This window comes from Galbibacter pacificus (assembly GCF_029603165.1).
In the GTDB taxonomy this organism is placed as follows: domain Bacteria; phylum Bacteroidota; class Bacteroidia; order Flavobacteriales; family Flavobacteriaceae; genus Galbibacter; species Galbibacter pacificus.
This window is the reverse complement of sequence record NZ_JAQSVC010000003.1, coordinates 461,371-519,041: the sequence shown is the minus strand read 5'-3', so window position 1 is coordinate 519,041 and position 57,671 is coordinate 461,371. Positions and strand designations below refer to the sequence as shown.

The 57,671-nt window shown below is 38.4% G+C and carries 48 protein-coding genes and 2 pseudogenes (1 of these 50 running past the window's edge); 25 read left to right on the top strand and 25 right to left on the bottom strand.

Features of this window, described 5'->3' with window-relative positions:
• The 7 genes from PSF86_RS10715 to PSF86_RS10680 form a co-directional block, all read left to right on the top strand.
• A protein-coding gene (locus PSF86_RS10715; RefSeq protein ID WP_277900069.1) for a site-specific integrase crosses the window boundary here: on the top strand, nt 1-300 show its end. It extends 918 nt beyond the left edge of the window; the window shows 300 of its 1,218 coding nt (coding positions 919-1,218); its start codon lies beyond the left edge, outside the window; the stop codon is at nt 298-300.
• Between the two features lie 263 nt (nt 301-563).
• Nucleotides 564-710, top strand: coding sequence for a hypothetical protein (locus PSF86_RS10705; protein WP_277900068.1), 147 nt, complete (start codon nt 564-566; stop codon nt 708-710).
• A 191-nt stretch (nt 711-901) separates the two neighbouring features.
• Nucleotides 902-1,414 carry an ATP-binding protein gene (locus PSF86_RS10700; protein ID WP_277900067.1) on the top strand — a complete coding sequence of 171 codons (513 nt, stop codon included), beginning with the start codon at nt 902-904 and terminating at the stop codon, nt 1,412-1,414.
• 1 nt (nt 1,415) lies between these two features.
• On the top strand, nt 1,416-1,841 hold the full coding sequence (locus tag PSF86_RS10695) for a hypothetical protein (RefSeq protein WP_277900066.1): 426 nt from the start codon (nt 1,416-1,418) through the stop codon (nt 1,839-1,841).
• Between the two features lie 272 nt (nt 1,842-2,113).
• Nucleotides 2,114-2,362, top strand: a complete 249-nt coding sequence (locus PSF86_RS10690) for a DUF6364 family protein (RefSeq protein WP_277900065.1) — start codon at nt 2,114-2,116, stop codon at nt 2,360-2,362.
• Nucleotides 2,359-2,781, top strand: coding sequence for a type II toxin-antitoxin system VapC family toxin (locus tag PSF86_RS10685; protein WP_277900064.1), 423 nt, complete (start codon nt 2,359-2,361; stop codon nt 2,779-2,781). The genes PSF86_RS10690 and PSF86_RS10685 overlap by 4 nt, the downstream gene beginning before the upstream one ends.
• A 288-nt stretch (nt 2,782-3,069) precedes the next feature.
• Nucleotides 3,070-3,474, top strand: a complete 405-nt coding sequence (locus tag PSF86_RS10680) for an ester cyclase (RefSeq protein ID WP_277900063.1) — start codon at nt 3,070-3,072, stop codon at nt 3,472-3,474.
• Here PSF86_RS10680 and PSF86_RS10675 read toward each other — a convergent pair.
• Nucleotides 3,469-3,696 (bottom strand): hypothetical protein, encoded by a 228-nt coding sequence (locus PSF86_RS10675; protein WP_277900062.1) that lies wholly within the window; start codon nt 3,694-3,696, stop codon nt 3,469-3,471. The two genes, PSF86_RS10680 and PSF86_RS10675, sit on opposite strands and share 6 nt — an antisense overlap.
• Before the next feature lie 162 nt (nt 3,697-3,858).
• On the opposite strand from PSF86_RS10675, the gene PSF86_RS10670 reads away from it, so the two are divergent.
• Nucleotides 3,859-4,107 (top strand): type II toxin-antitoxin system Phd/YefM family antitoxin, encoded by a 249-nt coding sequence (locus tag PSF86_RS10670; RefSeq protein ID WP_277900061.1) that lies wholly within the window; start codon nt 3,859-3,861, stop codon nt 4,105-4,107.
• Nucleotides 4,108-4,368: pseudogene (locus PSF86_RS10665) on the top strand (Txe/YoeB family addiction module toxin). It abuts the gene before it with no gap.
• Between the two features lie 401 nt (nt 4,369-4,769).
• Here the strand turns inward: PSF86_RS10665 and PSF86_RS10660 are convergent.
• The 10 genes from PSF86_RS10660 to PSF86_RS10615 form a co-directional block, all read right to left on the bottom strand.
• The gene (locus PSF86_RS10660; protein WP_277900060.1) at nt 4,770-6,188 is read right to left on the bottom strand and encodes a TolC family protein; all 1,419 of its coding nucleotides are present in this window, start codon (nt 6,186-6,188) and stop codon (nt 4,770-4,772) included.
• Nucleotides 6,189-6,305: 117 nt separating this feature from the next.
• On the bottom strand, nt 6,306-6,977 hold the full coding sequence (locus PSF86_RS10655; protein ID WP_277900059.1) for an ABC transporter ATP-binding protein: 672 nt from the start codon (nt 6,975-6,977) through the stop codon (nt 6,306-6,308).
• Between the two features lie 75 nt (nt 6,978-7,052).
• The gene (locus PSF86_RS10650; protein WP_277900058.1) at nt 7,053-9,473 is read right to left on the bottom strand and encodes an ABC transporter permease; all 2,421 of its coding nucleotides are present in this window, start codon (nt 9,471-9,473) and stop codon (nt 7,053-7,055) included.
• A 21-nt stretch (nt 9,474-9,494) separates the two neighbouring features.
• Nucleotides 9,495-11,894 (bottom strand): ABC transporter permease, encoded by a 2,400-nt coding sequence (locus PSF86_RS10645; RefSeq protein ID WP_277900057.1) that lies wholly within the window; start codon nt 11,892-11,894, stop codon nt 9,495-9,497.
• 20 nt (nt 11,895-11,914) lie between these two features.
• Nucleotides 11,915-14,311 (bottom strand): ABC transporter permease, encoded by a 2,397-nt coding sequence (locus PSF86_RS10640; RefSeq protein WP_277900056.1) that lies wholly within the window; start codon nt 14,309-14,311, stop codon nt 11,915-11,917.
• A 21-nt stretch (nt 14,312-14,332) separates the two neighbouring features.
• Complete coding sequence (locus PSF86_RS10635; RefSeq protein WP_277900055.1) at nt 14,333-16,720, bottom strand: ABC transporter permease; 2,388 nt, start codon at nt 16,718-16,720, stop codon at nt 14,333-14,335.
• Between the two features lie 11 nt (nt 16,721-16,731).
• Nucleotides 16,732-19,113: an ABC transporter permease gene (locus PSF86_RS10630; RefSeq protein WP_277900054.1), complete on the bottom strand. Its 2,382-nt coding sequence runs from the start codon at nt 19,111-19,113 to the stop codon at nt 16,732-16,734.
• Nucleotides 19,114-19,124: 11 nt separating this feature from the next.
• Nucleotides 19,125-21,551: an ABC transporter permease gene (locus tag PSF86_RS10625; protein WP_277900053.1), complete on the bottom strand. Its 2,427-nt coding sequence runs from the start codon at nt 21,549-21,551 to the stop codon at nt 19,125-19,127.
• A gap of 28 nt (nt 21,552-21,579) precedes the next feature.
• The gene (locus PSF86_RS10620; protein WP_277900052.1) at nt 21,580-22,257 is read right to left on the bottom strand and encodes an ABC transporter ATP-binding protein; all 678 of its coding nucleotides are present in this window, start codon (nt 22,255-22,257) and stop codon (nt 21,580-21,582) included.
• A 32-nt stretch (nt 22,258-22,289) separates the two neighbouring features.
• On the bottom strand, nt 22,290-23,540 hold the full coding sequence (locus PSF86_RS10615; protein ID WP_277900051.1) for an efflux RND transporter periplasmic adaptor subunit: 1,251 nt from the start codon (nt 23,538-23,540) through the stop codon (nt 22,290-22,292).
• Between the two features lie 208 nt (nt 23,541-23,748).
• Here PSF86_RS10615 and PSF86_RS10610 point away from each other — a divergent pair, with 208 nt between their 5' ends.
• Nucleotides 23,749-25,095 (top strand): sigma-54-dependent transcriptional regulator, encoded by a 1,347-nt coding sequence (locus PSF86_RS10610; protein ID WP_277900050.1) that lies wholly within the window; start codon nt 23,749-23,751, stop codon nt 25,093-25,095.
• Between the two features lie 49 nt (nt 25,096-25,144).
• On the top strand, nt 25,145-26,428 hold the full coding sequence (locus PSF86_RS10605) for a sensor histidine kinase (protein WP_335965105.1): 1,284 nt from the start codon (nt 25,145-25,147) through the stop codon (nt 26,426-26,428).
• A 198-nt stretch (nt 26,429-26,626) separates the two neighbouring features.
• On the opposite strand, the gene PSF86_RS10600 is transcribed toward PSF86_RS10605, so the two are convergent.
• Together PSF86_RS10600 and PSF86_RS10595 are read right to left on the bottom strand one after the other, a co-directional pair.
• The gene (locus PSF86_RS10600) at nt 26,627-27,232 is read right to left on the bottom strand and encodes a mobile mystery protein B (RefSeq protein ID WP_277900048.1); all 606 of its coding nucleotides are present in this window, start codon (nt 27,230-27,232) and stop codon (nt 26,627-26,629) included.
• Nucleotides 27,223-27,687 carry a mobile mystery protein A gene (locus PSF86_RS10595; RefSeq protein ID WP_277900047.1) on the bottom strand — a complete coding sequence of 155 codons (465 nt, stop codon included), beginning with the start codon at nt 27,685-27,687 and terminating at the stop codon, nt 27,223-27,225. Before PSF86_RS10595 ends, PSF86_RS10600 begins: the two co-directional genes overlap by 10 nt.
• A 169-nt stretch (nt 27,688-27,856) precedes the next feature.
• On the opposite strand from PSF86_RS10595, the pseudogene PSF86_RS17870 reads away from it, so the two are divergent.
• The 4 genes and pseudogenes from PSF86_RS17870 to PSF86_RS10575 all read left to right on the top strand — a co-directional run.
• A pseudogene (locus PSF86_RS17870) lies at nt 27,857-28,001 on the top strand (ATP-binding protein); the annotation flags it as partial.
• A 274-nt stretch (nt 28,002-28,275) separates the two neighbouring features.
• Nucleotides 28,276-28,518 (top strand): hypothetical protein, encoded by a 243-nt coding sequence (locus tag PSF86_RS10585; RefSeq protein WP_277900046.1) that lies wholly within the window; start codon nt 28,276-28,278, stop codon nt 28,516-28,518.
• On the top strand, nt 28,518-28,799 hold the full coding sequence (locus PSF86_RS10580) for a type II toxin-antitoxin system RelE/ParE family toxin (protein WP_277900045.1): 282 nt from the start codon (nt 28,518-28,520) through the stop codon (nt 28,797-28,799). Before PSF86_RS10585 ends, PSF86_RS10580 begins: the two co-directional genes overlap by 1 nt.
• Before the next feature lie 610 nt (nt 28,800-29,409).
• Nucleotides 29,410-29,751, top strand: a complete 342-nt coding sequence (locus PSF86_RS10575; RefSeq protein ID WP_277900044.1) for a single-stranded DNA-binding protein — start codon at nt 29,410-29,412, stop codon at nt 29,749-29,751.
• Between the two features lie 119 nt (nt 29,752-29,870).
• Here the strand turns inward: PSF86_RS10575 and PSF86_RS17865 are convergent, their stop codons facing one another.
• Entirely contained in the window at nt 29,871-30,287 is a 417-nt protein-coding gene (locus PSF86_RS17865) for an RNA polymerase sigma factor (RefSeq protein ID WP_407933321.1), read from the bottom strand.
• Nucleotides 30,288-30,561: 274 nt separating this feature from the next.
• Nucleotides 30,562-31,095 carry a dihydrofolate reductase family protein gene (locus tag PSF86_RS10570; RefSeq protein WP_277900043.1) on the bottom strand — a complete coding sequence of 178 codons (534 nt, stop codon included), beginning with the start codon at nt 31,093-31,095 and terminating at the stop codon, nt 30,562-30,564.
• A gap of 380 nt (nt 31,096-31,475) precedes the next feature.
• Between PSF86_RS10570 and PSF86_RS10565 the strand changes: the two genes are divergently transcribed.
• Nucleotides 31,476-32,279 (top strand): hypothetical protein, encoded by an 804-nt coding sequence (locus tag PSF86_RS10565; protein WP_277900042.1) that lies wholly within the window; start codon nt 31,476-31,478, stop codon nt 32,277-32,279.
• A 735-nt stretch (nt 32,280-33,014) separates the two neighbouring features.
• Here the strand turns inward: PSF86_RS10565 and PSF86_RS10560 are convergent.
• Nucleotides 33,015-33,269: a DUF983 domain-containing protein gene (locus tag PSF86_RS10560; protein ID WP_277900041.1), complete on the bottom strand. Its 255-nt coding sequence runs from the start codon at nt 33,267-33,269 to the stop codon at nt 33,015-33,017.
• A 277-nt stretch (nt 33,270-33,546) separates the two neighbouring features.
• Between PSF86_RS10560 and PSF86_RS10555 the strand changes: the two genes are divergently transcribed.
• The 8 genes from PSF86_RS10555 to PSF86_RS10520 all read left to right on the top strand — a co-directional run bounded on the left by PSF86_RS10555 (nt 33,547) and on the right by PSF86_RS10520 (nt 42,234).
• Complete coding sequence (locus PSF86_RS10555; protein ID WP_277900040.1) at nt 33,547-34,350, top strand: helix-turn-helix domain-containing protein; 804 nt, start codon at nt 33,547-33,549, stop codon at nt 34,348-34,350.
• Nucleotides 34,351-34,617: 267 nt separating this feature from the next.
• Nucleotides 34,618-35,040: a VOC family protein gene (locus PSF86_RS10550; RefSeq protein WP_277900039.1), complete on the top strand. Its 423-nt coding sequence runs from the start codon at nt 34,618-34,620 to the stop codon at nt 35,038-35,040.
• Between the two features lie 156 nt (nt 35,041-35,196).
• Complete coding sequence (locus PSF86_RS10545) at nt 35,197-35,634, top strand: VOC family protein (protein WP_277900038.1); 438 nt, start codon at nt 35,197-35,199, stop codon at nt 35,632-35,634.
• Nucleotides 35,635-35,665: 31 nt separating this feature from the next.
• The gene (locus PSF86_RS10540; RefSeq protein WP_277900037.1) at nt 35,666-36,394 is read left to right on the top strand and encodes a sulfite exporter TauE/SafE family protein; all 729 of its coding nucleotides are present in this window, start codon (nt 35,666-35,668) and stop codon (nt 36,392-36,394) included.
• A gap of 123 nt (nt 36,395-36,517) precedes the next feature.
• The gene (locus PSF86_RS10535) at nt 36,518-38,083 is read left to right on the top strand and encodes a DUF1254 domain-containing protein (protein ID WP_277900036.1); all 1,566 of its coding nucleotides are present in this window, start codon (nt 36,518-36,520) and stop codon (nt 38,081-38,083) included.
• A 95-nt stretch (nt 38,084-38,178) separates the two neighbouring features.
• Nucleotides 38,179-39,264 carry a DUF1254 domain-containing protein gene (locus tag PSF86_RS10530; RefSeq protein ID WP_277900035.1) on the top strand — a complete coding sequence of 362 codons (1,086 nt, stop codon included), beginning with the start codon at nt 38,179-38,181 and terminating at the stop codon, nt 39,262-39,264.
• A gap of 144 nt (nt 39,265-39,408) precedes the next feature.
• Nucleotides 39,409-40,131, top strand: a complete 723-nt coding sequence (locus PSF86_RS10525) for a transporter family protein (protein WP_277900034.1) — start codon at nt 39,409-39,411, stop codon at nt 40,129-40,131.
• A gap of 375 nt (nt 40,132-40,506) precedes the next feature.
• Nucleotides 40,507-42,234 (top strand): LTA synthase family protein, encoded by a 1,728-nt coding sequence (locus tag PSF86_RS10520; RefSeq protein WP_277900033.1) that lies wholly within the window; start codon nt 40,507-40,509, stop codon nt 42,232-42,234.
• Nucleotides 42,235-42,303: 69 nt separating this feature from the next.
• Here PSF86_RS10520 and PSF86_RS10515 read toward each other — a convergent pair whose 3' ends face one another.
• From PSF86_RS10515 to PSF86_RS10480, 8 genes are all read right to left on the bottom strand, one after another.
• Nucleotides 42,304-43,986: an LVIVD repeat-containing protein gene (locus tag PSF86_RS10515; protein ID WP_277900032.1), complete on the bottom strand. Its 1,683-nt coding sequence runs from the start codon at nt 43,984-43,986 to the stop codon at nt 42,304-42,306.
• A 225-nt stretch (nt 43,987-44,211) separates the two neighbouring features.
• Nucleotides 44,212-45,351 (bottom strand): hypothetical protein, encoded by a 1,140-nt coding sequence (locus tag PSF86_RS10510; protein WP_277900031.1) that lies wholly within the window; start codon nt 45,349-45,351, stop codon nt 44,212-44,214.
• 2 nt (nt 45,352-45,353) lie between these two features.
• The gene (locus PSF86_RS10505) at nt 45,354-46,628 is read right to left on the bottom strand and encodes a YaiO family outer membrane beta-barrel protein (protein WP_277900030.1); all 1,275 of its coding nucleotides are present in this window, start codon (nt 46,626-46,628) and stop codon (nt 45,354-45,356) included.
• Nucleotides 46,629-46,666: 38 nt separating this feature from the next.
• Entirely contained in the window at nt 46,667-48,085 is a 1,419-nt protein-coding gene (locus PSF86_RS10500; RefSeq protein WP_277900217.1) for a glycosyltransferase family 2 protein, read from the bottom strand.
• 22 nt (nt 48,086-48,107) lie between these two features.
• Complete coding sequence (locus PSF86_RS10495; protein ID WP_277900029.1) at nt 48,108-49,112, bottom strand: HEAT repeat domain-containing protein; 1,005 nt, start codon at nt 49,110-49,112, stop codon at nt 48,108-48,110.
• Between the two features lie 5 nt (nt 49,113-49,117).
• Complete coding sequence (locus tag PSF86_RS10490; RefSeq protein ID WP_277900028.1) at nt 49,118-49,483, bottom strand: response regulator transcription factor; 366 nt, start codon at nt 49,481-49,483, stop codon at nt 49,118-49,120.
• Nucleotides 49,484-49,487: 4 nt separating this feature from the next.
• Complete coding sequence (locus PSF86_RS10485) at nt 49,488-50,207, bottom strand: Hpt domain-containing protein (RefSeq protein WP_277900027.1); 720 nt, start codon at nt 50,205-50,207, stop codon at nt 49,488-49,490.
• A 73-nt stretch (nt 50,208-50,280) separates the two neighbouring features.
• On the bottom strand, nt 50,281-54,057 hold the full coding sequence (locus tag PSF86_RS10480) for a response regulator (protein ID WP_277900026.1): 3,777 nt from the start codon (nt 54,055-54,057) through the stop codon (nt 50,281-50,283).
• A 726-nt stretch (nt 54,058-54,783) separates the two neighbouring features.
• Here PSF86_RS10480 and PSF86_RS10475 point away from each other — a divergent pair.
• Nucleotides 54,784-56,667 (top strand): OmpA family protein, encoded by a 1,884-nt coding sequence (locus tag PSF86_RS10475; RefSeq protein WP_277900025.1) that lies wholly within the window; start codon nt 54,784-54,786, stop codon nt 56,665-56,667.
• Nucleotides 56,668-56,817: 150 nt separating this feature from the next.
• On the opposite strand, the gene PSF86_RS10470 is transcribed toward PSF86_RS10475, so the two are convergent.
• Nucleotides 56,818-57,414 (bottom strand): riboflavin synthase, encoded by a 597-nt coding sequence (locus PSF86_RS10470; protein WP_277900024.1) that lies wholly within the window; start codon nt 57,412-57,414, stop codon nt 56,818-56,820.
• Nucleotides 57,415-57,671 lie beyond the last annotated feature (257 nt).

The window sequence follows — 57,671 nt, the reverse complement described above, 5'->3', positions numbered from 1 at the left end:
GATTTTATCTTTCATATTATAAAGCGGACGGATTTAAAAGCGCAATATAAGGATATCATGTGGGAGCGCCACCGTTATAATAAAGGGCTCAAGATCATAGCCGGGAAATGTAATATAGAACACAGGCTTACCTCTTATGTGGCCAGGCATAGCTTTGCCACCCAGGCGATGCTCCAGAACATTCCTTTGGAGGCTATTTCGGCGATGATGGGGCACAGTAAGTTGAACACCACGCAGAGATACCTAAAATCACTGCCCACGGATATTTTAGATCAGTATCATGAAAAGCTTGAAATATAAGTTTTCAATATTTTAGTGAACAGCAACATCAATAATGGGGACAGCCCTGTGCGGCCAGTGACCTGGTACACTTTAGGCAACGTATTGGTGAGCCCGGGATAGCAAAAATCCTGAAGCATTTGATAGACAGGCGCGGTAAGGACAGGCCACCCGTGTGAGTGTAGATAGCACCGCTCAGGAAAAGAACATCACGTATCCTACCGATGCCAAGTTTTACAAAAAGATTATCGACCAATGTATGAAAAAGGCAAAAAAGGGAGGATTTGTTTTACTCAGCAGCTTCAGCCGATTTTGGACTGATCACCTTGGTCCATAATGTACGTAGGCTGTCCAATAGTAAAATCGACTTACAGCAACTGATCGTAGCACTGTTTTTAATCTCTAAGGAGCTTATAAAAGCCTCTATATGACTAGAATAAAGCTTTTACTGAATCGCAATTAAGCAAAACATCACACACAAAACGGCAGGAGGCTATATCACCAAATTTATAGAAGCAGGATTAATACATAGAGAAAACACAATAACTATCTTGTAGTTGAAACCAAATAAAAATTTATTAAATTTGCATATCGCGAATCGCGAATCACAAATATATAGGTAATGAAAAAACATAGTGGAATGCGACCTCATGACATAGTTATATTATTGAAAATTATAGCCAAAGGAAAGGAACAATGGTATATGAAAGATATAGCTAATGAACTTTATATAAGTCAAAGTGAAGTAAGCGAGTCCTTAAACAGAAGTATGATGGCAGGTTTAATCGCAAGTAATAAGAAAAGAGTACTAATGTCAGCAGTTCAAGAGTTTGTATTTTTTGGCCTCAAGTATGTGTATCCGCAAAAACCCGGAGCAATGGTAAGAGGTATAGTTACGGCTCATAGTGCGATGCCTTTGGTAAATAAGATTCAAAGTAACCAAAATTTTGTTTGGCCATATAGCGAAGGGAGTCAAAGAGGTTTTTCTGTTGAACCGTTACATCCAAATGTTCCAAAGGCTTGTTTAAAGGATGTAAAACTTTATGAATTATTATCTTTATTAGACGCTATACGTTTAGGTAGTGTAAGAGAACAGAAAATGGCTATGGATGAATTAAAAGAGAGACTTAATTAGAATGAAAAATACCATCATAAATAGAAAAGTTATCCAAAAGGTTGCTAAAGCTTTAGGAGACCTCAATAGTCAAGTAATTTATGTAGGAGGAGCAACAGTAAGCCTATACATTAATGACCCAGCAGCAGATGATGTACGTCCTACAAAGGATGTTGATATCAGTATAAAAGTAGCTTCCGTAGCTCATTTAGAAGAAATAGGGGAAGAACTATCTAAAAGAGGTTTTAAACAAACAGCCGATTTAGATGTTATATGTCGTTTTAAATTTGATGATGTTTTGGTTGATGTTATGGCAACGAAACCTGTAGGTTGGGCACCAGCTAATCCTTGGTTTGAAGACGGCTTTGATAATCTACAACAAGTAGATATTGATGGTTTAACCATTCAAATAATGCCATTGAATAATTTAGACGAAGCAGTTTGTTGAGTTTCCATATCTTTTGATTTTAGTGAATCTTAAAGATATTCGATAGGCTCTTTTTCATAGATGCTAACCGTAATTACGGCGTACTGACTGTAAATGTCAGCACGCTCGGAAATAGACAAAAGTCGGTGATTTTAGTTATCTTAGTTTTTAACCAATCCGCAACTGATTGTTATAAGACAGTTGGGTGTAATTAAAGCGCACATCAAAAATCATTGACAAAACAAATTATACGGATTATTTTATTATATTTGTACGTATAAATTAATTTTGTTATGGATACTAAATTAACACTAAAGCTTGATCAACATATTATTGAAAAAGCTAAAGCGTATGCTTCTAACAAAAAAATGAGTTTGTCTCGTATTGTAGAAGCCTATTTACAATCTTTGACTTCTGAAAATGACCCCGCTAAGTTCGAAATTTCACCTTTCGTAAAAAGTATCACAACCGGAACTGAAATTCCAGTTGATTTGGACTATAAAAAAGAATATTCTGATTATTTATTTGAGAAATATAAATGAGCAAAAGGATTTTTATAGATACAAATGTGATGTTGGACTTTTTAGGGGAGCGCAAACCTTTTTACGAACCGATTGCAAAAATCGCAACCTTAGCTGAAAAAGAGAAACTAACAATGGTTGTTTCGCCTATTTCGTTTGCTACAGTTAACTATTTTCTAGCAAAATTTGAGAACGGAAAAATAGCGAGGGAAAAACTAAGAAAATTTAAGATAATCTGTGAAATATGCTGTCTCGATGAACAAACGATTGAAAAAGGACTCAATTCTTCGGTTAAGGATTTTGAAGATGCTTTACAATATTTCAGTGCAACAGAATCAGAATGTGAAATAATAATAACAAGAAACGGAAAGGACTTTAAAAAATCATTATTACCTGTTATGACGGCAGATGAATTTTTAAAATTTTTGGATAAAAAATAACTACACCCAATAACTAGAACACCGGCTATAGTTATCATTGCTTCTGACTTTCCTCTCGGAAAGTCCTCGCGGATTTTCCCTCAACGAGCCATACACGAGAAACATCGGCGGTAATTTGGCAAAACTTAAAAACCTAGAGCCTAAGAATTAATTTTTTACTATGAACTTTTTTAAAACAATAGAAGTGAAATTATTGATTTTATTCATATCTGCACTTGATTCTATTAGTTTCGTGCCAAGAAAAAATCACAAAAATATTGATTGTCAAATAGAGAAAATACGAACAATATGAGTACAGTGGATAAAAATAAAGCTTCCGTTTTAAAATTCAATAAAGAATTTTTGGAACAAGGAAATTTTGAGGTTTTGGACGAAATTATAGCAGATGATTTCATTAACAACACAGCGCCCAAAGGCGTTCCTAATAATATAGATGGACTGAAACAAGTTGCTTCAATGCTACATAAGGGGTTTTCGCATTTTGACATTGAAATTCTCGAGCAAATTGGTGAAGATGATATTATTGCCACGCGAAAAATGATTCACGTAATTCACACAGGTGAAATTATGGGACATAAGCCCACAAATAAATCTGTGACTTTTAATGTGATGGATTTTGTAAGATTACGAGATGGAAAATATGTAGAGCATTGGGGACAAAATGATATTATGGAAATAATAGAAAAACTATAAAAAACTACCGCCAATAATGGCACCTATTTCTACAAAAGGCACCCTATTCAATTGAAACGTATCTTTATAAATGAACCGTTGCTTTTGGTCATTGTCCTTGGTGGAATCTTCAAACTTTAGGAGTTCCTGCCCAACACGTAACCATTGTTCCCAATCGGTCACTGTAATCGCAATATCAAGATCGTTAGTTAAGCGTCCGGACTGCGCATGGTGTAATTCCATAATGATATCCGTGCGGTGGCACCGATCACAAAAAAAAGAAATACCCGCTTTTTTGAAAAATATTCAACTCTATTCGGTAGCCGGCCATACATACACGAGTTCCATCCCTAAAAGCAAGCTTTTAATACGCACTTGTTTAAGTACTTTTATCATCTTTGTATTATGGAAACAGTAAATTATACGGACTTTCGTTCAAATCTGAAGCATTGGTTCGATAAGGTAATCAATGATGTTAGCAATGTCATTATCAAGCGCAAAGACGGTAAAGACCTTATTTTGGTATCATTGGATGAACATAATTCATTAAAGGAAACTACCTACCTGCTTACTGGAAAGAACAGGGATGTATTATTAAACGCTATCAAAGAACTGGAAGCAGGAAATGGGATGGAAAAAGGCTTGATGGAATAGATGCGATTAATTCGGTCTACTTCTTCTTGGGAAGATTATTTGTATTGGCAGAAAGTCGATAAGAAAATAGTAAAATGGATTAACGAACTGATTAAAAGCTGTATGCGGACACCTTTTGAGGGTATTGGAAAACCCGACGCTTTAAAGGGCGATTTATAGGCTTATTGGTCAAGACGAATCACATCGGAACATTGATTGGACTACAAATATGTAAACGAGCAGTTATTGATTGCAGCGTGTCGTTACCATTACGGAAAATAATCTCCGGGATAGTAAAATCCAAACCGCTCATACTTCAAGGAGCGTTCTGTCTATTTTGTACTTCCCGAGCCACGCAGGAAAGGCACCGGCTTTTGTAAACAAAATCAAAAATATGGGAGTAAATACCATTGAACCGCGATGGGTGGGTCTTGTCAAAGACCTAATCAAGGGCAGGTTCCAGAACACAGAATTAAGAAAGCGGTCTGTTTTACCTCGTAATACCGTTTTGATATGGGAAGTTTAACAACAAAACTTACGGGACGCTCAATCGGCGCTTGCCTATCATTTTTAAAACGGATGATTTCCAATGTGCTGCCACCCCAAATCATCCGCTTTAAAAACGGCTTTATCGGTCTTTGATTATGCCGTGTTATACTAAATGTTTAGCGAACATTTAACCATCATACGCCTCTGTAATATTCCAATACCCGAACCCTTAATAAATATTCATATTTGGCATTGGATAAATTGATCATGGCATTATCCATATTGTTTTTACTGGTGAGGTAGGCTACGATATTGGAAACTCCATTATTGAATCGGATTTCATTAATTCGAAACGATTCATCAAAGGCCTCTGATTGTTTTTTATAGATGTGGTACCGTTCGAGCGCCGATTCCATTTTTATATACGCCTGCTCAATAGCATTTTTAAATTGAAGTGTGGTGCTTTGCAGGTCTATTTTAGCCGCTTCAAGCTTTATCTTTTCCAGGGCCACGTTATTTTTTGATTGAAATCCGTTTAATAGCGGAATCGTAACGGCAACCCCAAAAGAGGTATAGACATTATTTTTAATTTGATCCATATAACGGATGTCCTCTCCAAAAAAAATTGTTTCATTCGTCAGTACCGGATAGTCGGTACCATTCACGGTAACGAACCCGCCGGTTTCTGCTATTGAAGTACCTGTTTCCGTAAAGAACTGGGCAGCGCTTGAATAATTAGTGTTTAACTGACCGAATAGGGAGATTTTGGGAATGTAGCCGGATCTTGCTGCTTTTATACCACTTTCGGCGGCATCTAACCGAAATTGTTTTGCTTTAAAGGTCGCCATGTTTGCCAAAGCATCGGAGAATACTTCATCGGCGGTATACGGATATTCCTTAATGATGTCGGTAACGGGTATCGAAACAAAATCAACATCGGTGTCCATAGCGGTATTTAATAACTGAAATAGGTTTAGTTTGGCTTCTTTTAAGCTGTTTCGGGCATTTATCACACTGGTCATATCCAAAGCAAGTTGCCCCTGCATATCGGTATAATCGGCGGGGTTGCCGAATTCTTCTTCGTACAGGGACTCCAATCGCTTTAATTGATTTCTGGTAGTTTCCAGTCGGGATTTCGCCAACGTTAACAAATCCCGGTTGTTTAAGATCTGAAGATAGGTCAGGGTTACCTCCAAAATTAAATTTTGCCTTTGTTCTGCTACCTCCATTGCTGCGGCATTTAAACTATATCTTCTTTGCCGGATGCTGTTTAAAAGCCTAAACCCGTTAAAAACGGTAAAGTTAAGGTTCAGTCCGGCATTGGAAAAGGTTAACTTTTGATCCACATAATCATTGGTATAGGGGTCAATACTGCGCCCGTTACTAACCCCTAGATTGTAATTGGCATTCAAGGTAGGCAACAGGGCCGCTTTTGATTGGTTGAAATTAACCTGTGAGGCATCTTTTGATAACGTTGATTTTTTTAAGTCCAGGTTATTATCCAAGGCCATTTCAATACAATATTCCAAGGTCAAGGGCGCTTGCACCTTCTCTTGCGCATACAGTTGAATGCCCATGAGGATGCCTATATAAATAATATGCTTGTTTATCATGATTTTTATTATTTTGTTTAAATAAATGCATGAAAAATGCTTCTTCCGTTGGGTTTCAACAGAAGTACGATGAGATGAGCGCATACAACGAATGAAAAATGTATGTTCCCAAATTGGTTATTTGCTTATGATTCTTCCATCTAATAATTCAAGGATTTGCGAGCCGTAAGCAGCATTTTTTTCGGAATGTGTTACTTGTACGACCGTAACACCGTCTTCTTGGTTTAACCGTTTAAAAAGTTCCATGATTTCCGCTCCTTGTTTTGAATTAAGGTTTCCGGTGGGCTCGTCGGCCAGTAAAAGTTTTGGTTTGCTTATCAATGCCCGGGCAACACCTACCAATTGCTGTTGGCCGCCACTTAATTGAGCAGGAAATAAATCTTTCTTTCCGACGATATTAAAGCGGTCCAACATATCGGATACCAGTGCTTTCCTTTCAGGGGAACTCACTTTTTTATAAAGTAACGGGGTTTCTATATTTTCATAAACGGTGAGTTCGTCGATTAAATGATAGGCCTGAAAAACAAAACCGATATGCTCCTTGTATAACCGCGACCTGTATTTTTCTTTTAATTGATGCACGGGCTGCCCGTTGAAATAATAATCCCCTTCATCGAAAGTATCGAGCATTCCCAAGATATTAAGCAAGGTGGATTTTCCTGATCCGGAAGGTCCCATGACCGAAATAAAAGCGCCTTGCTCGATTTTGAGGTTGATGTCTTTCAAGAGAAAGAAACGGTTCCCCCCGGAGTTTACCCATTTAAAAATATTTTTAAGTTCTATTAGCATGTTTTATTTGATTTTAATGTTGTTATTGGTGTTTTGACTTTCGGCTATCGGTATCCGGGGCTTTTGCCACGCCCCTTATTCGGTACGTAAACTTTTTGCAGGGTTTTGCAAGGCCGCTCCGATGGTTTTAGTGCCGATGGTTGCAATGGCAATAACCAACACAATACCACCGGCAAAAAGGAAGGTCAAAACACTTAGGTCTATTCGGTATACGTATCCTTGTAACCATTGAAAACTAAACCACCAAGCTAGGGGGGCGGCAATTAAAAAGGCTATCCCGACCAACTTTAAGAATTCCTTGCCCAACAGGATGGTAATTGTAGCGACACTCGCTCCCACGACTTTTCGGATCCCGATTTCCTTCCTTCGTTGATTGACCACGAGCAATGACATGGCAAACAGCCCCACACAGCTTAAAATGACAGCTAGAATGGAACCACTACCGATCATTTTGGTCATCAAACGTTCCTTTATGAGGGTGCGGTCTATATTTTCATCCAGAAAAGAGCCCAGGAATTCGGCATTGGGCTCAATTTTTGCCCAAGCTCTTTCTATTCGGTCCATGGATTGCAAAGGATTGCTGCCCGATACTTTAACATACACATTACGCATGTTCCATTTGGGGTTAAGAAACAGCGTCAGGGGCGCAATGGTTTTATCAAAACCTTGGAAATTAAAGTCCTTGACCACCCCGATTACGGAATAACGCACGGTGTCATTGAGAATTATATGTGCCCGTAAGGGGTCTTTTTCCTGTAACGCATCTGCCATGGCCTGATTGATGACCAGTCCCAAACTGTCACTTTTATGGTCCCTGCTGAAAGAACGCCCTTTTAAAATCTGCAAATCCAGGGTTTCTGTATAATCATGATCTACGATCAGGATATTGGTAGTCACGCCGCGCCCTTTGTAATCAAACCCCATTGCGCTGGTAGAAGATGTGCCGTCTTTCCCTAATCCTAAAATATTATTGGATGCCGTGATGTTGACAATCCCCGGGGTATTGGCAAGTTCATTTCGCAATAACTGCATCGCTTGGGCATCTTCTCTTTTTCCGTTTAGCGGAAAGGCAATGACCTGTTCTTTGTTAAAGCCCACATCTTTGCTCCGCATATACTCCAGTTGATCCCATAAGATCATGGTACCACTGATAAGGAGAATGGTAATTCCGAACTGTACTATCAAAAGGCCATCCCGCAAACGGTTTTTACCGGAGGCCTCCATTTTTCCCTTCAAACTCTGAAGGATGCCTAGTTTGGTCATGAACAGAGCGGGATAACCTCCGGCAATAAGGGTAATTACCACAACCCCTGTAAAAAAGGCAAAAATGGTCAACGGGCCCATTACATTAGTGAATGAGGCAGCTGTTCTAAAAACGGTTTGGAACTGTCCGCATAATAAATGGGCCAGCCCTATTCCCATGAGAACAGCCAACGAATAGATCAGGACACTCTCTCCCCAAAATTGAAAGAAGAGCTGAAACTTATTTGCCCCCAGGGTTTTTCGCATCCCTATCTCCCGAAGCCGTCCGGAACTTTTGGCAATGCTCATATTAATAAAGTTGGCACTTGCAATAAAGAGTATCAAAAAAGCAATGCCTAAAACCAGATAGGGATATAAACGGCTGGTCCTGGCAGTACCGTTTTTTTCGGTTGCAAAATGGATGTCTTTATAAGGTAAGAGCCGTTGTTGGATATATTGCCCATTCGTATCGGGCAGCACCCCGTCCCTTTTAAGATCGTTGATAAACTTCTCACGATGCAATGCCGTAAAACTTCTGGTGGCCTTTTCAAATTGCGATGGTTTTACCCCTTCGGAGAGTTTTAGATAAACCCTGTGATTGGATTTTTCCCAATTAGTTAGGTTATCGGCATATACAAAATCGGACTGATTTTTAAAGTTTAAGGCCAAATGGAACCGCATGGTGCTTTGCGTAGGAATGTCTTCTAAAATGGATGAAATGGTATAAGGCCGTTGCCGTCCTTGCTGTAGGATATTGACCGTTTTTCCCAAGGCATTTTCTTCCCCGAATAAGGTTTTAGCCGTTTTTTGGGTAATAACAATGCTCGATTCATCTTCAACTAAATGCTGCTCGTTCCCTTTAATTACCGGAAAACTAAAAATGGAAAAAAAGTCGGGATCTACATAGGCGGCTTCCATCCTTAACTGTTTATCCCCGTAAGTTACCAGTACATTGCCTCCATTATATTTGGTGATTTTTTCAACTCCCGGTACTTCTTTTTGAAGTGCCAGTGCAAAAGGAATCGGTTTGGCAGTGCTCACTTCGGGACCGTCAGGGGATTGCGCTGTCGTGTAGACATTATATATGCGGTCGATATTTTCATGGAAGCGATCATAAGAAAGCTCGAAAAGGGCATATACACTTAATAAAATGGCTACGGTAAAGGCCACAGTAAGCCCTAACATATTAAGTCCGGTAAAGGTTTTATCTTTCCAGAGGTTCCGTAGGGCTATTTTAAGATAATTCTTGATCATACTGCTTCGTTTTTTGATGTTTTACTCGGTTCTAAGGTTTTGCGATGGTTTTTCAAGAGCGGCCTTGAGGGTAAGGAAGCTCATGGTGATCATGGCGATGCATACAATGATTAAACTCCCAATAACAAATACTTTCCCGCTTAAATCGATACGGTAAACATAGCCTCTGAGCCATTGATCCAATCCGTACCATACCACAGGAACCGCAACTAATACGGCCAGAATAATTAGCAGGATTGCCTCTTTTGAAAGCAATACTAAGATCTGGGTTACGGATGCCCCCAGTACTTTTCGTACACTTATTTCTTTAACCCTGTGTTGAACCATGTACATTATCAGACCGAAAAGCCCCAGACAGGATAAAAGGATAATGATACCTCCAAAGACCTGTATAAAGGTTTGCAATTTTGCTTCCGCTCTGAACTCTTTCTCCAAGCCGTCTTTCACCCAAGAGAGGTTAAAACTGTTGTTGGGATAAAATTCTTGGTAGGCAGCCTTGACTTTATTGATGACACGCGTAGAGGCCCCCGAAGATAATCGCATCAATAAATACCCGGAATGTGCATCTTTCGATAAGGAAATAACCGTTGGCAGCATCGGACTTCTCAGCGATTGATTGTGAAAGTCCTTCACAATGCCAACCGGAATGGCATCCAAGTGCTTATTGGGCTTATTCAATTCAGCAATCCCGAATCGCTTTGCGGTAGATTGTGTTATTAAAATTGGATTAGCAATGGGATTTGCTACGGTATCATTTTCAGAAGTATTCGAAGGGCCGCCAAGAGAAGGGTCGTCCAGATTTCGCCCTTGAACAAGGTGTAATCTTAGGGTCTTTGATAAATCCTTATCGCCGTTTATAAACCATACCTTTACTTTGTTATTGGAATTCATGGGGTCTTCCATTTCCATGCTGCCCGTTCCACCGTTTTCGGGAAGGTACCACCGGGAAATACTGACCTGTTCCACCTCCGGTATTCGTAGCAGTTCATTTTTAAAAAATGCGGCCTTGCTGCCATATTCGGTATAATCAAGCCTGACTAAGTTTTCCGCTTCATAGCCCAAATCTTTACCGAATAAATAATTCATTTGTTCATGAACGGTCAGGGAAGCAATCAAAACCCCCGAAGTAATGGCAAATTGCAAAATCACCAATGTTTTTTGAAAGACCACATTTCTTCTCTTTACCTCATGTCCTTTACTGACGGTTACATGTGGATCCGGTTTGGAAAGCAGTATGGCAGGGTATATTCCGGTTATGACACTTAACAGGAATAATGCAATGACACTCGTATAAACGGAAGGGGCGTGATTCAATAAATTCATGGAAAGCGGATGCCCTATAAAAGATTCCACGATCGGTAATAAAAACAGATACAGCACAAGGCTTGCACAAAAACTGATGAAAAAAAACAAAACAGATTCACACAGATACTGTACAAACAGCACCTTTCTGTCGGCACCTAGAATTTTACGAACTCCGGTTTCTTTGGCACGGACGTCTATTCTGGCGGTTGTCAGGTTAACGTAATTAATGCAGGCAATCAAAAGTAGTAAGATGGCAATCCCGCTGAGGACCTGGAGGTGCATTAAATTTCCCTTTGTCTTTTGCGAAGTGATGGCCTCGGATTTTAAATACACCTCTTGTAACGGCTGAAGGGAAAATTCCAGATTCCAGCTCGTGCCCTTCATTTTCTGGTAAAACCAGGTGTTTAACTGCTTGGCGACTTGCGTGGGCGATGCATCATGACGGAGCAGGAAAAATTGTTGGGCCCAGGTACTTGCCCCCCTTGGATTTAAAACATTATTGCCGGGATTTAATTTCTCCACAACGATCGCCTCTGATTGAAAAAAGGAATTTGTGGGCAATGTTTCTATAACGCCTGTTATTAAGTAATTTTTGGCTGTTTCATAATTGGAGACACTTTTAATGACCTGACCCACCGGATCGGTGTTTGGAAAAAACTGCTCCTTTAATTTTTGCGTAATAATTAAATTGGGATAGCCCTCTTTATAGACGCTGGGATTTCCGTTTAGCACTTTAAAGTTTAAGAGGTCCCATACCGTTTCCTCGGCATTGAGATACGTAATGGAAGTTTCCCCTGTTTTATTGAATTTAAATGCGCCCTCCTGGCTAACCATCCTGCAGTAATTTTCAAGTTCTGGAAAATCTTGTTTAAATTCCGGAGCGATCGGCACGGGTGCATATGCGGTCTTTGTATTGAAATTTTTATCCGTTGTAATTAAGCGGTAAATCCTGTTTGATTTTGACCAATTTCGATCATAGCTCAGTTCATTCAACACTACCGTAGCAATCAAAAGGCATGAGGTTAACCCCAAAGACAACCCGATAATACAGATCAAGGAATGGGTTTTGCGCTTCCATAGGTTCCGCCAGGCTATTTTCAGATAATTCTTGATCATACTGCTTTGTTTTTGATGTTTTATTCGGTTCGTAAACTCTTTACAGGGTTGGCCAGCGCTGCTTTAACAGATTGGAAGCTTACCGTGATTACAGTAATGGCAACAGCGGCTACTCCGGTAGCGACAATCGGCCACCATTGGATATTTATATGGTAAACAAAACCGCGAAGCCATACATTCATAATCCACCAAGCCAGGGGTGAGGCTATTAGAAAGGACAAGAAGACCAGTTTTACGAATTGTATGGAGCATAGGCGGGTAATGCCCGTTGCGGACGCTCCCAGAACCCTTCGTATCCCAATTTCCCTAGAGCGCTGTTTAATGGTGTAAGCGGATAAACCAAACAGGCCTAAGCAGGCTAGTAAAATAGTCATGGCCGAAAATATGCCCAGGGTCTTCCCCATACGCATTTCACTTGCGTAAAGCTTGGCAAACGATTCATCCATGAATTGATATTCAAAAGGGCGGTATGGAATGATGTTGTGCCATTTGTCTTCCAAAAAAGCGATGGTTTCCGCTAGATCATTCCCTGAGGTTTTAACAATCAGGTGACGGCTCCAGGTATCGGGAAAGAGGACCAATGGCTTGATGGGGGTATGCATCGAAGCAAAATGAAAATCTTTTATAACGCCTTTGACTTCCCCATTTCGGTAGCTAAAGGTCATCTTTTTTCCTATGGCTTCTTCGGGAGACCATCCCAATGCGGTTGCCGCCGATTGATTGATGATAAAGTGAAAATAATTCTTATCGTAATCGGCATGCGAAACATCCCGGATATCTTGCTTGGACAGGCCGCTGCCCGCTATAAGCTGCAGACCACAGGCTGCTACAAATTCATCGTCTACGACATTCCCGGCAGTCATAATGTATTGCTCCGGGGTCATACGGTTTGTCCACATGGTATAACCGCCTTTAATCCGCGTAGGTAATTCCGCTGATCTGGATACCGCTAAAATATTTGGGTTTTGTTTAAACTCCTTTTTGATGAGCGCTATTTTAGCCATCGTCCTGTTGTCTAAAGGGAATGTCAATACATGCTCCCTATCGTACCCCAGTTCTTTGTTTCGGATATAATGTAGCTGATTTTGCATAATCAAGGTGGCAATCATTAGAAAAACAGAGATTCCAAATTGAAACACGATAAGGGACCCTTTGACCCAATTGCCTGAAGAAGAGCGGTGAAATGCCCCCTTGAGGACTTTAATTGATTTAAAACCAGAGAGTACAAAAGCAGGATAGCTGCCTGCCAAGAACGAAATAGATAGGAGTATTCCCAACATAGCGGCGAGTATTTCAGGTTGGAACATTTCAGAAAATAAGAGGGTTTTTCCAGTAAGGTCGTTAAAAGCAGGGAGTAGTATTAACAAAAGGAGGACGCTCAGGAACAAAGAAATAGCGGAAACCAACGTGGACTCACTAATAAATTGCCAGAAGAGCTGCCGTCTTTGTGCCCCTGCAACTTTTCGGATGCCTACTTCTTTGGCCCGTTCCAGTGACCGCGCCGTGCTCAGGTTGATATAAGTAAAGCAGGCAATCGTGAGAATCAGCAAAGCAACACATCCGGAAATATAGAGGTATTGTACAGTGCTGTTTGGTTCAAATCCATCGTAGGGGGAATATAAATGTACGCGGGTATAAGGCTCTAGTTCATAAGTGATATAAGAACCGTTTCCATCATCTTCGGAGGCTAATTCCCTTTTCATAAAAGGTGCTATTTTAGGCTGAAGGGACGCTATGGAATTTTGATTTTTTAGCAGGAGATAAGTGGTGTAATTGGCACTCCAATACGTTTCTTCTACCTTGGCAGCAGGGAGGCTTGAAAAGGAGGCAAGCATATCAAATCTGATTTGGGAATTGGGCGGACAGTCCGCCGCTACCCCCGTAACGGTGTAATTTGTCTGGTTAGCACCAACTTGTATGGTCCTGCCAACCGGATTTTTATCTCCGAAATACCGTTGTGCGGTAGCTGCAGAAAGCACTACCTTATGGGGAGCATTCAATACATCGTTAGCAGCGCCTTTTAACAAGGGGAATGAAAAAATGTCGAAAAAAGCGGCATCCGCATAGAGAAACCGATCCTCCTTATATACATGGTCTTCTATTTTAACGATGTTCTTGTTTTTATACATACGAACCCCATTTGCTACCTCGGGGAAATTATTTTTAAATGTTGATAGTACCTTGGTGCCCGTAAAATTTCCTTTATTGGTAGTGTCTCCATTGCCATATTCCATAATAACACGGACAATTCGGTCCCCTTTTTCCTGGAATTTATCATAACTAAGCTCGTGTTGAATGTAGAGGAGCATCAAAAGACAACAGGTCATACCGGCGACAAGCCCGATAATATGAATGGCAGAGACGGATTTGTTTTTCCATAGGTTCCGCCAGGCTATTTTCAGATAATTCTTGATCATACTGCTTCGTTTTTTGATGTTTTACTCGGTTCGTAAACTCTTTACAGGGTTGGCCAGAGCTGCTTTAACGGACTGAAAACCAACGGTGACTGCTGTTATGCACAGGGCAATAACCCCTGCCAATAGAAACATCCACCATTTAATGGCGATGCGATATGCAAAGTCCTGCAGCCATTTGTCCATGACATACCAGGCAATCGGGAATGCGATCAGGCAGGCCAATAAAACCAGTTTTATAAAATCCTTTGATAATAAATAGGCAATCTTTCCAACCCCGGCCCCCAGGGTTTTACGGATTCCGATTTCTTTTATACGTTTTCTGGCCATCAAGGAAATTAACCCGAACATGCCCAAAGATGAGATGAGAATGGTCAGGAAAGCAACATAGTTCACCGTGCCCAGGATTCCTTCCAAGAGTTTGTATTGCCCGTGTATACGACTCTCAAGCAATTCATAGTCAAACGCATGTCTGGAGGGGATTTGATCAAAGGACTTCTTTAACGTATTTAAAACCACCGTTTCCTTTCCCGGGGTTGTTTTTATGCTTAAATACCTGTTATTGTATCCAAGACCACGCTTTCCGCCGTAATAATGCAAAATAGGCTCGACGCTTTTTTGCATGTCCTGATAATGGAAATCTTCCATGACCCCGATGACATTATAGGTTTCTTCCGCTCCGCCTTTTTCTGTCAATTGCTTGTTTTTAATGTCTTTCCATCCCAAGGCCTCCATGGCCTTTTTGTTGATCATAACCGAGTTGTTTTCAGAGGCGTCTCTTCGTTCATCAAATTCCCTGCCCTGAATGAGCGGAATCCCAAATGTTTTGGAATAACCGGTTCCCGTAAATCCTTTACGGATATTGAGTTCGGCTTTTGTTACCGGATCATAGAAATCATTGTAATTATAATGGTAGGCCGTAGGAATCACTTCGGTGGTAGCGAAACCCTGTACATAGGGATTGTTCTTTAATTGCTCCAGTAAAATTTGAATTCGTGAGTTTGCAGCTTCCCTGTCCTTAAAATCTAAATTTAATTTTACAATACTTACCCCTTGCGCGTCATAACCAAGGGGGACGTTCTGCATGTAGTGTATCTGATTGTTTAAGATCAATGCCGTACATATAAAAATAATGGCCAGCGCAAATTGAACCGTGATAAAGGCATTGCGTACAAAAAAACTGTTTTTGGAGTTGTGTATCTTTCCCTTGATAGCCGTAACGACCGGAAAAGAAATAATTTTAAGCGTTGGCAGGACCCCGACTGTCAAAGTGATTAAAAGCCCGATAAGGAAATAGCCAAAAAGCAAGGGATAATCGCTGCCTAAATTAAAATGGATGTTTCCAAACCTGGATCCGTAAATAGCATTCATGGCCGGCAAAAGCACTTGAACGAATAAAATTCCGGCAAGCAGGAGCGCGGTAAAGACAAGGATTCCGTTTTCAATACAAAACTGCATAATGAGACTGCGTTTACCGCTTCCTATGATTTTACGCACGGCCAACTCTTTATGGCGGTTGTATATAATGGAGGTGTTTAAATTCAAAAGGTTTATTACCACGATTAACAGAATGAAAAAGATCGTGGCCAGGGAACCTTTTATTATTTTTCCGACCGTGGGATTGTAACCTTCCCGATAATTTAAAAAAGAGTCAAGTCTTAATTTTTTAAGGCCCTCGGTGTTTTGATAGTTTCTCATGGCAATGTCGAGAACAGTGTGCTCAAGAGCCTCGATATCAGTATCTTTTTTCACCCTTAAATAGTTCGTTGCAAAGGTGTTGTACCAATCGGCCCCTTGCTTAAACCCGGGGTTTAATTCGAGCAATGCCGTTGGCAGTAAAACATCAAATGCTACCGAAGAATAAGGATTTATAGGCTTAAAAACACCTTGTACCGTTAAATTTAAGCTGTCGTCTGCCTGAATGGTCTGCCCCACCGGATTGATATCTCCAAACAATTGCCGGGAAACTTCTTCTGAAATAACAATATCGTATTTGTTTTTTAATGCAGTTTTTGAATTTCCGTATTTTAAGGGTAGTGTAAAAACTTTAAAGAAACTTGTATCTACATATTTTGTGTTTTTTTGCGTTTCAATGTCTTTTACTTTTAACCAAGGCCAATTCCAGCCCTGTATATGAGTGGCTCCTATAACCTCCGGAGCGGAATGTACAATTTCCCCTAAGAGCGGATAGGTAGTTTGATCGGAGACATTTCCATTGGTTTCAACGGTTTTTAGCGTATATAGGGCCTCTTTATTTTCTATAAAGGCATCGGCGCTGTGATAGGCATACACGCCAAAACCCAATGTCATGATACTGGCCAATCCCACGGTAAGCCCCACAAAATTTAAAGCCGTTGAAAGCCTGTTTTTCCATAGATGCCGGAATGCTATTTTAAAATAATTCTTGATCATGATGCTTTGTTTTACTCAGTTCTCAGGTTTTTTGTAGGGTTTGTCAATGCTGCCTTCATCGAATGGAAACCAATGGTGATTAGCGCGAGAAATAACGCGATAACACCAGCTATGACAAACATCCACCATTGGATGTTGATACGGAAAGCAAAATCTTTGAGCCATTGGTTCATTGCCAGCCATGATATGGGTATGGCTATTAAAAAAGCAATTCCTATTAATTTTAAAAACTCTTGGGATACAAGGTTGACTACCTTTGATACCGAAGCTCCGAGTATTTTTCTAATACTTATTTCACGTTTTCGTTGAATGATACTATAGGCGGTTAGTCCTAAAAGGCCTAAACAGGAAATTGTAATGGCCAAAATGGCAAACCATAAAAAGAGGGTTCCAAAGCGTTGTTCGCTGCGATATTGCTTATCCAAAAGCTGGTCTAGAAAATAAAAATCGAACGGCTCTTCCGGAAATGCTATTTCCCATTGTCTTTTGATCTGGGATATTGATTTTTCAATGGTATTTGCTTTTATTTTAGCAGTAATCAGATTTAGTCGCGTTTGTTCAATCCGCATACTTAAAGGTTCAATCTGTTGTTGTAAGGAATTAAAATTAAAATTTTTTACAACCCCTATTATTTGTCCTTCACGACCCCATTGCTTAAACCTTGCTCCCAGAGCACTTTCAGGGCTTGTATAACCCAACAACTCCACTGCAGCTTCGTTCACTATCATCGCCTGTGTCGAATCGGAAGCAAAGTCCCTGGAAAAGCCTCTGCCGCTTATAAGCTCGATATCGAGTTGAGAGAGGTAGTCAAAATCGACAAAATATAAGTTGACAACTGTTTGTAGTAGATCCCCGTCTTTGTTTTCTAATTGAGAAAGGGCTTCTGAATTGTCACCCCCCGGGACACTTGAAGAACTACTGGTACCAATAATACCGGGAAGTTGATTAATGGCATCCTTAAAGGCTTTTTGAGCCGGGGATACCTGTGTCTCCATAACCAATACCTGCTCCTTATTAAAACCGAGTTCCTGACTGCGCATATAGTCGGTCTGCATATAAATAACAATCGTTCCGATAATCAGCGTAATCGAAATGACAAACTGCAGTACAACCAAGCCCTTTCTTAAGGCGACCCCTCGACTGCTCTTAGAAAAGGACCCTTTTAGCACATTTACAGGATCATAAGAGGTCAATACCAAAGCAGGATAGGCGCCTGCCATAAGGCCTACCGCTATAGAAAAAAGAAATAAAATAATGATTTGATTGGGGTTTGAAAAAATACCTTCGCTAATGACCTTGCCTGCCAATACATTAAAGGATGGTAATAGCGCCTTGAGTATAACCAGTGAAACCAAAAAAGCCAAAACACTGATAATAGCAGATTCCCCTAGAAATTGATGGCCTAATTGTTTTTTACTCGCACCCACCACTTTGCGAATGCCGACTTCTCTGGCACGTTCTACGGAGCGTGCCGTGGTTAGGTTGATAAAATTGATACAGGCTATTAAAAGGATGAAAACGGCAATAATCGAAAAAACATATATGTTATGGATGTTCCCGGTAACAGGACCACCTCTGGTTGCATGCATATATATTTCTTTGAGGGGAACTAATAGCAAGTCAATATACATTTTGGAGGCTTCCATTTGTTTTTCGAAATTTTGCTTCATAAATAAAGGAAACTTCGATTCTAATTGGGCTACATCCACATTGGGTTTGAGCAGCACATAGGCATAAGGTTCGAAATTACCCCAGTCAGTGTCTAAATCTTTGTCTAAAACTTGGGTAAATGTGGTCATTGACAAGAGCATGTCTGCTTTTATATGGGAGTTCCCGGGAATGTCCTTCATAATGCCCGTAACTTTAGCCTGGAAACCCTTATCGAGTATCTGCAACGATTTTCCCATTGGATTTTCATTTCCAAAATATTTTTTGGATGCGGTTTCAGATAGTACTACACTAAAGGGGGTTTTTAAGGCCTCTTTTTTATTGCCGGAGCGCAGCTTAAAATCAAAAACTTCAAAAAAGCCGGAATCAACCGCTATGGCATTATTCTCCCTGAACTTCAGGTGATTGTTACGCACAGTCAACGGCATATATAAGATACGTACCGCCGACTGAATTTCAGGGAATTGAGATGCCAATAGAGGAGGGGTTGCCCAGTCCGGCTTATTGGCTTGATTTTCTTTGGAATTAATTTCGATATCCGAAGCCACCCTGTAAATTCGTTCTCCTTTACTGTGAAAATTATCATAACTGAGCTCAAAATCGACATACATCAGTATCAGAAATCCTGCAGTAAAACCAATGGCCAAACCTAAGATATTCAACAAAGAAAACCCGCGGCGTTTCCAGAGATTTCTAAATGCTATTTTAAAATAATTCTTGATCATGATTTCTATAATTATTCCATTCGTAAACTTTGTACAGGGTTCTGTATTGCGGCTTTAATGCTTTGATAACCTACAGTGAGTACTGCTATTATTATTGCTATAGCGGCTGCCATGACCAGCACCCACCAGCCAATTTCTGTCCGATATGAAAAATCTTCCAGCCATTTGTTCATTACATACCATCCAATGGGCAACGAGACTAAAATAGCGATCCCTACCAGTTTTAAAAAATCAGCGGTAAGCCTGTAAGAAATCTGACTTACGCTTGCGCCCAATACTTTCCGTACCCCAATTTCTTTGGTTCGCTTTTCGGCATTGAATATAGCCAGGCCAAAAAGGCCCAGACAGGCAATAAGAATCGATAGTATGGTAAAAGTGATGAAAATGTTACCCAGACGACGTTCGGATTTATAGGTAGTATTAAACGATGCGTCCATAAAATTGTAGCTGAAAGGTTGCCCGGGGGCTACCTTCTTCCAGATATCCTCGATTTGTGCAATGGTGTTTGTAAAATCACCGGCGCTTAACTTTACAGCCATTCCATTGGCAAAATTTCCTAAAGACATACTTAAGGCCCCGATATCATTGCGGAGCGATTCGTAATGAAAGTTTTTTACCACGCCGATTACCGTATAAAATGAAGTGTTTTCCCCCTCTAAAACTTTAGTGACCCGCATTCCCAATGCTTCCTTGGGCTCCATGCCAAATAAGTTAAGGGCAGCTTCATTGATAATTATGGCCGTAGAATCAGCGCCAAAAGCACGATCAAAATCCCGCCCGGCAATAATTTTGAGATCCATGACCGAAACATAATCATAGTCTACGCCCCAGTCCTGCATACTTATCGAGTGCTCCGCACCGAGGGCCCCTTCTCTGTTGAATGATTCTTGGCTTCTATTGGAAGGAGTTGGAAAGAAACTGCTTACACTGGCATTTTGTACCCCCTTTAATTGCTTTACCCGCTGCTTAAAAGAATGAACCTGTCCGCCAGCAGCATACACATCTTGAAGGAGCAGCACCTGATCTTTTGAAAATCCCAGGTCTTTGCTCTGAATAAAACGCATTTGCTGATATACGACCAAGGTGCTTATTATTAAAAAGACGGATATGGCAAACTGAAAAATCACCAAAACGTTTCGCAATCGAGCTCCGCCTACATTTCCGCTTCCCTTTATAACCTTTACGGGAACGAATTTGGACATGAAAAAGGCAGGGTAACTACCGGAAAGTAAGCCCAGTAAAATAGTTGCTAAAAGCGCTACCGCCCAAAAGGAGGGATCCACAAAAGGAATAGCCAACGATTTACCCGATAGCTGCTTGAAATAAGGCATGCCAATCAATGCCATAATGAGGGCCATGACCATAGCTCCCAAGGCAATTAGGCAGGATTCGGTTAAAAATTGAATTCTAAGCTTGGCCTTGTTAGCACCGAGGGTTTTTCGAATACCTACTTCTTTTGCCCTTTTTAAAGAGCCTGCCGTAGACAAATTCATAAAATTGATACTGGCCAATACGATTAGAAATAAGGCAATAAAAGATAGGATGTAGATGTTTTGGATGCTATTGTTAGGGCTGATCTCTGCCGCCCTATTGGAGTGGAGCCGAATATCCTTAAGTGCGATGGTACTAAAATTCAAATAACTGCCCGAGGCTAGCAACTGTTCTTCGGTAATCCCTGGAAAGACTTCCTGAATTCCCGGGATCACATACCTGCCTACAATAGCTTGTAAACGCTGTTGTATGTCGCTGGCATTTGTTCCGGGCATCAATTTGATGTAGGTCTGAAAATTATTACCGGCCCAATTGGGAACCCGGGCATCCCTATAACCGGTCATGGCCATAAATACCCCATAATCCCTTAGAAACGAATTTTTCGGAAAATCATCAATTATTCCGGTAACGGTATAGGTGTCACCATTATTTAAAATAAGGGGCTGTCCTACAGCATTATGAATGTCGAAATGTTTTTTAGCGGCAGTTTTGGTCAATATCAATGTGTTCGGCTCTTTTAAAGCCGTTTTTGGATCTCCGACCAACAAATCAATTCCGAACATGTTAAAAAAAGTGGAGTCCACATAGGTTGCATGTGTTTCCTTTACATTGATGACCGATCCTGTTTTTTTAAGAAGCATGGTTCCCACGGTCCGAAATCTCGTAGTCATTTCAACTTCCGGGATATCACTTCGAATGGCATCGGCCATAGGAGCGGTTACGGTCGCAAAATTATGGATGTCGCCTCCAAATTTCAGATCCGCGTTGATACGGTATATGCGATCGGCATCGACGAACATTCGGTCATAACTGAACTCATCATAAATGTATAATGAAACCAAGAGCCCCCCAGCCAGACCAATGGCCAGGCCAAAAATGTTCAGTATGGTGAAAAAGGGTTGGCTTTTAAGATTCCTCCATGCTATTTTAAAATAATTCTTGATCATAACTGGTCCTGATTGCTATGTTAGTGGTTTAGACCAAAACGTTTTCCGTTACTTTTTGCCCGTCCAGCATCCTGATGATACGGTGACTGAACTTGGCATCGTGTTCACTGTGTGTTACCATGATGATGGTGGTCCCTTGTTGGTTGAGGTCGGTAAGCAGGTCCATTACTTCATTTCCGTTACTGCTATCCAGGTTCCCCGTTGGCTCATCTGCGAGAATTAGTTTTGGGTTGTTCACCACGGCCCTTGCTACGGCTACCCGCTGTTGCTGGCCCCCGGAGAGTTGCTGCGGGAAATGTTTTCGCCGGTGCATGATCTGCATCTTCTCCAATACTTCGTGCACCCGTTTTTTTCTCTCTGACGGCTTTATGCCTGTATAGATCAGCGGGAGTTCGACATTTTCAAATACCGTAAGCTCATCGATGAGGTTAAAGCTTTGAAATACAAAACCGATGTTGTGCTTTCTCAGGTTCGATCTTTTACGCTCATTAAAGTCCGAGACCTCAATTCCGTTAAAAACAAAACTTCCTCCATCGAGGTCGTCTAAAAGCCCTAAAATGTTTAACAAGGTAGATTTTCCACATCCCGAAGGTCCCATCACAGCGACAAATTCCCCTTCCTTGACTTCAAAAGAAAGCTTGTTCAAGGCAACGGTTTGTACCTCTTCTGTTCGGTAAAATTTTTCTAAATCGGTGATTTTTATCATGATGGTAGTATTGAATTCTTTTTATAATGCTATTAATTTAAAACAAGTTCCTGGATTTCTTCATAATTATCATATCCGGAGGTAACTACTTTATCGCCCGGATGTAAGCCGTCAACAACTTCGTAATATTCGGTGTTTTGATTTCCTAACTGTATGGGTTGTCTATAGGCGGTATTGCCATTAGCTTCCAGTTTAAAAATCCAGTTCCCTCCGGTTTGTTGAAAAAACCCGCCTTTAGGAATCAATACGGCCTGTTTTTCCTGACTAAGGGCCACCCGTATCTGTAGGGTCTGCCCCCTTCTTATTCCTTCGGGAACATCTCCCTGAAAATGCATATCTACCTGAAAGCGACCGTTGGTCACCTGTGTGTATACTTTTTTAATTTCCAAAGTGTAGGCCTTCCCGTTAAAGGAAAAAGTACCCACTTGCCCGCTATAAATCCTGGCAATATAATGTTCGTCTATTGCTACCCGTACCTTAAACCCGCTGAGCACATCAATTTGTCCGAGGCGCTCCCCTTTGGTTTTTGACTGACCAATTTCGGCATCCAGGGAGGTTAACCGCCCGTCTACAGGTGCCTTCACCACCAAATCACCCACTTTTTTACGCATAAGTTCCAAGGCGGTTCTTGTCCTTTGATAGGAGCTTTGTGCCTGCGATAATTCCTGGTTGGTAGCAATAGAGTCTTGCGCTACTACCTGTTGCGCCAGCTCCATTCGTTGTTTTTGATAGTTGTATTCGTTTTCAGAAGCTATTAAGTCCTGACGTCCGATAGCATCTTTATCATAGAGCCGTTTGTTTAAATTATAGACCCGTTCTGCCTCGATAAGGCTGTTCTTTACATCGGTCAATTGATTGAGCCTGTTAATGGTATTTTGTCTGGCGGAATTCTGTTGAATTTGCATTTGGGTGAGTAAGTTGTACACTGCCGTTTCCTGATTGACCAAACTCAATTCTAAATCCGTATTGGAAAGCCGGAGTATCGGCGCTCCCTTTTTCATCATGGCGCCGTCTTCAACAAATTTTTCCTCTACCCGGCCGCCTTCTACAGCATCGAGATAAATAGTGGTGATGGGGAGTACAATTCCGTTGACGGGAATAGCTTCCTGAAATGCGCCTTGTGTTACTTCACTAATGGTAATGCGTTCACGCTCCACATTTAATTTAGAGGCTCCTGAAGAAGAAATAATCACAAAAACGATAAAGGCAAAAAGCAGTATACTTCCTCCCAAAATCAACATTCTTGATTTGGTAAACCTTTTCTTTTCTAATGGGATGTCCATAGCATCAATTCAATTTTATATAGACGGTATAGGGATTTGTATGCCAAAAACATAAAAAGCTGATTGTCATTAGATTGAATTTATGCAGCGGAAGGAAGGTGTTCGGAAACGATACACTTTATGTACGGAAATGTTACAGTCTTTTGACTTTTGAAATTAACCAATAATCCATTTTTAGTAAGTCTGATAATATTGTAATATTGTATGTATGCGCTTAAAGGACATTAAAATATTGATTCTAGATGATGACAGTGATGTGCTCATTGCCCTTCGTCTGTTGTTAAAATCTAAAGTAAAGGAAGTTGTTGTGGAAAAAAGACCAAACAACATTATGTCACTTTTTGAAAAAAACAATTTTGACATTGTTATTTTGGATATGAACTTTAACGGACTTGTAAATACGGGAAATGAGGGGATTTACTGGTTGAAAAAAATAAAGCAATTGAGTCCCGCTACCGATGTTATTTTAATTACGGCCTATGGCGATATAGATCTGGCCGTCAGGTCGCTTAAAGAGGGCGCTTCTGATTTTATTGTAAAGCCATGGGAGAATGAAAGGCTCGTGCAAACATTACACGAACTTACCGAGAAAAAAGGCAAGAAAAAACCAGCGCGCAGCTCCCTGAAGACCGAAGCAGGAAAAATTATCGGTGAAAGCGCGGTGATCAAAGATGTTTTTTTTAAACTTGAAAAAATAGCTCCTACCGATGCCAATGTCCTTATACTCGGTGAAAACGGTACCGGAAAAGACCTTATAGCCAGTGCTATTCACGAGAATTCCCTGCGAAAAGACAAACCGTTTGTGAAAGTAGATGTAGGGGCATTGACGGCCTCCTTGTTTGAGAGTGAATTGTTTGGGTATAAAAAAGGAGCTTTTACCGATGCCCGTGAGGATCGGAAAGGAAGGTTTGAAATTGCATCGGGGGGCACCCTTTTTTTAGATGAAATAGGGAATATTTCACTTCAGCAGCAAGCCAGGCTTTTAACGGTACTGCAAAACAGGCAAATAACGCCTCTAGGGTCAAATGAACCAATTCCTGTGGACATCCGGTTACTATGTGCCACTAATTTGGAATTAACCGTCCTGGCCGATGAAAATAGGTTCCGCAAAGATTTGATATACCGCATCAATACCGTAGAGCTTACGATTCCGCCTTTAAGAGCTCGCGGAGGCGATATAAAATTATTGACAAATCATTTTATAAACATGTATGCGGAAAAGTATTTTAAAGATTCCTTTACCGTAGATGCAAGCTTTACGGAAAAACTGAAGGATTACAAGTTCCCGGGAAATGTAAGAGAGCTCCAGTACGCATTGGAGAGGGCTGTTATTATGGCGGAAGGTCAAACATTAACGGCCGGGGATTTGATGTTCTCTCCTATCGAGAAGTTTCAGGACACGGTTTGTGAAAATGATTTAACGCTCGAGACCATGGAGAAAAATACCATCCTAAAGGTCGTGGAAAAAAACAACGGAAACATATCCAAATCCGCCAAGGAGTTGGGAATTACCAGAACTGCACTTTACCGAAGACTCAACAAGTATGGTTTATAACAACTACAAAATTGTATTCATTACGAGGATCATCATACTATTTATACTGTTGGCATTACTGGCGTATTCCGTTACTATTTTAAATGGATACATCATCATCGTGGCCGCTACAGGGAGTTTTATGGCTGCTTATAGCCTCTATAAATTCACGGTGAAACGGTTTGTGGAAATCGATGATTTTTTTGAAGCGGTCAGGTACAGGGACTTTTCCAGGTGGTATTCAGAGAAACACGGTTCTAAAGATATGCAAAGGCTTCATCGGGGATTTAATGAAGTGAACAGGACCATCAAGGATATAAACAGCCAAAAGGAGACACAATACCTGTACCTGCAAAAAATTCTGGAGGTAGTACAGGTGGGGATCATCGCTTACGATATAAAAACGGGCGGGGTATTATGGATCAATGAATCCTTAAAGAGAATGCTTGACATTCCTTCCATAAAAAACATCAGTTTTATCGAAAGCAGGAAGCAGGATCTGTATGAGCGCCTTTTTGTTGTAAACCATGCCAATTCAGCATCGGTCACACTCGAGATAGGAAATGAAAAAAGTAAAATGTTGGTTTCGAACGCTATCTTTGAAGTGGCTTCCAATACGTTTAAATTAGTGGTGCTGCAAAATATTGATGATACCCTTAACAAAAATGAATCGGAAGCCTGGAAAAAATTATTGAGCGTGATGACCCATGAAATCATGAATTCCATTGCGCCTATCAGTTCACTGGCGGAGACCTTAAAAGGAAGTATTCAGGAATCTATGGAAGCCCCTGAGCTCTATCCGTTGATTACAGAAGATTTATACGAGGGTATTGAAAGTATTAAAAAACGAAGTGACGGCTTGATGAAATTTGCCAAAACGTATCGAAGTTTAAATAAGATCACGCAGCTGAACCCGCATCTTACCAAAGTTGAAGAGCTCTTTCACAGCATCAACAGGCTGATGCTGCCTTCCCTGGAAGCAAAAGGGGTTTTGATAGCTTTTGAAATACATCCGTTGGAACTTGAACTGGAAATCGATGCCTACTTAATCGAACAGGTTTTGATTAACCTGATCTTAAATGCAGTTGACGCCTGTGTAAAAACAGCAACACCTACAATTAAGGTTTTGGCCAATCAGTCTGTAAACGGAAATACGATCATTAGGGTTACCGATAACGGAAGGGGAATCCCGGAAGAAATTATGGATACGGTATTCGTGCCTTTCTACAGCACCAAAAAAAATGGAAGCGGTATCGGTTTGAGCCTGTGCAAACAGATTATGCTATTGCACCGGGGAAAGGTTCAAATACAAAGTGTCGTGGGCAGAGGCACAACCATTAGTTTGGTATTTTAACCTGCTAACACCCTTAAGAATTGCTCCTAATTGAATAAAGTACGACCCAAGGGCCAACACACAGGCAGCCGATACGTTCCATGTGATGAGGTAGTCAATCCCCCAATTCATGTATTTCAATAAATCTTAATTCAAGACAAATCCTTAATTGGATAAAAATGAATACAAGTTGGATATATCTAAAGATAAACCTTGTTATTATGATCGGGCAAAAGCAATCAAATCTTTTAAATCCCCATTATCGGCTTTTTTTAGCGCTTTTATATACGTGTCACGTACTTCACTTTTATTGATCAAGTTATTACGCCCCCAAGTAAATTTTGGCTTTTTGAAAATATGCTTCATAACGATGTCAGCCATTAAACGGGAATGCCGACCATTACCATTGGTAAACAAATGAATGGCAACCATTTCGTGTTTAAAGCGTATTGCAATCTCTTCTTCGGAATATGTACTGTTTTCAATCCAAAACCTACAATCACCCAACAGTTGGCGAAGCCTTATAGGTACTTGGTGCCATGATATACCAATAGTCTTTTCACTTTGTCTGAACTGTCCTGCCCAAGCCCAAACATCGCTTAGCATCTTTTTGTGGACACCCATAATAAAATCTTCGGTGAGGATTTTATCGGTTTTAAACTTTCTTCTAATAAGATAATATTCAACAGCTTTTTGGATATTGAGTTGCTCAAATTCGTCCAGTTCTTCACGTGTGGTAATCGTTGGAATGAGCAGCCCTTCCATTTCTTCTTCGCTCAAAGGTGTCTGACCTGTGACGTAACCCATATCGTCTTTTAATCCCATAGGTAGCGTGGCATTTCTTCAACTATTTCTTTTGTCTTTTCATCAATAGCTTTTTGTAATCTTTTATCGGTGTTTTCTTGGTCTTCCAATGCCATCGTATTCGATGTTGCCCTGACGATTTCCAAAGCCAATGCTCTTGCTCTTTTTTCGATTGTCTTTTCAATGGAACCATCCACGGGAACAAAACCATAGACAAGTTTCATATTTAAAGCTTTCCCGGCTTCCTCTAAACTTTTTAAGGTAATAGAGCCTTCTTTTTCTCTTTTTTCATACCCTTCAACGGCTGGAGGTGTTACCCCTAAACGTTCGCCAAATTGCCTTAAAGACATTTTATAGGTTTTGCGAATAACATGTAACCAACCTTTGTCAGGTATGGTAATATTTAGCAAAGGTGTATAAACTTTTAGTTTATTGTCCAATTGTTCTATTATTAATCTATGTTTTGAATCTTTCATAAGATGAGTCTTATTTTTTAAATTTAAAAGGTTATATATAATATACAAATATATACTTATATATTTATAAAAATATTTAAAATATAAATTTATAGCTATATATTAAACTATTTAAAACAAACTTATAAGTTTATGAATTAAAAAACGAAATATATAAAAAATCCATATAATCTACCTTGCGGATACCGGTACAGGAGTCGATAAAGAAATAGAAAACAAGGTCTTTTTGCCTTTTTTTACCACCCGGAAAGATGGTGCGGGAATCGGCCTCACCCTTTCCAAAAATAGTAGAGGTTCACGGAGGGTATTTAAGCCTTGACCAAGTCAGGCACACACTACCTTTGTTATCTCCTTTCCTTTATAATTTCCAGTTTGTTAGCAAAAACACAAAAGACATATTCTTTTGCAATTTTGGATTGTTGCTCAGGTCTTTTTATTATGGCAATAAATAGTGCCCTGTCAGTGTCATTCATCATTTTAAAATGATAGCAGTTTTACGACGATTGCGTAAAATAATTATGATTACAGAAGTGTAGAGTGGATTTTAACTAAATTATTACCTCTTTTTGGTATCTTTGTCTTATGGATATGCAAGCACTTAAATTAGATCTTATCAATTGGTTAGTCAATCTTAAGGATGAAGCTGTTTTGAGCAAACTAAAATCGCTCAAAAATAGTACGCCCAACAAAGATTGGTACGATGACCTTTCCGAAGCATACCAACAGGATATTCAAAAGGGATTGGACGATATTGCCAATGGACGAGTAGTTCCCCATGAGCAGGTTATGGCTAAAGTTAAGTCTAAAATCAATCAGCTTAAAAATAGCTAATGTATCAAATCGTCTGGTCTATCCATGCTCAACATACGTATTTGGATATTATTGAGCAAATTTTTTCTAACTGGAACATTGATATCGTTGAACGTTTTGAGAATCAAACTTATGAGGTTATCGACACGCTCAGAACACAGCCCTTTTTAGGTAAAACTTCTGATTTTGAGGGGTTGCACAAATATGTTATAAATACGCGTGTATCATTGGTTTACAGGGTAAATTCCAATACCATAGAACTGGTTACTTTTATCTTCAACAAAAGCGACCATATTTTTTAATATCAAAATTTATGATGTCAAGTTTAGTTTATTGGATGGAAGTTGTTGACGATTTCGTGCAGGTTTTCCAATGACCATTTCAGGAGTATGTTCCATCACGCCCAACTTTCCATTTTTCTAAAAAGCTATCCTCGGTAAATCCTTCTTGGGGATTTTCTGTCGAATAGCTGAAAATGGGAAAGTTGCTTCCCGCCATTTTAAGGGTTTTATCATAAAAGAAGCCTTCTCTTGTTTTCCGGGTCAGCGGAAAAACAAGGCAGGGAAGTAAGGGGTTCTATGCCGCTACGATTTTTTTGTTCACTTAACTTTCCGTAACGTTCACACAAAAATGAACCGCCCAAGAATCCCTAATCCCCTTATGGAACCTCTCAAGGTTATACTAAGTTTTGCTCACAAATAAGGCTTCTACTTCCTTGTGAAAACCCAACAGGGTTTACCTGCGTCGCAGACACTCCTGATTTCTTCCCAAAAACCTTGACAGAACCCACTTCTTTTATGGGTGCTGTGCACGCAAGAAGGCAAACAAACACCCCTTAAAATGTAAATGCTCGCTATCCAAAGCGAGGTACACGGAACAGGGGAAATTAGTAACCTTTTAAATTTTTTAGTTATGAGTACTTTAAAAAATCAAGTGCAACTGATCGGAAATGTGGGGCAGGAACCACAGGTAACCGTTTTGGAAAACGGCAAAAAAGTAGCCCGGATCTCACTGGCCACCAATGAGAACTTTAAAAACTCCAAAGGAGAGAAGCAGACCAATACCGATTGGCACCAGCTCGTGGCCTGGGGAAAAGTGGCTTCCCTTATCGAGGAGTATGTGTTTACCGGTAAAGAAATCGCCGTACAGGGAAAACTCTCTTCCCGCTCCTATGAGGATAAAGAAGGCGTAAAACGTCATGTAACCGAAGTGGTCGTTTCAGAAATTTTATTCCTTGGAGGAAGTCCTAAGTAATCAAGACAAGAGCAGGCTCCCCCGGCCTGCTCTGTTTTTAACTATTTTTAAAATCGTATAGTTATGTTAAGCAAAGTAAGCGAAATACAGCTCACCTATAAAGACGTTTTTTTGACCAGTCACACCACTTGATATTTCATGTCCTCTAGGACACAGAGGATAAAGACTTTTTTACATTTGTCAGGTAAAAGATCCAACTCTTTAAGGATTTCTTTTTCGGATTTAAGAAATGCGGAAGTATGTTCCGTTGAATCATTCTCCTTGCTTAGAACAATCAATTCGATATCCTTATTCAGCATATCGGCTGTTTTTTGCTTTTTTGCTTGTTTGATCGAAGCATTTATAACCGATTTATATATATAACTTTTGAGGTCTGAGATGTGGTCGAGTCTTATCTTTTCCAAGAGGGCAAGAAAAACGTCTTGTACAATATCCTTTGCTTTATCAACATCATGTATGTACGAGTATGATTTTTTACATAAATCAATGTAATACAAATTAAAAAGGTTTTGGAGGTGTTTTTTATGTAAAGACAACAGGAATAATATTAATGAACGGTTATAAAAGCGGTTAAAAGTATAAATAATTAACAAATTATCTAAAATAACTTTTATGATTTATGAATTCTCCTTAGTCTGTATAGAGTATTGGATGTGGATAGAAATTATAATTCTTTTGATTGATTGCAAATACTATCTTTTAGGAGGGTTCTTGGCTTTTAGGCATTTAAGTTTTCAATGCATTAGAAATCCCGTACTTTGCTTAAATAGACTTTTATTCTTAAAGGTGTCGTGCCCTTTTACACCGTAACTATTTTTTTCGCTTGTAATGTAACTGCGTTAACCCAGTGTCGAATGTTTTTACAGTGATAAATTCAAGCAATTGTTCGGGCCTGCCGTCTTTGAACAATCGGGTTCCATTACCTAATAATACGGGGACAACTGAAATGATAAATGTATCGATCAAGTCATTTTTTAGAAGTTCATTTATTACTTCTGCACCTCCATCACAATAAATACCCTTCCCGTTCTCAGCTTTTAATTGTTGAACCAAATCGGTCAAGCTTCCTGTATAAAAGGTTGTCCTGCCTGCTTTTGGTTTTTGGGTCCGGGTAATAACATACACATCCCTTTGCCCATTGTCATAATGAGATGGACCAATTTCCTTAAGCACGTAATCATAGGTTTTTCTACCAACAATTAGGGTATCAATTGTATCAGTAAATTGCGTGTATCCGTAATCTTCACCTTCTTTTTCTACTAATTTTAAGAAATTGAGGTCGTCATTGGGTTTTGCGATATAGCCGTCTAAACTTGTGGCAATGAAAAGTGATATTTTACGCATTTATCCTAAATTTTAATGTGACTGCAAAATTAATGTATGCAAACTGTAGTGCCTTGTAAAAATACAATAATTTAAAGTTGCGATAGCTCATTTTTTATTTTGTGGGCGGTATTGGTCAGACTTGAGTGGTCTGGCAATCATGTTCTAGAACAAGGACTGAAAGACGGTAACAAATTGTCATTTGACTCGTCTAAATGGAACTAATATGTTTTTATATGCGAATGACCCTCCTTTTGATATCGACCATTTTTTATTTAAATGCTTTTGCCCAAAGCCCTACTATAGAACCATTTAAAAGGGACCGTTTATTAATTGTCAAAAAGAAACCTAAAAAGGGGTTTTATCACGACTATATTATATTTGTCCCAAAGGGGACGCCTATGGACAAAGAAACATTCCTGCTGGTGGAACCAAACAACACTGGTAGGGCTTCGGACAGTATTACGGTCCACAGAGATCATGCAATTGATTTGGCATCGGTAAGTTCTGTAGGAAATAATGCCGCCACGATGCTAAAAATACCCTTGCTTGTCCCGGTTTTTCCGAGGCCGGCATCCAGGGAATTAATATATACCCATGCTTTGGACAGGGATGTTATCTTGGAAAAATCAGTTGAGCTAAAGCGCCTAGACTTACAATTACTGGCCATGGTAGACGATGGGAAAAGGGTATTGGACTCTATGGGGATTAAAGTTGACTCAAAAATTTTCATGAATGGTTTTTCAGCCTCGGCTACGTTTACAAATCGGTTTTCTTTTATTCATCCGGAGCTTATAAAAGCACTGGCCATTGGGGGATTTAATGGAGAACTTATGCTTCCTCAAAATAAAATCAATGGGGTCTCATTAAATTATCCCATTGGGATAAATGATTTTACGGAGCTGTTCGGGAAAGAATTTGCTATTCATGCCTATCAAAAGATTCCTCAGTTCATTTATATGGGGGAGTTAGATCAAAATGATGCTGTACAATTTACTGATGCCTACAGTGATGATGAACGCCAGGCAATTAACCACAATATTGGGGCAAAGGTACAGGAGCGGTATCTGCAATGTCAGGAACTTTATCGGGAAAAGAGGATCTTCCCAATTTTCAAAACCTATAAGGACGTAGGTCATTGGACTGCCCCGGCGATGAATTTTGAGGTCATAAAATTCTTTTTTAGTCAAATGCAGGAAAAATAAAAAATCAATGCAATCCATAGCCCATTCCTTGGCCCATATCCAAATCCCGCATTGATTCCCATGCTAAACGCAAAAACCCATTCTCCGCCCCAGAACTCATTATACCCCATACCCCGCCCAATGCCGATTCCACACTTTTACATCCTTAAAAGCCGCATCCGTTAATAGCAATTCCCAATCATTTAAATAGTTTCTCTATACCTGTTTATTACCCTCAAAACTCTCCTTCAGCCAAAATCACTTTCGTTTCCAATACGCATATTCCTGTCCCTTTTAGGGAGGGCTACATTATTAGCACCCTTTTTCCCAAATCTTTCCATGGCTAATACTATTTTGCATGGTGTTAGAGATTTCCATATAAATATTTCTCTACTTCAGCTACGGTATACGGATGTATTAATTCGACCCTTAGGTCATTTGAAAAAAGTTATGCAAACTGCTAAATAGCAGTAAATTATAATTCATTATTTTTATGCTTGTGCAGTGTGCAAAAATACTTGTTTGTCCAATGGTAAAATGAATAACTAAAGAAGAATGCCTATAGCTATTTACCGCAAGGGTTTGTCAATTTAATAAAGCGGGGCGGGTTGAATGCCTGCATTATAAAAACCATGGAAATGTCTATGAGGAGATTGGCAGAAAACGGATGGATATTGCCATGATTGGAAAATATGTTTAATATCTACCTGATTATTGTTTTAGACCCAAGCAGGGTTTGCTGCGGGGATGTTCGAATCAGCTTGAAGGCTTCCTTAACAAATACATCCATATGACCCTTGATTTCCTGAAGTTAAAGGTACTTGCCAAAATAGCCATTATACATATGATGGACAAGGTGTATAAATAGCTCATGCCAAACACAAAAATGCTTAAAATGAAAACGCTGAACATTTCTGAAACTGCCAAGGCGTAACTAATGTACATGGCCCCAAAGAAATAACCCGGTTCTCTTTCAAAACTATACCCGCATTGGTCACATTGTTTTTTCATCTTTGGCATTTGAAAAAGTATGGGATTGCCTTTTGTTAAGAAAACGGAACTGCTTTTACAATTGGGACATTTTTCTTTTAAGATGTTTAACATTGTATCCATTTTAAATTATTTAGATGCTGGCAAAGGTCAGTATTTAATATAGTTAATTTGTTGTTCTATTGGAGTTATAATTTGTACTTTTAAGACATTATATTAGGTGTAAGGTTTGATGCGGGATATTAAAATATTACAACTCAGGGATTTTGATCGACAAGAAATTAAAGGGCATTTTTATGTGAATCTCCTTGAAGATCATTTAGTACAGCATGATCGTGAAATCAGGGGTTTGCATAAACACGATTTCTTTTTGGTAGTGATTTTTACCTCAGGGTCGGGTTTTCATGAAATAGATTTTAATACCTATGAGGTAAAACCGGGAAGTATTTTTATGCTCAGACCTGGACAAACCCACTATTGGGAACTTTCAAAAAATAGCAGGGGGTATATTTTCTTTCATGATCAGTACTTCTATGAATCTCCTTATTTAAAACGCTCTGTTTATGACTTTCCTTTTTATGGCTCCATTCACAATCCTCCTTTTTTATATTTAGATGTTGAATTGCTGTCCGGAACCGTTGTGAAATTTAAAGAGCTGCTTTCCATTTATAAAGAGGCTGCATATATGAGAAACAGGAGGTTACAAAGCTTGACGGATTTGATATATAGTGAAATCTCTGAAATGTATTTATTACAGGAAAATGTTGAAAAAGTAAAATCAAATGTATACTTAAAGCAATTCAGGGCCTTTGAAGGGCTGTTGGAGGAATTCTACAGGGTTAACAGATATCCGTCTTATTATGCGGAAAAGATGCACATCACTCCAAAGCACCTCAATCGAATCGTGAAGACTACTATTGGTAAGAGCGCTACCGAATTAATTAATGAGAGGGTATTATTAGAGGCCAAGAGGATGATCGTGTCCGCTGTTGGGTCATTGTCAGAGATAGCTTATAGTTTGGGTTTTGAGGATTATGCTTATTTTTCAAGGTGGTTTAAATTAAGAACCGGAAAGGAACCGTCAAAAATGATAAAAGGCTGATCGTGTTGTCAGAGAATAAAACGTCTCAGGACATACCATTTATGTCTGCTATTTTCCTAAAACCGGGAATGGAAAGGATGCAGGCGATTTGGGATAAATTAATGATTGAGTATTATTCATTCCAATCCAAAGGCATCTTTGGAAATGCCCCCTGGGGTCGGTTGTTGACGGCGAAACAATATTTTACTGGCTAAATATACTTTAAAACTAATTATTTGCTACTTTAGTATAGTGACAGTATACGCTATAACCTTATAAAATCAAATTATGGCAGTTATAAACCCTCACATTAACTTCAATGGAAATGCCGAGGAAGCATTCAATTTTTACAAATCGGTCTTTGGTGGAGATTTTGTAAAAATTGTGCGTTTTAAAGAAATATCAGATCCTGAACATCCAATAGCGGAAAAGGATTTAAACAAGCTAATGCATATCGCACTGCCTATTGGCAAAAACTTTTTAATAGCCAATGACGTTCCGGAAAGCATGGGACGGGTTAATGAAAAGGAAAACAGGTCTAAGATATCTGTTGCTGCCGATAGCCGAGAAGAGGCCAAGAGGTTATTTAATGGGTTGTCAGCGGGGGGCGATGTTGAAGTGCTTAATGAGGGCAGTAATATGAACTCGTTTTTTGGAATGTTCAGGGACAAGTTCGGTATTGAATGGATAGTGAGCTTTGACGCTATATAAAATCGACAAGGAAATTTCAAAAACAGAAAATCCGGTTTGAAAACCGATTATGTGATACTGAAAGGGAGCTTGTGGAAAAGAAAAATTAGTAATAATAAAAAGCCATACAACAGAGACTTTGACACGTTGTAAGTGGACAATCAAAAAACAAATACGATGGCGGATAATAGAAACAAAGCGGAAAAATCAACTTCTCCTATTGATACGACCATACCAAAAGTAACAGGTGTTGGAGGAATATTCTTTTGTTCCGAATATCCGGACAAAACGAAAAAATGGTACGTTAAAAATCTGGGAATTGAAATCAATGATTGGGGTTCATCGAGTTTTGAGTCCAGAAACCTTCACAATCCTGATACGATAAATTCGCTCCAATGGAAACCTTTTAAAAACGGCGATAAATATTTTTCACCTTCAAAAAAGGACTTTATGATTAACTATCGGGTTCAAAACATCGAAGGGCTTTTGTGCAAGCTAAAAGAAAATGGGGTAACCATACTTGATAATATAACGGCTTATGACGGGATTGGGAAATTTGCCCATATCATGGATTTGGATAACAACAAAATAGAATTATGGGAACCCGAAAATTAAGAGAACAGGGTTCCGATAAAGCATGTGTTTAATGACCTTTTACATTTTAGTAATTATCTTTATTGCTACACTAGTCCGTTCCACCTTTGGTTTCGGGGAATCTTTGATTGCTGTTCCATTGCTTGTTCTTTTAATGCCTATCGAAATTGCCGTTCCGCTTTCTGTACTAATTTCGATTTTAATTGCAGCATTTGTAGTGGTGCAGGACCGAAAACAAATACATTTTAACAGTGCAAAATGGTTGATAATTTTTGCAGCTATGGGAATTCCGATTGGATTATTACTGCTGGTTTACGGAAATGAAAACCTGATAAAATTAATTTTAGGATTCCTTATCATTTTATACTCAATTTATTCCTTGTTTTCTAAGGACCGTTTTAAATTAAAAACTGATAATAAATTTTGGTTGTTTTTCTGTGGGTTTTTTTCAGGCGTATTTGGGGGAGCATACGGCCTAAATGGGCCTCCACTTGTCATATATGGAAATATGCGTAATTGGACAGCTAAAAATTTTAGGGCTACTTTGCAGGCTTATTTTTTGCCTGCAAGCACTATAGGAATGTTTGGCTATTGGTACAAAGGGCTTTGGGTTTCGACAGTCACATACTATTTTTTGATTTCTATTCCGGTCATCGTTCCTGCCATTCTCCTGGGAAGATATTTTAACCGCCGATTAAAGGATGGTACGTTTTTAAGATATGTTTATTGTGGTTTAATTGCCGTGGGCATTGTATTATTAGGGCACTCGTTAAGAAGGTAACGGAATTGAAGAATAAAAAAGGAAGCTTAAAATGCCCATATAATTTAATTTCTTTATCTTTAGGAGAGATTTCCCTCTCCCCTGCACTACACTATAACGTACCATTACTTAATATAAAAACCAATGAAAAAAATAACCATGGTATTTTTGTGCATATCTACTTTTCTTGGATGTGTACAAAATAAAACGGAGGAAAAACAAACAGCAAGTTCTTCATCCACTGAAAACGGAGGAAGCCATTACGAACAATTAGCGAGCCTGCCTTTTGAAAGCGGGTATCCGACCGAAGAGAACAGTTCTAAAATTTTAGCCGATGAATTGTACTTTCAGCGGGCCACACAAGTATATTTATGGGCCCTGCCGGCGGTAAATATGTATGCCATGAAAGAAGGTTTGGGAAAAACCTTTGGCGAAGGCTACAATGTAATATCGGTTTTTGAAAAACGCTTAAAGCCCAATACGGTTATTACCACACCAAACTCAGACGTTATTTATGCACTGGGTTTTGCCGATTTAAGTAAGACCGGACCATTGGTGCTCGACGTACCACCCATGCTCCAGGGATTATTAGATGACTATTGGCACAGGCCTTTACAAGGCCCCAAAAGGCCCGACGGCACCCATTTCTTGGGCGACATCGGCTTCCCCGGGCCCGATAAGGGAAAAGGGGGCAAATATATAGTTGTTCCCGAGGGGTATAAAGGAAAAGTCCCCAATGGCTATTTTGTATATACCAGTAAGACCAATGGTGTTTTTATTTTTCAAAGAGGCTTTTTTAAGTCGGTGGATAATTTAGAACCCGGGATAAAAGGCGTAGAAGGGATAAAGGTTTACCCGCTGGAAGGTGAGGCAAAACCTATGGATTTCCAACATGCTTCAGATATCGACTCATATGCATTATTTTCTCATGATGCCAGTTATTTTGAAATGCTGGACCGCTTTATCCAAAGTGACAAGGTAGACGATGTAGATCCCTATATGCATGGAATGCTTGCAGCTATTGGTATAAAAAAAGGCAAAAAGTTTAGCCCATCGGCCCATGAAAAAGAACTGTTGGACAAAGCGGCCGAAACGGCCTGGCGTATGGCCAAGAATATTTCGGCAAATTTTGATGAAGAAAAAGATGGAATTTGGTGGAAAGACAGAAAATGGGTCGCCCACGCACATACCAAGATAGACGACTTTATGCACACCTTGCTCGATGAAGAGTTCAGGGACCGGGAAACAGGCCATGTAGATGTAAACGCCAAAGCACATATGTATGTTAACCATTATTCCATTAGTACCGGAATGATGTCGTCTATTGTCGGGCTTGGGGCCAAATACGGAAATGCCTATAAAGACAGCGACGGAAATTATTTAATGGGGGAGAACACCTACAAAATAACCTTTCCGCCCAATCCGCCCGCCAAGCTATTTTGGTCATTGACACTTTATGATGCTGCAACGGCCTCGGGAGTGGATGCAGAAGGGCAGGAATACCCATCATTAAACTCCATGAACGATTTGGTTAAAAACGATGATGGTTCCTTTACTTTTTGGGTGGGCCCGAAAAAACCCGATGGAAATGTAAACTGGCTTAAAACCGTTCCCGGAAAAGGCTGGTTTAGCTTGTTCCGATTTTATGGGCCCGACCAAGCATTCTTCGACCGTGAATACAAGGTGGGGGATTTTGAAAAAGTGGAATAGATTTTTATGAAAGACCGCGGGCTTTTCACCATAGGCGAGTGTTTATAATAAGGGTTATTTTTTATATAAGGCATTAAATTTTAAATACATAAAATATGAAAAAAAGAGGTATTATTCTTTCCATATGCTTGGCAATTATTTTAATTGCCTGCAAAGACCAGAAAAAGGAAACAGACAAAGAAAAGACCGCAACAACAGAAGCAGCGGCAAAAGATGCTACAGTGAGTGTGACTAAAGATAATTTTGCCTATGCTATGGCAGATTTGGCCATGCAAAAGGAATTTGTACAGGGGGCGGATAACACTTGGAATCATCACCGCAGACCGATGCCTTTAGATGAGCAACCGGCCCCATTAATGAATAGGGATACCGATTATTCCTTTGCCATTCTCGATGGAGGGGGCGATGTGGCTATTACCCTTCCCGAAAACGATGGTCGATACATGTCTCTGCATGTTGTAAACCATGATCATGTTACGGTAGACGTTTTATATGGCCCTGGCAGGTATGTAATTCCAAAATCTAAAACAACCGATTTCTTTTGGGCTAATGTGCGCATGCAGGTAAATCCAAAAAGTGAAGAGGATATTAAAAAAGTTAATGGGTACCAGGATCAATTAAAAGTTGAACATTTAAATGGTTATAAGCCCAAATCTTTTAAGGTAACCAACTGGAACATGGACGAGTTTAAAAAAGTGCTAGACCATTATGTAGAGATAGCCGGAAAAGAAGGGGTTCGTGGTACTATGGGAACAATAGACAACCCTGTATCCCTAGAAGCCAGAAATCGAGGAGTATCTATTGCTACAGGACTTCTACCAGACAAAGATGCGGTATATCTTACAGAAAAGTATGAGCTTAAAGATGGCGAGACACATAAGGTTACATATCAAATACCTGAAATGAGAGATCCAAAGCTCGGCTTCTATTCCATTACCATATATGGAGATGATCAATATTTAAAAACAGATGAAGGTTCTAACATTAGTAATTCGGAAATTAAATTAAACCCCGATGGTAAAAGCTTTGATATTTACTATGTTCCTAAAGATAAATTTGACGATGTCAAGCAAAACAATAAGCTTTTAATGCCAACACAGCCGTTTTGGATCTGCTTTAGGATATATATGCCTTCTGATGGCGTAGTAAACGGGAATTATAAATTGCCTGAAATTAAGTAAAGATTATACTATAGCAATGCAATGAACTTGAACTATTGCTTTAAAAAACACCCTTGTACTTTTAATAAATTTGTTCTTACAGGGGTGTTTTTATGTATCACTTTAACAATAAATGCTCAATCCGAAACAGCCAATAAACAGGAAATGTCCGTTGAAGAGTTGAGCAAACAAAGGCAAGACCCTGTAGCGGGCATCAAAAGCATTTACTTTCAGGATGTAATTTTATCAATTGGCGAGGGTACTGCCCATTCGTTTTCCATACAGCCGGTCTTCCCCATCAGGATAGCCGAAAACTTAAAAATTATATCATATACCATTATCCCCATCCAATATGTCCCCCCTCTTGCTCCGGGACTGGGATCTAGTTTTGGTTTGGGCAATATTTTAATAAATGGCTATTTTTCGTCTATACAAAAAAAGGGAAAGTTTAGTTGGGGCGTTGGTCCATCCATTCAGTTGCCGACCCGAACCAACGAAAGCCTAGGGAGTAACCGCGTAAGCATAGGGCCATCTGCACTTGTGTATTATGCAGGCGATAAATTTTCCGGCGGGGCAGTTGTACAGAATTATTGGTCTTTGGGAGGTACGGGCATTAATAAGGTAAACTTGTTTAGCTGCCAGTATATAGCATATTACAATCTACCTGAGGGATGGTTTTTAGAGAGCAATACAACAGCTCAGGCAAATTGGTTGGCAGACCAAGGGCAAGAATGGTTTATTCCTGTTGGTGGCGGGGGAGGAAAGACCTTTAAAATTGGCGATGGAAAGCTTTTTTATTGTGCTACGGCACAATTTTTCTATAATGCCGTTAAACCTGATATTGTTGGAGATTGGGAGGCAGTATTACAATTTCAGATTATTTTTTAATGCCATAACAAAAGGGAGTTTTATTTAGTTAAGCTTTTCAATTAATGCTACAAACTATATCTTTATGTTATATAAAATTCCATGGAGCATAATATTCCCAAAAAGTTTAAAACCAACCTAATTAGCTATAGCAATTATTTTTGTGTTATGGCCATCTATTTTTTGGTATTGTTGTTACTAACAAGGGTCCTTGAAATTATACTATATCAAAATAACCATTCTTTGCCGGTTAACTTTTTTGTTTTAATAAAGAGCTCTTGGAAAATAGATTTGATATTTTGGATGCGAAACATCATTATATTTTATACAGCATTTGTCATAGTTTCATTTTTTTCTTTTAAACTATCCAAATTATTGTTCAAGACAATGATGGTTATGTTTCTTCTTTTAGAGCTCTTGTTTATTTTTTATTATAAATCCACGCTCGTATTATTGGGGGCAGATATATTTAGTTATTCATTTAATGATATTTTCCAAACGGTTGCTTCATCGGGAGGCATTGTACTCATGGCCATTATTTCCTTATTAATATACGGTTTGGGGATAGTTACAACTTTAAATTTTTTCAGTAGAAAAGTGAGATTGCATTTAAATGCTTTTCCATTATTTTCCATCCTTATAGGTTTAACATTTATAGGCAATATGATAGCTTTAAAAGGTAATCATTTAGATTTTGCTAATAATATCATTACCAATAAAACACTGCATTTTATAAAATCAACCTATCATTATTATTATCCCTATAATAATGAAACGGATATCTATGCCGAGGCTTATTTAAAAAATCCATTTTCTAGTAAAGCGTTTCGGAAATTCGAATATTCGCAAGTTTCGAATTTTCCATTTCTTCATAAAAGTATAGACGAAGATGTGCTTTCTCCTTTTTTTAGTACAAAAAAAAATAAACCGGATATAGTTTTTATAATCGTTGAGGGTTTGGGAAGGGCTTTTTCTGGAGAAAATGCATATTTAGGCAGTTTCACGCCTTTTTTGGATTCTTTGGCACATAATAGCCTGTATTGGAATAATTTTTTAAGCAATACCGGTCGTACTTTTGGTGTTCTTCCGTCACTTTTTGGATCGCTCCCATTTGCAAAAAACGGCTATTTGGACATGGGAGAAAACATGCCCCAACACCTATCCCTAATCAATTTATTAAAAAACCATGGCTACCATACCAGTTTTTATTATGGAGGAAATGCATCTTTTGATCAGATGGACGTCTTTTTGGAAAAAAATAAAATCGATGCCGTTTTTGATGAGAGCACATTTCCAAAAACATATAAAAAACTGCCAAGTACAAACAACTTTAGCTGGGGTTATGGAGATAAAGAACTATATCAATATTATTTTGAAACAAAAAGGGAAAAGAGTACACGGCCACGTCTGGATATAATCCTTACCATATCAACGCATTCTCCTTTTAAAATCAACAATGCATCTCAATACACAAACCTGTTTGAAAAACATTTAAGCAGCCTCGAACTTTCCACAAAAGAGAAAAACGGTTATAGGAATTATACCGATCAATATACAACTATTCTATATGCCGATACTTCCATAAAACAGTTTTTTGAAAGTTATGAGAAAACGGCCAATTTTGAAAATACAATTTTTGTTATAACCGGTGATCATCGCTTGCCTGAAATACCCATGCAAAATAAAATAGACCGGTACCATGTGCCACTTATAATATATTCCCCTATGTTGAATAAAAGTTCGGCGATTTCTTCAATTTCTTCACATTTTGATGTGGCCCCCAGTATGATTAATTTCTTGTCCCATAATTACCAAATAAAAAAACCAAGGGTGAACAGTTGGTTGGGTTATGGATTGGATACTTTAAAAAGTTTTAGAAATCAACATCAAATCCCACTGATGCAAACAAAGGTCGATTTTGTTGATTATTTGGTAGGGACCTATCATTTAAACAATAATACTTTGTATAAAATGAATGGTCATATGGAAGAATATATTATTGAAAACGACACCCTAAAAACTCAAATAAAAGTAATGTTCGATAATTTTAAGAGAAAGAATGCTGAAATATCAATCAACAAACCAATACTCCCAGATTCTATCATTGTTAAATACCTTCCTTAAATTGCTCTTGAACACAGTATGTATGTAAAGTTTTGCAATTGATGAAAATATTTTTTTTAAAAACACGACTTATTCTAAGCTATTAAATGTATCGGTATAATTACCGGTAATAGTAATGTTGCCATTTTTTATTACGTTACCATATACGGTAATGGAAGAATCATTGCCTAAAAATTCTAATGTAGCGCCATTGTTTAAAATCATATTTCCATATATAACTAAACTGCCTTCAATTTGCAGTATTCCTTTGTTGTTTACAATTAAAGCATTGTATGGGGCTTCTGAGGTTCCTTGTGCTAAGGTTCCTTTTATTAAAAAAGTTCCTTCACTATTTATGTTAATCCCCTTATTAACAGCTAGTGCGCCACAGAAAATTAAATGAGCTTTGGAGTTTACATTAATTCCCATCAAACTAGCAGAACCACTATATGCTTCATCTGAATTAGAGTTTACGTTTAACCAATACCCCCCTTTAAATACAGGATAGTCAGTACAAACAATACCACTGCTCGAATCTGTTTCGGCCACTGCTTTAAGAATTTTTAAACCGCCTTTTCCATCAGCTACAAAAATATAATCATTAGCACTTTTTACATAGTTTGCCGACCCTTCGAGATTTAACGTTCCAATGGTAGTTAAGTCGCTAATATTGTCGTTGATAGTATAGACCGAAACGCCACCGGCACCACTTGCTGCAAATATGTGCTTATCTTCAACAGAGACCGCATTTGTAACCAAATCATTTGGGTCGATATTTTCCTTGGGATCGACTTCAGAAATTTTAATCGTAGTAATTTTAGAGCCATTATTTATATTGTATATGCCTATACCTTTTGAGCCTTCGGCCACTAAAACATTATTGTCAAAAAAATCTATAGTCCGTTTTGCTTCTGCAATATCTTTACTTGTTGCAAAACTGTTGGTTTTGTTTAGGTTGCCTGCGTTGTATATATGAATTCCTTCTGTTCCGCTTAGCACAACAATTTTATTATTATAATTTCCTACAGCTCTTAAATCGGGCAAAGAAACATCATTGTCTAATTGTTGAGTTCCAAGGTTGTATTTTGCCAAGACCCCGTTGTCTCCAGAGACACCAAATATGCCATTGGTATTGGCAATTACATCGGTGGCAACATAACCAGGCATATCCATTAGACTTAGGTTTTCAGTTGGAAGGCCATCATTTAGCAACATTTTTATTAAAAATGCCGGATTTGTACCATCATTGGCTATAGAAGGATTTGCACCGGCTATATATAAGGCGTTTTGGTAATAATCAATTGAACTTATATCGGTATTTGGGAAGATGGCCTGTAGTATAACCGATGGATTAAGGGGGTTAGAAATGTCTATTACATCAATGGCACCTAAATAGGTGTCGCCTTCTACATTATAAGAAACATATGCATATGTTTCGTTAATTTCTACATGTGTTGCCCTTAAAGTGGTTCCTTTGTAAACAGGTGCAGAAACCTCGGCAATTTGTACTAGGGGAAAGTCATTAGCCTTTAAATTTTCGCCAGGAACGTTATTTGAGCTCTTTTCTGAAGATTCTTCTGGGTTTTTTTCTGGAGCACCTTTAATACTGATTACGCCTATGTGTTCTAATTTAACACGCTCGGAAAGATTGTTATCAGTTAAGATAACATTACTTTCTCCCGGTTCTTGGATATCGGAATTGTCGTCATTAGACTGACATGCAACTAGTAAAACGAGGAAGGTGAGCATGCCAATATTCTTTGCTTTTTTCATTGAGGCCTTTTTTAATTTTTTTTTGCATAAAACAGTATGAACAAAGAGTAACATAATCTATTTAAATATCTCTTATACATACCACAGATTAAATCTTAAATTAAGGTATGAAAAAAAAACGTAAAAATAAAATTGGGTCTTTCCTTGGAAGGATTACGGAAGATTGCTTTCAAGCACTTGAAAAACAAATATCTTGAGGATTTATGGAAGCTAGGCCTTTTGAAATTATTCATGGATATAATCTTTTAATATATTACTAATCATTGGCTTGTAGAACCTCCAAAAAAATTCCTTCTGGCTTTCTAAATTTTCCGAATCGTAAAAAGTACTTTGAAAGATTTCTATTCCTTTAAAATAAGAGGTGTTCAATGATATCTTATTATCACAAAAATCACCAGACAAGTAAGTAAACTTATAAGAGCCCGATTTGTTGGTTGTTACGGCAGGAAAACTGTTTGGAATATTATTCTTTTTCAAAATCATATTCCCTTTTTTAGTAACATCCAAATGGTAAACGGCATTGGATTCATTATAATTGGAATCTATTTTTATAATGTCAAACCAAAAAGTATAATTTATCTTTTCGGGTACCGCGTACATGGATTGAGCTTTGCTGTTACTTACAATAAAAGGATGTGCCGTCTTTAGCTCCTTTTCCATTTCGAGGACTACTACTTGTGCCCCTTTTACCAAAACAATCCCTTCCTTTTGAAAAGACCATGTTGCATTGTTTGATTTTTCATAATTATTTACAACCCACGTAGGGAGCTCTTTATTTACTTTTTTGTTCAAACTTTTATAATATCTTCCCGACCAACCGGTCCATTGTATATGAAATAAACTTTCGAATTTCTCCCTGTTTTCCATATCGGTAGGGTCTCCCAATATATTAAATTCTGTAATTATTGGTTTCTTTTTTTGCTTCATTAATTGTAAAAACTCAATGTCTTGATCGCTCAAGCCGCCATATAAAATCCCATAAGGCTTTTTTTCTTTATACCAATCCATATTGTATAGCCCATAAGCATCTGTATAATATACGGCATCACAATCAAGGCTTAACTGCTCAAGCTGTTCAAAAGAAAACCTTTCCAACCCCTTAACTTTATATTTATTTTCATTGAGAGGGAAAAAACCAAAATAATCCCGATCTGATTTATACAGCTCTTTAGAGGTTTTAGAAAATTTATTGTGATTCAAAACCCAGGATAGGGAAAGATGTTCTTGCGTGCCTTTATTGACTACGGTTTTGTCTATAATTGCAATGACCAGTTTTTGTTTGGGGCTGCACAACCAGGCAACCCACATAAACAGAGGGATACATAAAATACTTATTGCAATACCAAGTATAACGTTCTTCTTCACTTTTAAAATCTTTTAATATACCCTACTCCTATAGAGTATTGATTTCCTTTGGTGTCTGTTGCGTATTCAATATTCTCGTACGTTGCTTGTGCAAATATTACATGGGTTTTCTTGATGAGTTTTCTATAGCCCAGTGAAAAATTAATAGACTTGAGTTGGGCATTGCTATTTAACAATACATTATTGGTAGCATCATCGGGAGAAAAACCTGTTCCTGCTTTCACACTGAAATAATCATCGGCTCCAGCAAAATAGTACCGTGCCGTTAATGCATAAGAATTGGACACGCCACTATCTGAAGGCGTTAGGTATGTTCTGAAATTAAACCAATAATTTTTGTAATATTTTCCAATCCCCAATGTATATACCCATGTCTGGTCTGAAAATATTAGGAGCCTAAAACCTGCGTCAGCTTCAAAGGCTGCTGGGAGATTGGCATATAAGGAAAAACCTGTCCTGTATTCTGGAAAAATTCCTTTATCGCTGGAAATTCCTCCATTCAAATACGCATAAAAGGTGTTGGATATTCTTGGATATAAATCTAATTCAAATTGGGTGCTTCCCGTACCAAACCGATTGGCATAGTTAACACGACTTATTATGGAACCATATTTTGTTTGCCTTGAATAATCAATGCTGGCTAAATGCCAAGGTTTGTCGAAACGTTCGTCAAAATATACAAACTCATACGAAATGCCTATTTCGTTTTTAGCCGATTCCATGCGCACATTTTGCATTAACGATCGGGCCTTGGTGGATTTTGGGTTGTTTTTTAGTACAATATTAAGCGTATTATTGGCCTCTTGGTATTTTTTTAAATCCATTAAAATCTTGGACTTGAGAATCAGCAGTTCTTCGGAATTTGGGTTGTACTCCAAGGCGGTGTTCACAATTTGCAGGGCTCTTATGGAATCATCGTTCCAATACTCTAAACTTGCATAAGCAATTGCGGCATCAGTATAGCTTTTGTTGTTTTCGAAAACGCTACTTAAAGTAGCCCGTGCCTTATCCGTTTGGTCTGTCCATGTGTATAACCTTCCTAAGAAGATACTTAAATCTGCATAATCAGGGGCTTTTTTGGTAGCGATTTTCATCAACCTGATGGCTTCAGTATAATCATTATTGTCAAAAGCTTCTGTACGTGCCCGTACAAAAAGTTCGTCGCTGGTTAGTGCCTCTTCTTGTGCCGAAGAAACAAAAATCGTCAACAAACAAATTAACAAACATCCAGTCTTTTTCAGGCTACTAAAGTTTACCGATGGATTCCTTATCATCATAAAATGAATCATTTTAAATATCTTAATTATTAGGTTATCTATTTTGCCGCATTTCTTAAGCCCGTCCTGTTCATAATACCCCATGATTTTCTTCCTCGAAATAAATCGATATTCCCTTTCAAGCATGCCCAAAGTATAAAGGGATGGTATAAAACAGGCTCTAAACACGCCGTAATTATTAATTTATATATGTAATTGGTTTTTTTGTATTGCTGAAATGAATATTCTTCAAACAATAAGGCCGTAACCGAATATAAAATGCCAAAGCAGTAGGAAACCAAAAAGAAACTTAAAGCAAAAAGCCATTCTATTTGACCTAGGCATAGTAAAACGATAAAAAAAATAATTCCTATAAATTCTATTAATGGTGCCAGCCATTCAAAAAACAACCAATAAGGAGTGCTCAGCATTCCTAGAACCTTGTATTCGGGGTTAAAAATCATAGCTTTATGAAGCCAGAGTGTCTCTGCCGTTCCCCTTGTCCACCTGTTGCGTTGCCGGTGCAGGACTTTCCAGTCTTGTGGAACTTCTGTCCAACATAATGGGTCTGGTATAAACCCAACGGTATATGCTTCATTTCGGGCTCTCATCATTTTTCGCATGCGTACCAAAAGCTCCATATCTTCGCCAACGGTATTGGTGTTATAACCGCCGGCTTCCATAACCGTATTTTTGTCAAACATTCCAAAAGCCCCGGAAATAAGCAGCAATCCATCCATTCGGGACCAAGCCATTCTTCCCATTAAAAATGCCCTAAAATATTCTATGACCTGTGCTCTTGCCACAAATTTATTGGGCAACTTTACTTCTATAACCTTTCCATCTTCAATAATACATGAGTTGGCAATGCGTATAACCCCTCCAGAAGCTATGACTTTCTTTTTATTATTTAAAAATGGTTTTATCAACTTTAAAAGTGCGTCACTTTCCAAAACACAATCAACATCGATACTACATATAATTCCGTGTTTACATACATTTATACCGGTATTGAGCGCATCGGCCTTGCCCCCGTTTTCTTTATCGATTATTTTTAAATTTTTAAAAGACTTGCTCTTGGACTTGTATACTTTTTTTATTTCCTTGGTCGGAATGAAATTATAATGCAATGCATCGTCTTCTACTAAATGAAAGCTTTTAATGAGCCTGTTTAAAGTTTCATCTTTACTGCCGTCGTTAATAATAACAATTTCATAGGAAGGATAATTAATGGTCAGCAACGACCTGATATTTTCTACAATGTTTGCTTCTTCATTAAAGGCTGGTGCCAGTATTGAAATAGATGGTAAGCTTGTGGATTGTAACAAGGCCACTTCGTCTTTTAAATTGTACTTTCTTTTATAATCCCGAATTTCGAAAAAAGAAAATATCGCCGAAAAAATATATCCCGAACATATTATTATCCCATAAACTAAAAATAGCCAACTAAGTATTTCCGATATTTGGTTTAAATTTATAATAGCTCCTTGGTTTTATATATTAGTTAATCATGAAATTCTTTTCGACTTGTAAATAGGTAAGCTCTGTCCTCTTGTCCTGATTGCTTATAAGGGACTTCAGTTCTTTTAACTGATCAATTCTTCCCAATGCCTGAATTGCTTTTATTATTTCGCTTTTAACAACCTCTTCTTCATCTTTAAAACTTGGAATTACCTTCTCCAATAAAGCTTCATAATGAAGTTTATACAGGGCACGGATTGTTTCTTTTCGTACATGTGGATTCTCATGGTATAAAAAAGGAATTATCTTGGGAATATTTTCGAATTGATTAAATTGTTGGATCATTTTAATTGAAAAAATGCGGATTGTAATTAAATGATGGTCTAACCATATGGAAAAGTCTGGAGTTTCCCCTGTGTAAGCATATTTAATACTATCTTCAATGTAAACAAGCTCCCATAGGGTTAATTCAGTTTTTAAATTTTTAAAGAATGACAAGGGATTGTTGGTGGCAGTTTTTAAAAAATAATAAATAGCCTGTTCCCTAACTTCTTCATGCTTTGCATTTAAATAGGGCGATACTAATCTTGGTTCTTTGACTAACAGTTCTGATAAGACATATATTGCCCGCGCCTTAGCATACCAACTCCCTTTTTTTAATATGTTGAACACAAATTGATCGAGTTCCAGTTCTTGGAACACTTTTTTTATTAAAACGGACGATTCTCCCTTAAAGTTTTCATTATATATTAAAATCTGCCGAAGGGTTATTTTTTTCTTTAAGGGGGTATTTAAATGTTTGGATTTAAAGGTTTCGATTTCATTTTTAATATCAAAATCATCGTTAAACATATAATTATTTAAAAATTCATCTGCATTTTCTTGATACGAAATTTTGTGCCTTTCCCGTTGGTTTTTATAAATACGAAGATAGACAAGGGAACAGATAACCATAATTATAAATACTAGAAATAGGACTATAAAGAGTGCATTTAACTTTAGTATCCATGGCCAATCGTTTACTATATGTTCGAGTGAATTCAAAAAAATCAATTGTTTTCTATAGTTCTTTTCACCCTTAATGATAATTCATTGGGGCTGAATGGTTTTGTAATAAAATCATTGACACCCATTTTAAATGCATCCATAATAATTTCCTCCTGTTTTGAAGTAGAAAGCACAATAACGGGCAATTCGGGGATGTTGTTTTTTATGTGCTCAATAAGTTCTATGCCATTAATAAAAGGAAGCATTAAATCGGTTATAACAAGCTGGAAAGCATCGGTTTCAAGTATTTTTAATGCTTTCCTGCCATCTTGTGCCACTACCACTTGGTATCCATCCTTGGTTAATTTAAATTCCAACGATTTTACAATCATTGGATTATCTTCAATAATTAATATTTTCTTTTTCATTTTTTCAATTAAGCTTGGGAAACTCTTTTTTTAGTTCATCTATAATGTTTAAATATTCTTGATTAAGTTTTTCGGCCAAGGCCGATATTTCCTCATCTTTGGCCTGGTAGCATATTTTATCGCACAGTACTCTGCAATGATCATTTTCCAGCATTTCAAACGAGGGCTTGATATTGTGTGCTATTTCTCGGGCGGTCTTGAATTCAAGATTTTTTACTGCCTGTTTTAGCTCGTTGAGTTTTGTGTATACGGAGTCTTTAAAAATCTGTAGGGATTCGAGTATAAAGGCAGTGTTATTGTCAGATAATTGCTTTAAATAATTAAGTGAATATGGTTTTGCCCCTTTTTTTAAATTTTCTGATGATTCGTTCACAAAAGACACGATATTCATTATATCCTTTTCTGTAATAGGCTTGTTTATAATAAAGAAAGGCTCTTCGTTATTAAGGTCCCCATGGACTTCTTTTTCTGTTATAAGGACTGCCGGCATATTAAGATTAAGCTCCATTGATAAATAATCCAATAACTGAATTGAGGTAAGCGGCCCTACTTCATGGTCTATGATAAGGAAGTTATAAGAAGGGGTGTCTTTAATTTTCTGTATGGCCTGAAAACTATTTTTTGAAGACTCTATAATCCAGTCGTAATTCACGCACAAAACGGAGAGCCTATCTATGTCAGATTGATTGCTGGTTATTAATAAAATATGTAATTGCTTTGACATTGGGACTTGATCTGATAAATGTTGGTCTTTAATTAAAAGTTAAGTTCTAAACTAGAATTGAACAAAAAATTAATTATGATGTTTCTCTCTTTGTTAAATAATCCAATAATACCTTTTTTATAGTGTCGTAAACTACTGGCTTTAAAACATATTCGTCCATCCCGTACTTTAAGCACCGTTCTTTTTCGCCTTTTATGGATCTTGCCGTTAACGCAATAATGGGCACATGGCTGTTATCTTTTTCTAAGGTACGTATTTCCTTTGTTGCTTCAAAACCACTCATTATTGGCATTTGTATGTCCATAAATATTAAATCGACCGTATTCTTTTTAAAAAGTCCAACAGCTTCTTGTCCATTATTGGCCTCCAAGAGTGTTGCCTTAGGCAAGATTCTTTGTATCAAGGTTCTAGCCAGTAGTTTGTTTACAGGATTATCTTCGGCAATAAGTATAGTACAGCTTATATTTTCTAATGAGGTTTGCTCTGAAATAGTAATTATATCCTGCTTCTTTTGTGGTTTTTCAATGCGGTCTATTACATTATATAATTGATGAAATATAATAGGTTTTGTAATGTTAAATTGCACTTCCAGCTCTTTACAGGCTTTATTTATGATCTCGTCATCGACAGCACTATGCAGTAACATAATAGGCAATTGGTCGCTACCTAACTTAAAATTATTCCTAATATGGTTAATCACTTCAATGCCGTTTAAGTATGGCATATTGTAATCGATTATGGCCAAATCGAAATCATTTTGTTTTTCTAATATTTCCAAGGCCTCAATACCGTTTGAAACTGCTACAACGGCTATTTCGTTTACTTGAAGCATCTCTATTAAAATTGTTCGGTTGTTTTCGTTATCATCTACAATCAATACGTTATTTACTTTTTCGTATTGCGTACTAATAATCTCAAATTCACCTTTTTCGGTTTTAAAGTCAATAACAAAAGAAAAGGTACTTCCCTTGCCCGGTTCGCTTTTTACTTCCAATTTACTTCCCATAAGTTCTAACAAACGGTTGCTTATGGTCAACCCAAGACCTGTTCCGCCATACTTTCTGGTTGTAGATGCATCTTCTTGGTCGAAGGCATTAAAAATTTTAGCGAGGTTATGCGAAGCGATACCTACTCCGGTGTCTTTTATGGAAAAAATAAATCTCTTTTTTTCGTTATCCGGAGCATGAGATATATACCTTACTTCCATTTCTACTTCTCCTTGATGTGTAAATTTTACAGCATTTCCCAAGAGGTTTGTTAAAATTTGTCGTAAGCGAACTGAGTCGGTATACACAAAACGATCGGCAGTTGAAGAAATATCCAATAAAATTTCAAGCCCTTTGGCATGTGCCTGGTGTTTAACAATGTCCATTGTTTGGCTACATAGTTCCAAGATGTCTACTTTTTCTATATTGAGTTCTAATTTCCCTGCTTCAATTTTAGAGAAGTCCAATATGTCATTGATAATGTCCAGGAGATGGTTGGCAGAGTTATATACTGTTTGCATATATTTCCCTTGACTGTCGGACAGGCTGGTTTTCATCAATAAGTCTGTAAAGCCTATAATGCCGTTAAGGGGCGTTCGGATTTCATGACTCATGTTAGCCAAAAACTCCGATTTAGACTTATTTGCTGTTTCCGCTTTTTGCTTGGCAATAATTAATGAAGATTCGTATGCTTTAATAGTGCTTATGTCTTGTACAATTCCATATACTTTGTTGTTCTTGTCAAAGCTTTTGGTACGGCCAATTATGCGGACCCATTTTCTATTGGATTTAGCTGAAATAAAACGAAGCTCCAAATCGAAAGAAGTTCCTTTCTGTAAAGCCTCATCGGTGGCTGTGCGTAATTTTTCGGCATCTTCTTTTTGGTAAAAGTTAAAAGCGTCGTCCCTGTTGGGAGCATAGCTTTCGGGAACTTCGTGTATTTTTTTTGTCATGGCACTCCATGCCAAATAATCCGTTTCCTTATCGTATTCCCAACTCCCTATTTTGGCTACTTCATTCGATTGGTCGAGCATGTCCTGTAACCGCAACCGTTCTAAAACATTCTTTTTAAATTGGGTAATGTTTGCAGTATACATCAACAAGCCTCCTATTTCATTGGCTTTTTTATACCATGGTTTTACTTTCCACGTAATCCACTGCTTTGTGCCATCTGCCCTTTCAAATACTGCTTCGTCACATGTATTGATTGCTCCTTGCAAACATTCTTGATGTATTTTTTTCCAATCGTCTCCTATTTCAGGGAATACGTCATAGTGAGACTTCCCAATTACATTTTCAGTAATCCCATAATCCTTTAGCCATTTTTTTGAAGCCGCTTGGTATATCATATTGGTATCAAACATGGCGATTGCAGAGGGGGCCTCATCAATAAATAGCTTATTTTGCTTAATACTGCTTTCCAGTTCTAGTTGAGATTCTTTTTGGGCGGTAATGTCCCAGTTGGTACCCAACATCCTTAGAGGCTCGTTTTCAGCATTTCTGTGGAGGGAACCTTTCGCGCGTATGTAATGCACAGAACCATCTGGCCATACAATCCTAAAATCGGTATCGTAGGTGGCTTTGTTTGCTAAAGCATCGTTAAGCAGGTCCAGGACACGGTTTTTATCATCTGGATGTAAGCTTTTCTTCCATATACCAAATGAAATTTCAGCATTGTCAGGAGATAATCCATATAATTTATACATGGTTTCATCCCATGTTATTTTTGAATTAACAACATCCAAATCCCATATGCCAATAATCGATGCGTCTAGTGCAGTTAGTACTTTCTCGTTTGCAGCTTTAAAGTTTTGTTCTGCCAATACCCTGCGTGAAATATCCCGGAAGGCCACTAATGTAATAATACCATTCTTGGTCCAAATAGAATTTAGGGTCATTTCAACAGGGATTTCATCCCCGTTTTTATGTAAGGCCTTCAACTCGATCATCGATGTATGATTGGCCTTATTTATTTCAGAAATATCTTGATCTTTATTTTTTTGTTGTATCATATAATCTTCAATATGAAGACTGTGTTTTTCTCGGGACTCTTCATGAATCAACGTGTTTATATTTTCCCCCTTTAAATCAAATTCATCATATCCAAATACCTTTTTCATGAGCGTATTGGAAAGTTGTATTACCCCATTTCTATCAACTATAATTATGGGGTCTGGAGTTGCATTTAAATAGGTGGTTGTAATATGCAGTTCTTCTTCAACTCTCGTTCTTTCCTGCTCGAGTTTGTTCATGGAATTAACAACCAGTATCAATATCAATAAAGCTACTCCTATAAAAGAAACACCGAGGAGCGCAATTGAAAAGTCGGTTGCAAAGTAGCCTTTTCTGTAGCAATAAAGTATTATATAAGAAATTATAAGTGTCGTGAATGTCAACTGGAAAAATAATTTACGCATTACATGGTTTCCGATTTTTTTGCCAATAAACAATTCTGTAATCCCATAATATGGGAACATTAAGGAAACCGCTATGCTTGCCATGAAAAAACCAATAGCGGTATGGATGGCCATGGACGAAATAAAAGTAATTTTATCTATTGTCGAAACTTCAAAAGTGTATCCTATTATAGCCAAAAACGCAAAAAAAGTGACAACATGTGGGAAGTATGCCATGATACTTTTAAATTGCTGCTTGTTCCATATAATACAAAACAAAGACAAGCTCAGGAGGATGAAAGATAGCGATGTAGCCATGGACATCCTGCCGGGTGTGGGGTTCCCTAGCATTTCTCCTTTGGTATCAGGCACAATTAATTGATCAAGGCCTAAATTAAAATTTCCTATATCCTGAAGAAAAGTTAAACCGCTTATTAACAACAAGAACGCGTTCAAAAAAAATACCATAGTGGTACTTTTTTTTTGCTGTACGCAATAGATAGTGATTGCTAATAATAAAAAGGAAAAAGCAGTGTTAAATTTCATAGTGGGAAGCCCTGAGATGACTCCTGTTAAGGCCCTAACTTTAAAAAACCATCCAAAAATAACCAATATGGCTACAATAAAAACAACGAATGCTGTTAGTAAGATAGTTTTTTTATATATGTTAGTCTGAACCATGGGGCTTGTTCTTTTCGTTAATTAGAATATGCAATACAAGATATTACATTTTAATGAAAACATGGGACTCTATTATCAATTGATTTTGATATATAAATAATCTAACCGTATTTTCTAATCTTCTCTTTAGAAAATAGAGCGTTGACTCAATAGATTTGATACTTCTCGTAGTATGTGTTTAACTTTCCATTAAGTTAAATTGTGCTTGGCTATAAAAGACCTTGTTCTTCCATGCTCTATAAACTAATTACAACATGAATGCATGTCAGAATTACATTGCGAAAATAAATACCATAATCCATGTCCATTTGTTGGCTAACCCTATTCACAACCATCATTTTAACCATATAAATTTGTAGTTCACCCAAAAAATGTTCGATGTATCAATTTTTGTTAAATATTTACATCATAAAATGTGTGTATAACAAAAAAAGGTCCCCCGTAACCTACATATCAAATAAATATAAATAATATGTTTTTGTTATGCACACTTAAAAACCAACATTCCCCCGCATGAAACCGTGCTTTTTCATTATAGTATTCCTTTCCCTTGCATTTTCCTTTGGTTTAAAGGCACAAGATAAAAAATTAAAAAAGGCAGACAAAGTCTACCAAAAGTTTGATTATGTAAAAGCAATCAACCTATATGAAGGTATAGCCAGCAGGGGATATTCTTCTCCAGAGCTATACAAAAAACTGGGCAATTCATATTATTATATGGCCAAACCAGAACAAGCGGCTTCTTGGTACCAACAACTCATGGAAGAAAGCGAAAAACCCGAAGCCAATTATTACTATCGTTATGCCCAGTCATTAAAAGCAGGTCGGCAATTCAACAAGGCAAATAGCATGCTCGGCGAGCTTGCAAAAAACTACCCAAACGATATAAGAGGGAAGTTGTACAAAGAAAACCCATTGTATTTGGAGCGTATTTTCAAGGACTCTTCAAAATATACAGTTTCCCATGTTGCATTTAATTCCCCTTACTCAGATTATGCACCTTCGATAACAGAAAACAATATTGTATTTACTTCTGCTAGGGACACAGGCTTTCTGGCCAAAAATGTTCAAAGCTGGAACTACCGTGCATTTACCGATATCTATACTGTTAACGATAGGGGAAACCGTGCAACCAAACTCCCAAAAAAAATAAATTCAAAATACAACGAGTCGACGGCTTTTTTTACCAAAAACGGCAAAAAAGTCTATTTTACCCGTAACAATGCCGATAAAAAAAAGCTGATAAACGGAAATGACAACATAAACCGCTTGCAGATATTTCAAGCAGACGTCATGGAAAATGGCGAATGGGCAAACTTAAGGCGCCTGCCATTTAGCAGTGATGAGTATTCGGTGGCGCACCCAACGTTAAATACAGAAGAAACCGTAATGTTCTTTGTTTCAGATATGCCCGGAGGCAAAGGTATGTCCGATATTTACGCAGTTACCATAAATACAGACGGGAGTTATGGGGAACCTACTAATTTAGGGGCACAGATCAATACAGAGTCCCGGGAGAGTTTTCCGTATATAAGCCCCCAAGGAAAGCTTTATTTTGCAAGTGATGGACAACCTGGTTTGGGCGGGTTCGATATTTTTTCTGCCGAAATCGATGGTCAGCTTCAAATACAAAACGTTGCCAACCTTGGCGCGGGGATCAATAGTCCACAAGACGATTTTAGCATCACCATGTACCCAGATGGAAAAAGCGGCTATTTTGCATCCAATCGCAAAGGCGGAACCGGGAGCGACGACATCTATATGTTCGCCAACAATTGCCTCAGCACCATAACCGGGAATATTGCCAACAACCAAGGAAGCATGTTGGAAAATGCTATGGTAGTTATTTCAAACCACAAAAAAACATACAGGACCACAACCGACACCCAAGGAAATTATATGCTCGGTGAAAATTTCGATTGCGGGTCCCAACTTTCGCTTCATATTGAAAAAGAAGGGTTTCTGCCTATCGACACCGTTATCGAGACCGGTAGCGGCAAAACCTACAACTTTACGCTGGAAACAGAAAGCCTTAACGAGCGCTTGGCCCTAAACGAGATATATTTCGGTTTTGACAAATCGGACGTAACAGACAATGCCAAGCAAGAACTCGATAAAATCGTAGCGTTCCTAACGGACAATAAAGGCTATCGCCTTGAGATCGCTTCTTATACCGATAGAATTGGCAAGGCCAGTTACAACTTAAAACTGTCGCAACAAAGAGCGCAGGCAACGGCCAACTACCTTATTTCCCATGGGATTTCAGCCAACAGGATAACTTCCCAGGGAAAAGGGGAGGCACAACTGGCAACAAAATGTTTTACCGAAGGACCGTGCAACAAACCGACGTATAAAGAAAACCGACGGTCGGAGTTTAAACTTATAAAAACAAACTGATTTTTATTCAGGACGTACCCCTCGCCAATTTAGCATGGATTGGGTCTTCGGGCCTGGCTTTCGTTACTTACCTGCTTTCCGGATGAAAACACCGGGGAGAGCTCAAACACGCGCTCAATCACTCCTGCAAAAAAAAATGAAATGATCAGATCAATTGTTTTTTCGTAATTCCATCAACCTAGAAACATATTTCCCGATGACGTCAAACTCCAAGTTTACCACATCGCCTATTTTGTAATTTTTAAAACGGGTATGTTCAAAAGTATATGGAATAATAGCTACGCTAAATTCATCTAACTTAGAGTCTACCACCGTTAAGCTAGTGCCGTCAATGGTAATAGAGCCTTTTTCAATGGTAACGTTGCTTTTTGCCGGGTCGTAAGCAAAAGTGAAACGCCAACTTCCGTGCTCGTCAACAATACCTTTGCAAACCCCAGTCTGGTCTATATGCCCCTGAACAATGTGCCCATCAAGGCGGGTACCCATTTTCATGGCCCTCTCCAAGTTAATTTCATCTCCAGCCTTTAAACTGCCCAAAGCCGTTTTGTCCAAGGTTTCTTTAATAGCGGTAACCACATATTCGTCTCCGTTAACCGAGACTACCGTGAGGCATACCCCATTATGGGCAACGCTCTGGTCTATTTTTAATTCGTTGGTAATAGTGCTCTTTATGGTAAGGTGTATATTTTCTTCATCCTTTACAATATTGGTGACCAATGCCAACTCTTCTATAATTCCCGTAAACATTTCTATTTTTATTAATTAAATTTGCATATGTCCATAAGTAAAATGGTTAGTCGCAAATACAATAACAAACCTACTAAATAGTACCGCAAACTACAATAGTTATTTGTTTAAGTAGGGGATAGAGGGCAAGGGCATGCAAGGTTAAAACCAGCATAGGGGTGTTTTTGGGCCATACGTCAAAAGAGATGACCAAATTTGCGTGCCGGTTCGGGAAAACGGAAAATTAAAAAACAAGCTGTTTCCCAAAAAACCTAAAA

Excerpts from the sequence above, each read along its gene's own strand:
- PSF86_RS10540 (WP_277900037.1), top strand. The coding sequence starts at position 35,666 with ATGACCTTTTACATTTTAGTAATTATCTTTATTGCTACACTAGTCCGT.
- PSF86_RS10575 (WP_277900044.1), top strand. The coding sequence starts at position 29,410 with ATGAGTACTTTAAAAAATCAAGTGCAACTGATCGGAAATGTGGGGCAG.
- PSF86_RS10685 (WP_277900064.1), top strand. The coding sequence starts at position 2,359 with ATGAGCAAAAGGATTTTTATAGATACAAATGTGATGTTGGACTTTTTA.
- PSF86_RS10480 (WP_277900026.1), bottom strand. The coding sequence starts at position 54,057 with ATGGTATTTTTTTTGAACGCGTTCTTGTTGTTAATAAGCGGTTTAACT.
- PSF86_RS10625 (WP_277900053.1), bottom strand. The coding sequence starts at position 21,551 with ATGATCAAGAATTATTTTAAAATAGCATGGAGGAATCTTAAAAGCCAA.
- PSF86_RS10655 (WP_277900059.1), bottom strand. The coding sequence starts at position 6,977 with ATGCTAATAGAACTTAAAAATATTTTTAAATGGGTAAACTCCGGGGGG.
- PSF86_RS10700 (WP_277900067.1), top strand. The coding sequence starts at position 902 with ATGAAAAAACATAGTGGAATGCGACCTCATGACATAGTTATATTATTG.
- PSF86_RS10610 (WP_277900050.1), top strand. The coding sequence starts at position 23,749 with ATGCGCTTAAAGGACATTAAAATATTGATTCTAGATGATGACAGTGAT.
- PSF86_RS10525 (WP_277900034.1), top strand. The coding sequence starts at position 39,409 with ATGTCCGTTGAAGAGTTGAGCAAACAAAGGCAAGACCCTGTAGCGGGC.
- PSF86_RS10600 (WP_277900048.1), bottom strand. The coding sequence starts at position 27,232 with ATGGGATTAAAAGACGATATGGGTTACGTCACAGGTCAGACACCTTTG.
- PSF86_RS10550 (WP_277900039.1), top strand. The coding sequence starts at position 34,618 with ATGGCAGTTATAAACCCTCACATTAACTTCAATGGAAATGCCGAGGAA.
- PSF86_RS10630 (WP_277900054.1), bottom strand. The coding sequence starts at position 19,113 with ATGATCAAGAATTATTTTAAAATAGCATTTAGAAATCTCTGGAAACGC.
- PSF86_RS10645 (WP_277900057.1), bottom strand. The coding sequence starts at position 11,894 with ATGATCAAGAATTATCTGAAAATAGCCTGGCGGAACCTATGGAAGCGC.
- PSF86_RS10660 (WP_277900060.1), bottom strand. The coding sequence starts at position 6,188 with ATGATAAACAAGCATATTATTTATATAGGCATCCTCATGGGCATTCAA.
- PSF86_RS10640 (WP_277900056.1), bottom strand. The coding sequence starts at position 14,311 with ATGATCAAGAATTATCTGAAAATAGCCTGGCGGAACCTATGGAAAAAC.
- PSF86_RS10470 (WP_277900024.1), bottom strand. The coding sequence starts at position 57,414 with ATGTTTACGGGAATTATAGAAGAGTTGGCATTGGTCACCAATATTGTA.
- PSF86_RS10535 (WP_277900036.1), top strand. The coding sequence starts at position 36,518 with ATGAAAAAAATAACCATGGTATTTTTGTGCATATCTACTTTTCTTGGA.
- PSF86_RS10545 (WP_277900038.1), top strand. The coding sequence starts at position 35,197 with ATGGCGGATAATAGAAACAAAGCGGAAAAATCAACTTCTCCTATTGAT.
- PSF86_RS10530 (WP_277900035.1), top strand. The coding sequence starts at position 38,179 with ATGAAAAAAAGAGGTATTATTCTTTCCATATGCTTGGCAATTATTTTA.
- PSF86_RS10635 (WP_277900055.1), bottom strand. The coding sequence starts at position 16,720 with ATGATCAAGAATTATTTTAAAATAGCATTCCGGCATCTATGGAAAAAC.
- PSF86_RS10485 (WP_277900027.1), bottom strand. The coding sequence starts at position 50,207 with ATGTCAAAGCAATTACATATTTTATTAATAACCAGCAATCAATCTGAC.
- PSF86_RS10490 (WP_277900028.1), bottom strand. The coding sequence starts at position 49,483 with ATGAAAAAGAAAATATTAATTATTGAAGATAATCCAATGATTGTAAAA.
- PSF86_RS10690 (WP_277900065.1), top strand. The coding sequence starts at position 2,114 with ATGGATACTAAATTAACACTAAAGCTTGATCAACATATTATTGAAAAA.
- PSF86_RS10505 (WP_277900030.1), bottom strand. The coding sequence starts at position 46,628 with ATGATGATAAGGAATCCATCGGTAAACTTTAGTAGCCTGAAAAAGACT.
- PSF86_RS10515 (WP_277900032.1), bottom strand. The coding sequence starts at position 43,986 with ATGAAAAAAGCAAAGAATATTGGCATGCTCACCTTCCTCGTTTTACTA.
- PSF86_RS10520 (WP_277900033.1), top strand. The coding sequence starts at position 40,507 with ATGTTTCTTCTTTTAGAGCTCTTGTTTATTTTTTATTATAAATCCACG.
- PSF86_RS10565 (WP_277900042.1), top strand. The coding sequence starts at position 31,476 with ATGGACAAAGAAACATTCCTGCTGGTGGAACCAAACAACACTGGTAGG.
- PSF86_RS10595 (WP_277900047.1), bottom strand. The coding sequence starts at position 27,687 with ATGAAAGATTCAAAACATAGATTAATAATAGAACAATTGGACAATAAA.
- PSF86_RS10695 (WP_277900066.1), top strand. The coding sequence starts at position 1,416 with ATGAAAAATACCATCATAAATAGAAAAGTTATCCAAAAGGTTGCTAAA.
- PSF86_RS10585 (WP_277900046.1), top strand. The coding sequence starts at position 28,276 with ATGCAAGCACTTAAATTAGATCTTATCAATTGGTTAGTCAATCTTAAG.
- PSF86_RS10615 (WP_277900051.1), bottom strand. The coding sequence starts at position 23,540 with ATGGACATCCCATTAGAAAAGAAAAGGTTTACCAAATCAAGAATGTTG.
- PSF86_RS10570 (WP_277900043.1), bottom strand. The coding sequence starts at position 31,095 with ATGCGTAAAATATCACTTTTCATTGCCACAAGTTTAGACGGCTATATC.
- PSF86_RS10475 (WP_277900025.1), top strand. The coding sequence starts at position 54,784 with ATGAAACCGTGCTTTTTCATTATAGTATTCCTTTCCCTTGCATTTTCC.
- PSF86_RS10650 (WP_277900058.1), bottom strand. The coding sequence starts at position 9,473 with ATGATCAAGAATTATCTTAAAATAGCCCTACGGAACCTCTGGAAAGAT.
- PSF86_RS10580 (WP_277900045.1), top strand. The coding sequence starts at position 28,518 with ATGTATCAAATCGTCTGGTCTATCCATGCTCAACATACGTATTTGGAT.
- PSF86_RS10670 (WP_277900061.1), top strand. The coding sequence starts at position 3,859 with ATGGAAACAGTAAATTATACGGACTTTCGTTCAAATCTGAAGCATTGG.
- PSF86_RS10560 (WP_277900041.1), bottom strand. The coding sequence starts at position 33,269 with ATGAAAAAACAATGTGACCAATGCGGGTATAGTTTTGAAAGAGAACCG.
- PSF86_RS10675 (WP_277900062.1), bottom strand. The coding sequence starts at position 3,696 with ATGGAATTACACCATGCGCAGTCCGGACGCTTAACTAACGATCTTGAT.
- PSF86_RS10620 (WP_277900052.1), bottom strand. The coding sequence starts at position 22,257 with ATGATAAAAATCACCGATTTAGAAAAATTTTACCGAACAGAAGAGGTA.
- PSF86_RS10680 (WP_277900063.1), top strand. The coding sequence starts at position 3,070 with ATGAGTACAGTGGATAAAAATAAAGCTTCCGTTTTAAAATTCAATAAA.